The following is a 55569-nucleotide window of genomic DNA, read 5'->3' on the forward strand; positions in this document are numbered from 1 at the left end:
CGGCAGATGCTTGCCGATGGTCTTGAACAGCTGGCCGATGAAGCCTTGCGGCGTCCAGCTGGCGATGCCGATCTTGCCGCCCGATTTGCAGACCCGCGCAAGCTCGGAAGCCGCCTGGTCCTGATCCGGCGTGAACATCACGCCGAAGGTTGAGAGCACGACGTCGTAGCTGGCGTCGGCAAATGGCAGGGCTTCGGCATCCGCCTCGCGGAAATCGACAGCGAGATGTTCGGCCGCCGCGCGCTCGCGCCCGCGCTCGAGCAGCGCCGGCACGTAATCGGTGGATGTGACGTCGCACCAGCGCCGCGCCGCCGCCAGCGTCGCATTGCCGTTGCCGGCGGCGACGTCGAGCACCTTGCTGCCGGCGCGCAGGTCGATGGCCTCGCAGAGCTGTTCGCCGACGATCTGCAAGGTGGTGCCGACCACGGCATAATCGCCCGACGACCAGGCGCCATGCTGGCGCTGCTTGACGGCGGCAAGGTCGGCTTGGGCGGGGGCCGGCTTGAGGGCGGCGGATGTCGACATGGCAATCTCCTGCGGTTGAAAACGCCGGAACGATACGGTGCATGCGGCTCGCTGACCTTGAGAGCGGCATTATTTTACGCTGAGAGCGCCTTGATTTCCGCACGGGATGCCGGCCAATCCGGCCCCCGGCCGCAACCGCCACCTCGGAGCTTTTCGCCGGCGGATCCGGCATGGCTGCAGGACAGCCACTATCCCCTCGAATCAACAATGATGTTAGGGTCATACTTGCCAAGGGAGCATGAGGCGTCACGAATTTCGCGCGCGACCCGTGTTTTCCCGGGTGAGGCAGTCAGCTCTTGAGGCATAGCGCGCGGCATGATTCGCATTTCGACGATCTTCATCGCCATCTGCATGGTCCTGGTCGCGGCCTCGCTCGGGCTCGCGCTCTATTCCGTCGCCGGCATCAGCGGAACGGAATCGGCGATCGTGGCGCTGACCGCGCTGACCTTCCTGATCCTCTACAACGCGGTGTCGATGCGGCTGCGCGACCGCACCGACGTCGGTGGCCAGATCACCGACCTCTCACGCGGCACCGCCGACCTCGCCCGCCAGGTGGCCGAGTTCGGCCGCCGGCTGGCTGCGATCGAGGGACGCATCGCCTCGTCCAATTCGACCAACTCCGACCGCATCCACTCGGTCATCGGCGAGATCAACGAGCTGGGCGGATTGGTGAGGCAGCTCGCCACCACCGTGTCGGCCCATGAGGACCTGCTGGCCGGTAACACGCCGGCGCCGGGTCCCGCACTCGTGACGACGCCAGAGCCAGAGACGCCGATCGATCTGGCTGCTCCCTTCGAGGAGAAGCCGGTCGCCCCTCCTGTGCTTCCCGCGCCGACGCCAAGCCTTATGCCAAGGCCGACGCCAAGCCCGGCGCCGGCCGCTCAGGCCCAAACCGCCAGCCCGGTTCACGCCGCCAATGGGCGCAACCAGACCCAATTGCTGACGACGCTGCACAATGCAATCGACGAGAACCGCGTCGACATCTTCCTGCAGCCGGTCGTGACGCTGCCGCAGCGCAAGGTACGGTTCTACGAGGCGGTGACGCGCCTGCGCGACGAGCGCGACCAACTGCTTGCCGCCGAGGAGTTCATCAGCATCGCGGAAGCCTCCGGGCTGATCGGGCGCATCGACAACATGGTGATGCTGCGCTGCGTACAGGTGCTGCGGCGCCTGATGGTGCGCAACAAGGACGTCGGCGTGTTCTGCAACGTCGCGGCCTCCACGCTCGGCAATTCCACCACCTTTGCGCAATGCCTCGACTTCCTCGAAGCCAACCGCGCGCTGGCGCCTTCGCTTGTGCTGGAGTTCAAGCAGTCCACCTTGCGCAATCTCGGCCCGGCCGAAACCGAGAATCTCGCCGCATTGGCGCAGCGCGGCTTCCGCTTCTCGATCGACCATGTCACGGATCTGCGCATCGAGCCGCGCGAGCTCGCCGACCGCGGCGTGCGCTTCATCAAGGTGCCTGCCACCTTGCTGCTCGATCCCAAGCAGGCCCCTGCCTCGGACATCCACCCGTCCGACCTATCCGACCTGCTCGGCCGCTTCGGTATCGACCTCATCGCCGAACGGATCGAAGGCGAGCGCGCAGTGGTCGACCTGCTCGATTACGACGTGCGGTTCGGACAGGGGTTCCTGTTCGCGCCGCCCCGGCCATTGCGGCCCGAGGGAGCATCTGCTACCGCCGGGGCCGCGCCGAACCAGGCGAAAGACATTCAGGCTCCTCATGGCTCCGCGACACAAAGCTCAGGCGCGACGTCTTCTGCGCCTCCGCCACAACGCATCACCGGGAACGCGGCGCTCGCGCGCCGAATCTAGCCGGCCGCGCGCATCATGACCGCGCTGCATTTCGCCGAAGGCCTGCGCGAGCTCGTGGGCGGTGTGGACGTCGTGCTCAGCGACATCTGGGGCGTGGTCCATAACGGGCTGGAATCCTTCCCCGAAGCCTGCGAGGCGCTGCACACCTATCGCAGCCGTGGCGGTACGGTGATCCTGATCACCAACGCGCCGCGCCCGGCCGACTCCGTGCAGCGGCAATTGCGCAAGCTCGGCGTTCCCGACGAGACCTATGACGCCATCGTATCTTCGGGCGACCTGACCCGGCTCTATGTCGCCGAGCATCCCGGCCGCAAGATGTTCTGGCTCGGCCCCGAGCGCGACAACTCGATCTATCGGGGCCTCGATGCGGCGACCGCGCCGCTGGAGGAAGCCGATTACATCGTCTGCACCGGTCTCTATGACGACGAGACCGAGACGGCGGAAGACTATCGCGGCATGATGCTCAAGGCGCGCGAGCGCAAGCTGACGCTGGTCTGCGCCAACCCCGACATCGTGGTGGAGCGCGGCGACCGGCTGATCTATTGCGCCGGCGCGATTGCGGAGCTCTACCGCGAGCTCGGCGGCGAGGTGATCTTCTACGGCAAGCCGCACCAGCCGATCTACCAACGCGCCATGGCGCTCGCCGGGGAACGCCAAGGCTACCAGATCGACCGCAAGAAGGTGCTGGCGATCGGAGATTCCGTCCGCACCGACCTGACCGGCGCGCGTGAATTCGGCATCGACTGCCTGTTCGTCACCCGCGGCATCCATGCCGAGGAGTTCGAAGGCCTCGATCAGCTCGACCCGAATTCGGTCATGGAACTGTTCGGCCACCCGCCGAAGGCCTTGATGCGCGAATTGAAGTGGTGATTTTCAAGCTTCGTCAATCCGGGCCAGCGCGCAGCACTTGACCCGGAAATCTCGAGAGTCCGGGTTCGCCCTTCGGGCGCCGCGGAATGACGCAAAACGCCCGGGACGAGCCCGGGCCTTGCGAATTCAGCCGAAACCCTGGCGGGCTTTACGCGCTCGCCATGTCCGGGAAGACTGCCTCGATCTTGGTCTTCAGCGTCGCCGCGTTGAACGGCTTGACGATGTAGTTGTTCACGCCGGCCTTCTTGGCCGCGATCACGTTCTCGGTCTTGGATTCCGCCGTGATCATGATGAACGGCGTGGTGGCGAGGTTCGGATCCGCGCGGACTTCGCGCAGGAGGTCGTAGCCCGTCATCGGCTCCATGTTCCAGTCGGAAATCACGAGCCCGTACTTCTTGCCGCGCATCTTGTTCAGCGCTGCCGAACCATCGCTGGCATCATCGATATTCTCGAAGCCAAGCTGCTTCAGCAGATTCCGGATGATACGGATCATGGTGCTGTAGTCATCCACCACCAGAACCGGCATCGACAAATCAACCGCCATCTCGACTCCCCCAACGCAAACCAAGGACTATTAGGATCGGATCCGCCAAGCCCGGTGCCCGGCAGTTCCACGTCTCAAGCACTAGCATCAAGGCCTTAAACAGCGCGTTAACTGCGGACCCCTTCGAAGGACTGAAATCATGTTCAAGGCGTCCGCTCCGCCCGCTTGACTTCGCAAGCCCGGTCGCGCCACGGTCCGGGCCAGTCCTGCCCCGGTTCGAGAATTCCCCTGATGGCTCCGCCTTTTACCGTTATCCGCGACACCACGCCGGATTCCGCGATTCCGAGGGGCGCCGTGGTCGCCATGGGCAATTTCGATGGCGTTCATCTCGGCCATCGCGCCGTGATCGCGGCTGCCCTGGAGATGGGCCGGACCCATGGCCGCCCCGCGCTGGCATTGACCTTCGAGCCCCATCCGCGGCGGTTTTTCAGCCCCAACACCCCGCAATTCCGCCTGACGGACGAACGGGCCAAGCTGCGCCTTTTGGCCGGCACCGGGCTTGCCGGGGCGGTGGTGATGACCTTCGACAAGGCACGGGCCGGAACCAGCGCGCAAGATTTCATTCACCATGACCTGATCGGGCGGCTCGGCGTGAGCGGCATCGCCGTCGGCTACGACTTCCATTTCGGCAAGGGGCGGGTGGGCTCGCCGAGCCTTCTCGTCAACGAGGCGCCCCGGCTCGGGATCGAGGTCGACGTGCAACCGCATGTCGACATCGACGAACGGCCGGTGTCCTCCAGCGCGATCCGGATCGCCCTCGCCGAGGGCGAGCTGAACGAGGCCACCACGATGCTGGGCGCGCCCTGGTTCATCACCGGCGAGGTGATCCATGGCGAGAAGCGCGGCCGCGACCTTGGCTATCCCACCGCCAACATTCGCCTCGACGCCAATTGCGGACTGAAGCACGGCATCTACGCGGTGCGGGTCGGCCGGGGGACCGAGCGCCTGGACGGGGTGGCCAGCTTCGGCCGCCGCCCGACCTTCGACAATGGCGCCCCGTTGCTGGAAATCTTCCTGTTCGACTTCAAGGGCGACCTCTACGGGCAGGCGCTCGACTGCGCCTTCATCGGCTTCATCCGCGAGGAGCTGAAATTCGATGGTCTGGAGGCCCTGATCCGCCAGATGGACGACGATTCCGCCCGCGCCCGCGCCATCCTGGCCGCCCATCCGGACGCATTCCCGCGGCTGGGCGTGATTGATTGAGCCCGTCACCGGGCCAACCCGAACCTTTGCGCTTCCTCCGCCCCCCTGCTATGGAGAGCCCATGTTTGCGCGGCGCATCATAGGGATTAGCGGCCCGGCTTCCGCCTGAGCTTCAAGGCTCGGCGCAAGACCGGGATTTCGTCGTTTCACCCGCGATTCCGCATCGCCATCCGTCCCGCGCCCTTTCCGAGCCAGTCAGCCTCATGTCCGAAAAACCGCAAAAGTCCGAAGCCAAGGATTATTCGAAAACCCTGTTCCTGCCGCAGACGGAATTCCCGATGCGCGCCGGCCTGCCGCAGCGCGAGCCGGAGATCCTCAAGCGGTGGTACGAGATCGGCCTCTACGAGAAGCTGCGCCAAGTTGCGAAAGGCCGCGCCAAGTTCGTGCTGCATGACGGCCCGCCCTATGCGAACGGCAACATCCATATCGGCACGGCGCTGAACAAGATCCTCAAGGATCTCGTCACCAAGAGCCAGCAGATGCTCGGCTTCGATTCCAACTACGTGCCGGGCTGGGACTGTCACGGCCTGCCGATCGAGTGGAAGGTCGAGGAGGAGCACTATCGCAAGAAGGGCAAGCAGAAGCCCGACTTCCGCGACTCGGCCGCCATGATCGATTTCCGCAAGGAGTGCCGCGCCTACGCCACGCATTGGCTCGGCGTGCAGCGCGAGGAGTTCAAGCGCCTCGGCGTGATCGGCGATTGGGACCATCCCTACGCCACCATGAGCTATCCGGCCGAAGCCCAGATCGCACGCGAGCTGATGAAGTTTGCTGCCAACGGCACGCTGTACCGGGGCTCCAAGCCGGTGATGTGGAGCGTGGTCGAGAAGACCGCGCTCGCCGAAGCCGAGGTGGAGTACGAGGACCACACCTCCGATACGGTGTGGGTGAAATTCCCGGTGACCTCACCCGCGCACGGTGCGCTTGCTTCCGCAAGCGTCGTGATCTGGACCACGACACCCTGGACGCTGCCCGGCAACCGCGCCATCTCGTTCTCGCCAAAGATCGCGTACGGCCTCTACAAGGTGACGGACGCGCCGGCCGACAATTGGACCAAGACCGGCGATCTGCTGATCCTCGCCGATGCGCTCGCAGAGGAAGTGTTCAAGCAGGCGCGGGTGACGGCCTATGAGAAGGTCCGCGACGTTCCCGGCGATACCATGGACGCGATCGAATGCGCCCATCCGCTCAAGGGCGTTGGCGGCGGCTACGACTTCATCGTGCCGCTATTGCCCGGCGATCACGTCACCGACGACACCGGCACCGGCTTCGTGCACACGGCGCCCGGCCACGGCCGCGAGGACTTCGACGTCTGGACGGCGCAGGCCCGCGATCTCGATGCGCGCGGCATCAACACCGCGATCCCCTACACCGTCGACGAGAACGGCGCCTACACCGATCATGCGCCCGGCTTTGCCGGCAAGCGCGTCATCACCGACAAGGGCGAGAAGGGCGACGCCAACGAGGCCGTGATCAAGGCGCTCGTCGAGAAAGGCATGCTGCTCGCGCGCGGACGGCTGAAGCATCAATATCCGCACTCCTGGCGCTCCAAGAAGCCGGTGATCTTCCGCAACACGCCGCAATGGTTCATTGCGATGGACAAGGATATCGCGGTGGGCGGCAAGACGAAGAGCGGCGACACGCTGCGCGCCCGCGCGCTACATGCGATCTCGGTGACGCAATGGGTGCCGCCGTCGGGCGAGAACCGCATCAACGGCATGATCGAGGCGCGGCCTGACTGGGTGATCTCGCGCCAGCGCGCCTGGGGCGTGCCGATCGCCGTGTTCGTGCGCGAGAAGGGCGACGGCTCCGCCGAGATCCTCCAGGACGAGGCCGTCAATGCGCGCATCGGCGAAGCGTTCGAGAAGGAAGGCGCCGACGCCTGGTACGCGACGGGCGCGCGCGAGCGCTTCCTTGGGCCCCGCGCCAGCGAGGACTGGCACAAGGTCGACGACATCCTCGACGTCTGGTTCGATTCCGGCTCGACCCACGCTTTCGTGCTCGAAGACCCCGTGCATTTCCCGGGGCTGTCGGGCATCAAGCGCAAGGCCGACGGCGGCACCGACACCGTGATGTATCTGGAAGGCTCGGACCAGCATCGCGGCTGGTTCCATTCCTCGCTGCTGGAAAGCTGCGGCACGCGCGGCCGCGCGCCCTACGACATCGTGCTGACCCACGGCTTCACGCAGGCCGAGGACGGCCGCAAGATGTCGAAGTCGCTCGGCAACACCATCGAGCCGCAGTCCGTCATCAAGGAATCCGGCGCCGACATCCTGAGGCTCTGGGTTGCGTCCAGCGACTACACCGACGACCAGCGCATCGGCCCCGAGATCCTGAAGAACACCGTCGAGACCTATCGCAAGCTGCGCAACACCGTGCGCTGGATGCTCGGCACGCTGCATCATTACAAGCCGGCCGACGCAGTTGCGCCCGCCGAGATGCCCGAACTCGAGCGGCTGATGCTGCACGAGCTGTCGGTGCGCGCCGCCGCGATCGACAAGGCCTACCGCGAGTTCGACTACAAGAGCGTGGTCGCGATCCTGTCCGCCTTCCTGAACAGCGAGCTCTCAGCGTTCTACTTCGACATCCGCAAGGACACGCTGTATTGCGAACCGCCATCGTCGGTGACGCGCAAGGCGGCGCTGACCACCATTGACCTGCTCTGCGCCTCGATCCTGAAATGGCTCGCGCCGATCCTGAGCTTCACCGCGGAGGAAGCCTGGCGCATGTACCGGCCAGACGCCGAGCCGTCCGTGCATCTGACGCTGTTCCCGACCGACCTCGAAAACTATCGCAACGACAAGCTCGCCGCGAAGTGGGAGACCATTCGCAACGTCCGCCGCGTCGTCACCGGCGCGCTCGAGCTGGAACGCGCCGCCAAGAACATCGGCTCCTCGCTCGAGGCTTCGCCGGTGATCTATGTCGCCGACCGCGGCATGCTGATGACGCTGTTCGACACCGACCTCGCCGAGATCTGCATCACCTCGAACTACGAGGTGCGTGAGGGCGAGGCGCCGGCATCGGCGTTCCGCCTCGATGCCGTCCCCGGCGTCGCGGTCGTGGTGGAGAAGGCGGTCGGCACGAAATGCGCCCGCTCCTGGAAGATTTCGCCGAGCGTCGGCGAGGACCCAGAATACCCCGACGTCACCCCGCGCGACGCCAAGGCGCTGCGCGAATGGAAGGCGCTTGGGGTGAGCGTCTGATCGGTAGCCCATGACCCCGCTCCGCGCCGGAATTCTCGCGGCCCTGGTCACGCTGGTGGCCGACCAGGCCTCGAAGCTCTGGCTGCTCCACGTGTTCGACCTCGCCCATCGGGGCGCGGTGCGGGTGACGCCGTTCTTCGACCTGGTGCTGGCCTGGAATATCGGCATCAGCTTCGGTTGGCTTCAGAACGACAGCCAGGCGGCGCAGCTGGCGCTGATGGCGGTCAAGGTCCTCGCCGTGGTCGCCCTTGCGATCTGGATGGCCCGCTCGCACACGCGCTTGGTCACGGTTGCGCTCGGGCTGATCATCGGCGGGGCGATCGGCAACGGCATCGACCGCCTGCTCCACGGCGCGGTTGTCGATTTCGCCTTGTTCCATATCGAGATCGCCGGAAATACATATAATTGGTACGTGTTCAACCTTGCCGACGTGGCCATCGTTGCTGGGGTGGCGGCGCTATTGTATGATTCCTTCCTGGGGGTACCCGCCGCAAAAGCGCCCTGATCCCGGCCGATACGGACCGGCAGGTGGAACCCGTTTTTGCGAGCAATTCGCCGCGTTTGAGCGGCAATCTGCCACAATATGGAACAGGTATGGTGATGCGCAGCTCGAAGACCAGCGGTTCGATGGTTCGAGGCCCCCATCGGGAGGTCTGGCGGGCGTTGAGATTGTCAGCCGTCGCGCTCGGCATTGGTCTCGTCATGTCGACCGGCGCGGCGCGCGCCGCTGACGACGACGAGGAGGACGATATGACCTTCGAAGAGAGGCTCATCGACAATCTGATGTCGGGCATCGGCGCCAAGAGCATGGAGAAGAAGGGCATCGAATACCGCGAGCGCTCGCCGCTGGTCGTGCCGCCCAAGCTCGATCTGCCGCCGCCTGCGACCGAAGCCAAGGCGGCGCCGAACTGGCCCAAGGACCCCGAGGAAAAGCGCCGCAAGGAAGCCATCGCGGCGCGCAAGAAGGCGACCAAGGCGACGGAGAACTGGCAGGCCGCCCAGCCCCTGACGCCGACCGAGATGAAGGCCGGCCAGGTCGCCGCAGCCCCCCGTACCAGCAACGATCCGATTCAGCCGGGCACCAACAGCAACCCCTCGCTGAGCCCCGCCGAGCTCGGTTTCACCGGTGGTCTGTGGAACATGATGAAGGGCAGCAACAGCTCCGAGTCGAAGCCGTTCACATCGGAGCCGCCGCGCCAGTCCCTGGTCGAGCCGCCACCGGGATACCAGACGCCGTCGCCGAACTATGCCTATGGCGCCGGGCCCGACAAGTCGCGGCGGATGTACTACGACATCATGTCCGGCAAGGACAAGGAACAATAGCGTTCCTGCCCTGTCGCGACATTCTGACCGACGCGAAGCGAGGGCCGGCGGCTGATCTCCGCCCGCCCCGTTCAAAATTGCTTATCAGTAACTTGCCTAAGCGTTGAGTTCTCTGCTTCGTGACGCGAAGCCTCAGCTGCACGGTGTACCATGCCGTGCCTTTCCGGGCCGGAAATCCGGGCTCGGCATTTCACCAGGGATCATGATGTCCTCATACCGATCGGCTGCCTGCCTTCTTGCCGCGCTGCTTTCGACGAGTGTCCTCTCGGCCGGCCCCGCCCTCGCCCAGACCACGGTGACATCGGCTCCGCCCACCAGCTTCACGCTTCCCAACGGCATGCAGGTCGTGGTGATTCCCGATCGCCGCACCCCCGTCGTGACTGAGATGATCTGGTACAAGGTCGGCTCGGCCGACGAGACGCCGGGCAAGTCCGGCCTCGCCCATTTCCTCGAGCATCTGATGTTCAAGGGCACGGCGAAGCATCCGGCCGGCGAGTTCTCCCAGACCGTGCTCCGCGTCGGCGGCAACGAGAACGCCTCGACCTCGGTCGACTACACCAACTACTACCAGCGCGTGCCGAAAGAGCAGCTGCCGACCATGATGGAGTTCGAGGCCGACCGCATGACCGGCCTCGTCCTCAAGGACGAGAACGTGCTGCCCGAGCGCGACGTCGTGCTCGAAGAGTACAACATGCGCGTCGCCAACAACCCGGACGCACGGCTCAACGAACAGATCATGGCCGCGCTCTATCTCAACCATCCCTATGGGCGTCCGGTGATCGGCTGGCATCAGGAGATCGAAAAGCTCGATCGGGAGGATGCGCTCGCTTTCTATCGCCGCTTCTACGCGCCGAACAACGCGATCCTCGTGATCGCCGGAGACGTCGACGCCGCCGAAATCCGCCCGCTGGTCGAACGCAACTTCGGCTCCATCCCCGCCCAGCCCGCGATCCCGGCCCGGCGCGTCCGCCCGCAGGAGCCGGAGCCCGCAGCGCCGCGCACCGTCACGCTGGCTGACCCGCGGGTCGAGCAGCCGAGCATGCGGCGCTATTATCTCGTGCCGTCGGCGACCACCGCCGCGGCCGGCGAGAGCGCGGCCCTCGACGTGCTGGCGCAGCTGATCGGCAGCGGCAGCAATTCCTATCTCTACCGCGCCCTCGTCGTCGACAAGCCGCTGGCGGTTTCCGCCAGCGCCAGCTATTCGAGCATCTCGCTCGACCCGACCCAGTTCGCGATCTCCGCTGCACCGAAACCCGGCGTCAGCTTCGCGGAGGTCGAGCAGGCGGTCGACGGGGTCCTCGCCAACGTGGCGCAGGACCCGATCCGCGCCGAGGATCTGGAGCGGGTCAAGACCCAGCTCATTGCGGAAGCGATCTACGCCCAGGACAACCAGGCTGTGCTGGCGCGCTGGTACGGCGGCGCGCTGACCACGGGCCTGTCGATCGAGGACATCAGAAGCTGGCCCGATCGCATCCGCGCCGTCACCGCCGAGCAGGTCCGCGCGGTTGCCCAGAAATGGCTCGAGAAGAAGCGTTCGGTGACGGGCTATCTGATCAAGGACACCGCCACCGCCAAGCGCGAGGAGAAGCGTTCGTGACCTATCCCATGCTTCGACGGATCGCATTCACGGTCGCCGCCGGCGCGACGCTCGCGCTCTCCGCAGTCTCCCCGTCGCAGGCCGCCGCAAAAATCCAGCACCTGATCTCGCCGGGCGGCATCGAAGCCTGGTTCGTGCAGGACGCAACCGTGCCTCTGATTGCGATGGAATATTCCTTCGCCGGCGGCTCGTCGCAGGATCCCAAGGACAAGCCGGGCGTTGCCAATCTGGTCGGCTCTCTTCTCGACGAAGGCTCAGGCGATCTCGATTCCAAGACGTTCCATGAACGGCTCGACCGCCGCGCCATCGAACTCTCCTTCAACGCCACCCGCGACACCCTCCGGGGCAGTCTGCGCATGCTGCGCGACAACAAGGACGAGGCCTTCGACCTGCTCAGGAGCGCGCTCACCTCGCCGCACTTCAACCCGGCGGATGTCGAACGCATCCGCGCGCAGGTCATCTCGGGCCTGCGCCGCGAGACCACCAATCCGACCTCGCTGGCGAGCCGCAAGTTCCTGGAGGTCGCCTTCGGCGACCATCCCTACAGCCGGCAGACCAACGGCAATCTCGACAGCGTGCCGACCATCACCGTCGCCGACATGAAGGATTATGTCGGCCGGGTGATCGCAAAGGACGGGCTGAAGATCGCCGTCGTCGGCGATGTCGATCCGGCGACCCTCGGCAAGCTGCTCGACCACACCTTCGGCAGCCTGCCCGCCAAGGCCAATCTGACGCCAGTGCCCGACGTCGAGGCCGCCAAGCCGCCGCAACGCGCTTTCGTGACGCTCGACGTGCCGCAGACCGTGATCACCTTCGGCGGCCCCGGCGTGAAACGCAGCGACCCGAGCTTCATGGCAGCTTACGTGGTCAACCACATCCTCGGCGGCGGCGGGTTGTCCTCCCGGCTCTATCGCGAGGTCCGCGAGAAGCGCGGGCTGGCCTATTCGGTGTACGAATCGCTGCTCTGGATGGAGCATTCGGCGATCTTCATCGGCAATACCGGAACCCGCGCCGACCGCGCCGGTGACACCATCGATGCCATCGACAAGGAAGTGCGCCGCATGGCCGAGGAAGGCCCGACCCAGAAGGAGCTCGACGAGGCCAAGTCCTACCTCAAGGGCTCGCAGATGCTGGCGCTCGACACCTCATCCAAGCTGGCGCAGGCGCTGCTGCAATATCAGCAGGACAGGCTGCCGATCGACTATATCGACAAGCGCAACGGCATCATCGAGGCCGTAACGCTGGACGACGCCAAGGCGGTCGCCAAGCGGCTCTGGGGCCAGGGCCTACTGACCGTCGTCGTCGGCCGCGCCCCGCAGGCCGCCGCGCAGCCGTCGGCGGCGCCGGTGACGAAGTCGAACTGATCCAACTGTAACCCGGGGCGATGCACAGTATCGACCCCGGAATGACGAACTCCATCCAAAACCGCTATTGTGCGCACCCGAATCTGTTTCTGGTGGCCACATGCTGCGGATATCCCGCGATCTCGTCATCGACGAGGACGACATCGAGATCGGCTTTGTCCGCGCCTCAGGCCCGGGCGGGCAGAACGTCAACAAGGTCGCGACCTCGGCGCAATTGAGGTTCGACACGCGCAAGCTGACCATCCCGGAGGATGCGGCGCTGCGCCTCGCCCGCCTCGCCGGCCAGCGCATGACCAAGGACGGCGTGATCGTGATCCACGCCCAGCGCTTCCGTACCCAGGAGCGCAACCGCCAGGACGCGATCGATCGCCTGACCGGGATGCTGCGCGAAGCCATGGTGCGGCCAGTCCCGCGCCGCGCCACCAAGCCGACCTACGGCTCCAAGCAGCGCCGGCTCGAGGGCAAGAAGCGCCGCAGCGACGTCAAGGCCGGGCGCGGCGGCCGCTTCGAGGACTAGCAAGCTGTTCCAGGGGAGACAGCATGTGGGCAGCTCGGACATGCCCCATGCAATCGGACGTCGGCAGGACTAGATTGGCGGCCTGAACGTCTACCGAGTCCCCCATGCCCGTCCGCCAGCTTCCAGAACAGGTCGTCAACCGCATCGCCGCCGGCGAGGTGGTCGAGCGCCCCGCCAGCGTGGTCAAGGAGCTGGTCGAGAACGCCATCGATGCCGGCGCAAGCCGGATCGACGTCTTCACCGACGGCGGCGGGCGGCGGCGGATCGGCATCACCGATGACGGCGGCGGCATGACCGCGAAGGATCTCGCCCTCGCCGTCGAGCGCCACGCCACCTCCAAGCTCGACGACGAGGATTTGCTGCAGATCCGCACCCTCGGTTTCCGCGGCGAAGCGCTGCCGTCGATCGGGTCGGTGGCGCGGCTCTCCATCACCACGCGGCATGCCAGCGAGCCGCATGCCTGGGCACTGACCGTCGAAGGCGGCGAGAAGTCCGAGATCATGCCGGCGGCGCTGGCGCATGGCACCCGCGTCGAGGTCGGCGACCTCTTCTATGCGACGCCGGCGCGGCTGAAGTTCCTGAAGACCGACCGCACCGAGGCGGAAGCGATCCGCGAGGTGGTGCGGCGGCTTGCGATGGCGCGGCCCGACATTGCATTCACGCTCGCGGGCGAGGAGCGCGCGCCGGTGACCTGGGCCGCGGCGCTGCCGGGCACCGCGGGCCGCCTGACGCGGCTCGGGGACATTCTCGGTGCCGAATTCCGCAGTCACGCGATCGAAGTCCATGCCGAGCGCGAGGGCGTCGTCGTCGCCGGCTACGCCGCGGCGCCGGCGCTGACGAAGGCCAACGCGCTCGGGCAATATCTCTTCGTCAACGGCCGGCCGGTCCGCGACAAGCTGATCCTGGGCGCGGTGCGCGCGGCCTATTCCGACTATCTGCCGCGCGACCGCCATCCGGTGCTGGCGCTGTTCGTCACGCTCGACCCGCGCGAGGTCGACGCCAACGTGCATCCGGCCAAGACCGAGGTGCGCTTCCGCAATGCCGGCCTCGTGCGCGCGCTGATCGTGCACGGATTGAAAGAAGCTCTCGCACGCGAGGGCCGACGCACCGCGGCCAACAGTGGCGAGAGCGCATTGTCTGCGCTCCGCCCGGCCTTCACGCCGCAGCGTCCGGCAAGCTGGGACTGGCGGGCCTCGCCCGCCGCCCCGGTTGCGCCGTTGCCGTCATTCGAAGGCGCTGCGGCGCCCGCTTTCGCCGAGCGCGCGCAGGCCGCCTTCGACGTCGGCGCGCCCAGCGCGGACGTGCGGATCGAGAGCCAGCCCGCCGGCGATCTCGTCGACCGCCCACTCGGCGCGGCGCGTACCCAGATCCACGAGACCTATATCGTCTCGCAGACCCGCGACGGCCTCATCATCGTCGACCAGCACGCCGCACATGAGCGCATCGTCTACGAGCGGCTGAAGGCCTCGCTGGCCGCCAACGGCGTGCAGCGGCAGATCCTGCTGATCCCCGAGATCGTCGAGATGGACGAGGCGACGGTGGAGCGCCTGCTGGAGCGCAGCGAGGAGCTCGCATCGTTCGGCCTTGCCATCGAGTCCTTCGGCCCCGGCGCGGTCGCGGTGCGCGAGACGCCGTCGCTGCTCGGCAAGACCAATGCCGGCGGCCTGCTGCGCGATCTCTCCGAGCACATGGCCGAATGGGACGAAGCGCTGCCGCTGGAGCGCCGCCTGATGCACGTCGCGGCGACCATGGCCTGTCACGGCTCGGTGCGCGCCGGCCGCCGCTTGCGGCCGGAGGAGATGAACGCCCTGCTCCGCGAGATGGAGGACACGCCGAACTCCGGCCAGTGCAATCACGGCCGGCCGACCTATGTCGAGCTGAAGCTGAGCGACGTGGAGAAGCTGTTCGGACGGAGGTGACGATGCGGTAGTGTGAATTGGCCGAAGGCGTAATCCACCTCTTCTGCTTCCGCGGTGACAGACAGTGGCGGATTACGCTTCGCTAATCCGCCCTACGCAAAAACACGAACTCCGTGTCGTCATAAGCCCGCCGCTCCAGCTCCTCATATCCGTCCGGCGTCGCGAACTGCGCGGCCTTGGCCTCCTCGACCACCAGCAGCGCGCCCGGGGTGAGCCAGCCGCCGTCGCGCAAGGACGCGAGCGCCTTTTCGGCAAAGCCCTTGCCGTAGGGCGGGTCGAGGAACACCAGCGAGAACGGCTCGACGGGATGCGCCGGGCCGAGGTCGGTGGCATCGCGGCGGTACACCTTGGTGACGCCGCCGAGGCCGAGCGCCTCGACATTGTTGCGCAGCAGAGCCCGTGCCTCCGCACCGTTGTCGACGAACAGAACGAACTTCGCCCCGCGTGACGACGCCTCGATGCCGAGCGCGCCGGTGCCGGCGAAGAGATCGAGCACGCGCGCGTCGGGAATCGGATCGTCATAGGCATGCACGAGGATGTTGAACACGGACTCGCGCAGCCGGTCCGCCGTCGGGCGGATGTCGCGCGAGGACGGTGAGGCGAGATTGCGCCCCTTCAAACGACCGCCGACGACGCGCATTATGAGGCCCACATCTTTCTGGCACGGAAGGTGCGCTCCCTTCCCCCTTGTGGGGAAGGGTTGGGGAAGGGGGTGCCACGCGCACAGACCTCCCGTGGGGTACCCCCCTCCCTAACCCTCCCCCACAAGGGGGGAGGGAACGAGATCGTGCGGAGCGAATGACCATGCTCCACCTCAATCCTCCCGCGGCGTCAGGTCGCGCTTGCCGTGATAGCCGCGCTTGGGACGGCGCGGCGGGCCGTAGCCGCCTGCTTCCAGCTCGTTGCGCTCGCGCGCCTCCTCGCTGCCGGTGCGCTGCACCAGCACGCGGCGGCCCTTGCGGTCGTTGATGACGGCGCGCTTGGTGGCGGGCTTCTTTTCGGCCGGCGCATCATCGACGCGCGCTGATTTCGAGGGGACATCGAACTGCGCGCCCGACTTCTCGATCACCTTCTCGCCGAGCTGCTCGCGCAGCACGCGCGAGCGAACCTCCTCGACCTGTCCTTCGGGGACCTCGCCGAGCTGGAACGGGCCGTAGGAGACGCGGATCAGCCGGTTCACCTCGAGGCCGAGATGAGCGCAGACGTTGCGCACCTCGCGGTTCTTGCCTTCGCGGATCGCGAACACCAGCCAGACATTGGCGCCCTGGTCGCGCTCCAGCGTCGCCTCGATCGGCCCGTATTTGACGCCCTCGATCTCGATGCCGTTCTTGAGCTCGTCGAGCTGCGCCTGGGTGACGTCGCCATGGGCGCGGACGCGGTAGCGGCGCAGCCAGCCGGTGTCGGGCAGCTCGAGCGTGCGTGCGAGGCCGCCGTCATTGGTGAGCAGCAAGAGGCCTTCGGTGTTGAAGTCGAGCCGGCCGACGCTGATGAGGCGCGGCAGGCCTTCGGGCAGATTGTCGAACACGGTCGGACGCCCCTCGGGGTCGTCATGCGTCGTCATCAGACCGCGCGGCTTGTGGTAGAGGAACAGCCGCGTGCGCTCCCGCTCTGGCAACGGCTTGCCGTCGACCAGGACGACGTCGTTCTTGGTGATGTCGAGCGCCGGCGAGTTGATGACGCGGCCGTTGACGGTGATGCGGCCCTGCGTGACCATTTCCTCGGCGTCGCGGCGCGAGGCGAGCCCCGCACGGGCCAGCGCCTTGGCGATGCGCTCGCCGGCCTTCTTCGGCTTCGGTGCATCTTCGCGGCGCGGCCGGCCCTCGACATCACGATCGCGCTGGCGATAGGCACCGCGGCCGCCGAAGGCGGGGCGCTTCTCGAAAATTCTGCTCTCATCCTCGTTTTCGCGGCGCGGACGATCGCCGAAACGGCCTTCGCTGCGCGGATGCTCGTGCCAGTCGGAGCGGCCCTCCGAGCGTTCACGAGGACGGTTGAATTTCGGACGGTCGCCGCCACGCTCGCCATCGCCGTCGCGACGGGGCCGATCGAATTTCGGACGATCATCGCGCGGGCGATCGAATTTGGGCCGTTCGCGAAACGGACGTTCGCCCGACGGACGATCGTCGCGCGAACGGGAGAAGCGGGGACGATCCTCGCTGCCTTCGCGCTTCTGCCAGGGCTTGTCCCCGCTGCGGTCACGGTCGCCAAAATCCTTGCGCGGACCCTTGCTGAAGTCCTTGCGCGGCGGCCGGTCGCCGCGCGGTGCTGCATCGCGCTTCTGCCAGGGTTTGGACTCGCTGCGCTCGCCACTGCGCGGGCGGTCGCCGAAATCACGCGGACGATCGCTGCGATCGGGGGCGCCCCGCGAAAATTTCCGCTCGCCGTCGAACTTGCGCTCCGGGCGGTCGCCACGCGGCGCGTAGGGCTTCTTGTCGCCGAACTTCCGGTCGCTGGAGCGGCCGGCGGCGCGGGCATCGTCGCGGTCCCTGCGCGGCGGACGATCGTCGCGGCCATGGGACGGGCGATCACCGCGCGGCTTGAACGGCCGCTTCTCGCCATCGCGCGAAGAGCGATCGGAAAACGGACGGTCGCCGCGCGGCTTGAAGCTGCGCTCGGCGCGACCCTCGCCGCTGCGGTCGTCGCGCTTGAAGCGCGGACGGTCGGAAAAATCGCGACGCGGGGCATCGCCCTCCTCGCGGCGGCGGAACGGGCGGCTGTCGCGGTCGCCGCGGGGCGGACGGCTGTCGCGGTCGCCCCTACCCTCGCCCTTGCTACCGCCCTCGAAGCCGCGCTTGGCGAATTTCTTCTCGGGGCCGCGCGGCTTGCCGCTGCGGCCGCCTTTGGCCGGGCCTCGCCGGCCGCGGGAATCGTTGTCTTTGTCGCTGTCGCGAGGCATGAATGATCTCACTTGCGGGGGTCGTGCGATGAGCATTGTGCGCGCTCGCTGCGAGCGGCATGCTCAGGCAAAATCGGTATCCACTCTTGCTGAAGGCGGAGCTGATAGCAGGTTTCTGGCGATGATACGAGGCTTGAAAGCCCCCTCTTTCATGGATTTGGCGCTTCGGGCGGCCGAAACTGCCGGAAAGGCCGGCGAGGTTCCTGTTGGCTGCGTGGTGGTCCGCAACCAGGAGGTGATCGCCACCGGCGCCAACCGGACGCTGACCGACCATGATCCGACCGCCCATGCCGAGATCGTCGCGCTGCGCGCGGCCGCCGCAATGATCGGCAGCGAGCGGCTGGTCGACTGCGACCTCTACGTGACGCTGGAGCCCTGCACCATGTGTGCGGGCGCAATCTCGTTTGCAAGGGTGCGGCGGCTCTATTACGGCGCGGCCGATCCCAAGGGCGGCGCGGTGGACTCGGGCGTGCGGTTCTTCGCCGCGCCGACCTGCCACCACGCGCCGGAGGTCTATTCCGGCGTCGGCGAGAGCGAGGCGGCGCGGCTGCTGAGGGAGTTCTTTCGCGAGCGGCGTTAGCCTGCCGCGAAGAACTCGCGCAGCGCCCTCGCGGTCACCTCCGGATTCTCCTCGGTGAGGAAGTGGCCGGACTCGACCGGCATGCCGGCGACATTCGTGGCCCATCGCTTCCACGTGTCGAGCGGCGTCGCTGCGGCCTGGGCCACGCCGGCATTGCCCCACAGCGCCAGCATCGGGATCGTGATCTTCTTGCCGGCCTCGAAGTCGGCCTTGTCGAGATCGTAGTCGAAAGTGGCGCCGGCGCGGTAGTCCTCGCACATGGCGTGGATGCGGGCGGGATCGCGGAACGGGGCGAGGTAATGCTCGAGAGCGCGCGGGTCGATGGCGTCCAGCGTCTTCGATTTGGTCTGGCTCGCCATCTTGAAGCGCAGGAAGAACTCGCCCTGGCCGGAGATCAGCGTCTCCGGCAGCGGGTAGGGCTGCGCCAGGAAGGCCCAGTGCCAGATCTTCAGGGCGTAGGCGCGGTTCATCCGCTCCCAGTAATCATAGGTCGGCAGGATATCGAGCACGGCGAGCTTGGACAGCCGGCCGGGATGATCGAGCGCCAGCCGGTACGACACGCGGCCGCCGCGGTCGTGGCCGGCGAGCGCGAAGTGCACGTGGCCGAGCCGCTCCATGACCTCGACCATGGCTTTCGCCATGGCGCGCTTGCTGTAGGGGATGTGCAGCGCGTCGCTGGCGGGCATGTCGGACCAGCCATAGCCCGGCAGGTCGGCGATGATCAGCGTGAAGGCTTCCGCGAGCTCGGGCGCCACCTGGTGCCACATCACATGGGTCTCGGAGAAGCCGTGCAGCAGCAGCAGCGGCGGGCCCTTGCCGCCGACGCGGGCGAAGATGCGGCCGAAGGCGGTGTCGATCCATTCGGCCGCGAAGCCCGGATAGAGGTCGGCGAGGTCGGACATCTTGTTGCATCCTTATGGGTCGGTCGCGGGGCCGTTCGACGAACGAAAGTTCGAAAACAACCCCATGCACAGTACCGGTATTATCGTCGGGGCCACTAACCCCAACAACCGATTACAAATTCTGGAACACTGATATGGCGGCGCGGTGACGTGAACGCGAGATTCCGGATCGACGCGGTGGCGGGCCCGATCCGGCGCGACGCGCTAATTTTTGGCCTTCTCCGCCTCCACCGCCTGCCAGCCGATGTCGCGGCGGCAGAAACCCTCCGGCCAGCGGATGCGGTCGACGGCCTGGTAGGCGCGGGCTTGCGCCTCCGTCACGGTTGTCCCCAGCGCGCAGACGTTGAGCACGCGGCCGCCATTGGCGAGGATCGCGCCGTCCTTCGCCACCGTGCCGGCATGGAAGATCTCGACCGTCTCGACCTTGGCAGCTTCCTCGAGCCCCTCGATGCGAGTCCCTTTTTGATAGTCGCCGGGATAGCCCTTGGCCGCCATCACCACGGTGATCGCGGCTTCCTTGTGCCAGCGGAGATCAAAGTTCTTCAGCTGCCCGTCGCAGGCGGCGAGCAGCGCCGGCACGAGGTCGCTCATCATGCGTAGCATCAGCACCTGGCATTCAGGATCGCCGAAGCGGACGTTGAACTCGAACAGCTTTGGCCCCTGCGTCGTCAGCATGATGCCGGCATAGAGCACGCCGCGGAACGGCGTGCCGCGCTGCTTCATGCCCGCCACCGTCGGCAGGATGATCTTCGCCATGATCGCGTCGTGGATGGCGGGCGTGACCAGCGGCGTCGGCGAATAGGCGCCCATGCCGCCGGTGTTCGGGCCGACATCGTGGTCGAACACGCGCTTGTGGTCCTGCGCCGAGGCGAGCGGAATCGCGGTGTCACCGTCGCACAACGCAAAGAAGCTGATCTCGCGGCCGGGCAGAAACTCCTCGATCACCACCTCCGCGCCGGCTTCGCCAAAGGCGCCCTCGAACATCATGGCGATGGCATCCTCGGCCTCGCGCACGGTTTTCGCAACGACGACGCCCTTGCCGGCGGCGAGACCATCGGCCTTGACCACGATCGGCGCGCCCTGGCTCTGCACATAGGCGCGCGCGTCATCGGCATTGGTGAATCGCTTGTAGGCGCCGGTCGGAATGCCGAACTCGGTGCACAGCGCCTTGGTGAACCCCTTGGAGCTTTCGAGCTGGGCCGCCACCTTGCTCGGCCCGAACGCCTTGATGCCGCTAGCCGTGAGATCATCGACGATGCCGGCCGCCAGCGGCGTCTCCGGCCCGACCACCACGAGCTCGACCGCGTTCTGCTTGCAGAAGTCGATCACCGCGGCATGGTCGGCGACATCGAGCGCCACGCACTCCGCCTCCCTGGCGATGCCGGCATTGCCGGGCGCGCACCAGAATTTGGTCACCAGGGGGGAGGCAGCGATCTTCCACGCCAGAGCATGTTCGCGGCCGCCGGAACCGAGCAGGAGAATGTGCATCGAGGGCTCAGGATGAGGGGGTGGCTAGGGGCGGAGGTCGCATGAATCGGGGCGGGTGTGAAGGGGGGCTTGCGCCGCGCTCCCCATCATTCCGGACGGCAGCAACAACTAACACGATCAGATTCGCCACAGAACGCGAGCCGCGCTAACCTTATCTAAGGATGGGCATCACTGATATTTTTTATCGGATTTTCAGAACTTGTTACGTGATCGGCGAGTACAGGCTTGCCTTTTGGTTCAGCGCATTTGGGATCGTGAATACCGCTGGAGCCGCGCGAATCACCCGACGATCGCAATTCTTCATCGCTACGGAATGTAGATTCCAACCATCACGAATGTAGATATCAATCCGCAACTCGGCGGTGCCAATTCGCAATGTCATCGCAAAACATTCGGATACGCATATTCCTAGACAAGAATCGGGGTTTATTTGAGCTTTTCCTCAATTGGCCCCTTGCGCGTGAGTCACGGTTTCGGCCACATATTTCTGCCCACGGCAAATCAGCTCTGAACTTCCTTAATGGAGAGCTGTGCCATGTCCGATCTACCGAAATTCGAGTTCGACTTCTGGGGCTGCCGCGTGAGCGCTCAAGGTGTCATTGGAATCGTCGCTGCCGTCGGCGTGGTGGCGATGCTGCTCGCATTCTACCGCTTCTGAAAAATTTCCGGGTAACATCGCTCCATCCCTGGAAGCGGTGCGCCGTTGAATTTGCAGGCCTTTGTCAGTCACGAGACCGGAATCCGCTCTTCCTTGCCAAGGAATGTGGTGCGGGAATGAATCTGAAAAACCGTAACGGAATCAAGATCATTACCAGTATAGCGATCTCGGAATTCGAGTCCGTGTGTCAGCGCGATTTCCTAAGTACCTAGTCTACCTGGGGAAATTGGGCGCACTGTGTCAGTCATTTGACACGATTTGGCGAATAACGCCTTCTCAAACGGCCCCCGACGAATCGCTCTTCAAGTTTTTTTCAATGGAGAGCTTCGTCATGTCGGACAAACTTCTGGTCAATCTCTGGGGTGCGAGCATCAGCGCTGATGGCGCCTGGGCAATCGCGGCCGCGGTCGCGATCGTGATCGTCATTGCGCTGGCGAGGCGGACCCGTGCTTGAGGGTCACGTTTCTGTGAGGTGCGACAGTCTTCCACGCGGCGTTGCGCCCTTTAAAGGCACTTACAGCCCCTGCGTGCGGGCTCGAACCCGTCACTGCCCGGATACGCCGACTCTTGACGCCCGACCAAATCGGAAGGCAAATAAATCATCCCCCGAAGAGACAGCTCTGAATTTTCAAGGAGAGCTGCGCCATGGATAAACTCGAACTATACTTCTGGGGTATGAGCCTTAGTGCTCAAGGAACGACCGCAATTGTTGCAGCGTTTCTGATCGTACTTGCGTTGGTGGGGTTGCGTTTCAAAAAGTGAGCAGGCGTCCAACATCACGCGTGCTTGCCGCGAGAGCGGAGATGCCGGATTGATCAAGCCGCGGCTTGCTACTTGCTCCTCAGGTTACAGGCGACGGTACCCTAAACTCAAACCCAAAGCCTTTTGAAGGAGACTAGTCGGCAGAGTCGAGCAGATCGCGAATTGTTTCTGACGCTTGCTCGATCAACTCCGCGCAACGGCGCACGAATTTGTCGTCGACATCAACAAGAGTGCCGACATCGGTGACGTCACCTTCTCGGCAAAAATGGTCGTCGTTCGCGCGAACCTTAAATTCGAGCTTGTCGGCTCTCGCGAGAAGCTCTTTGTGGCTCCTGCCCTCGCCGTGTTTAAGAGCGTTGACGGCAAGCCTGTAGTCAGCGATTGCCGAGGCAAGTTCCTTCTTGTTGTGTGCGCGCAGGTAGTCGTCGAGCTGGACGACTGGATCCTTCCATTTCAGTTTGGATTGCAGCAGAGCCTCGAACATCGAGAACATGCCGACGGCAAGAACCGCGCGCTGAAGTCGAAACACACGCAAGGCATTGACCAGCCGCGTTGCGCCACTGGTCTCCAATTCCTTGAAGGTCTGCTGCTCCGACTCGTGGGTGTGGTGCAGCGTGAAGTTCATGCACGCGGTGAACAGCTCGATGTCCGTGAGCGCCATGTCTGTTATTCCGAATTACGGCGGCAGTGCACAAAAATCCAAAGCCTTGAGCACTAGTTGCCCCCGTTTAGCGCGCTGCCGCAATTCCGCTTTCAATCCGCACAGCGATTGCGTCAGCCTACGGCTTCAGACTTTAGAAGTGAAAGATAGCTCAGCCGCGTCTTAAGGTATTCAATCTGGATACGCCTGCGTGGGCTAAGGTGCCAAACCGGCGAGAAGAAGTCTGCGCTGTCTATGAAACACAGCTCCTTCTCAAGACCTTCTCTGCTCGCCATGAGCGCTTCACTCCAAGGCGACGCGCAATCAAAGCCGACGAGACTTGCACTCAACTCTTCTTCAACGGCAAAAATCTGTGCCTTGAGCTTTTCAAGCTCGTCCTCCGGGAGGAACTCTTGGTCCAGACGATTTGGGAACCCCGACGGAGCCATAGCTGTAAGTTTTGCTTCAATCAATTTCATTGCAGCTATCACGGCTTGCCCGAACTCTACCGCGCGTGTCGGGTCCCAAATGTCGCGAATTGATTGTTGGCCAACGACGCCTAAACCTATCTCATGGACGAGCTGGTTGCGCAGCTCAAACATGTGATCCAGTATTCCGTACAAGCTGCAATCAGCACCTTCGACATACAGATCGATGTTTGTTTTTGTCGACCTAAGCTCTCGTTCAATCATCTCGTTAATGCCCAGCTCGCTGAACACACGCTTGAAGATTTCAAGGTACTCTCTGATTTGGGAAACGCTTGCTGCAGCACCTAGCAGTTGCGGAACAGTGACGCCCTTCGCGATCATTTGGCTCAGGGCTAAATCTGCTATCTTCTTCACGTCACTCGTCTCAATGCATGACGGTCGAAATTGCATAAGATCAACAAGCCGAGAGCGCGCATGCCATTCGAGACAAGTGACGTAGCCGACCACGAAGTAGTCAATGATCTCAAAAGTCCTTCGGACAGTCCCGAATTCTATATCCTTTGTCTCTGCATCCGCGCTCAACCTTGCCAGGGCTTCGGCATCTCCGATCAGGCTCTCCGCGCGCCAAATCGCGGCTCGGGCATTTAGAGTATTGTTTATACGCCATCCTGAATAACGCGTCGCAAAATCAACAAGGTAATGCGCTCGCGGCTGCTTCTCGGAGGCCATAGCTGTCCCAAAATTAAGCGACACCGACCCAGACGAATCAGTTGCCGCGGTCCGTCACAATTTACATCATTCTTTGCCGCTCGGTCGGCTCACGCAACGACCTTAGTTCGCATCCACGCGCCGTCAATTGACATGGATTAGTGCACCGTCACAGATAATAGCTAAGGTCCGACGGATTGCTCCATCCGCCTTGAGCATGTTCAGTCTGTAGGAGGGGTTGAGTTCTCGTGAAGCCCATCACCCGTGTCTCTCGGCACTCGAAAGACGTAGCCGGGCTGTCACCATCCGCGCTTCGTCGTCATTTGCGGTCGGAATTACGGTGACAGTGCATTAAATTCCAAAGCCAAAGCACTAGTTGCCCTCGATAGTGCACTGGACTGCACCGCCACCGTAATCTGATGCCGCCGGGCAGCGCGTCGAGCGCGGCCATGATCTTCAGCCGCAGCGGCTGGCGGATGATATCGTCGAGCTCCGCTAGGCGCTCACCTGCGATCGGCTTTTCGCGACGCGAGCAATCGGCTACACGGGAATCGCATTTCCCCCGCGTGCTCGCGAAGCGCTGATCCAACAAGGCCCAGGGATGACTGAAAAGCCGCAGCCGGGCGCGCCCGCCCTCGAAAAAGGGCTGGACCTTCTGGAGGCGCTGGCGGGCGCTGCGCGCGGGATGAGCCAGAAGCAGCTTGCCGAACGCGTCGGGCGCTCCGTCAGCGAGATCTTCCGGATGCTGGTGGCGCTGGAGCGCCGTGGCTATGTCGCGCGCGACCCCGCGACCGGCGAATACACGCTGACGCTGAAGCTGTTCCGGATCGCCTCGCAATTCCCGCCGACCGAGCGGCTGCTGAAGGCGGCGCTGCCGGTGATGGAGCAGCTCGCCTCGCGCGTGCAATTGTCCTGTCATCTCACGGTGCTGCACGGCGAGCAGTTCATGGTGATCGCCCGGATCGAGCCGGAATGGCTGATGGGCTGGTCGGTCAAGGTCGGCGCGGTGTTTCCGCTCACCCAGCAATACGCCTCGGCCAAGGTGCTGGCGGCCTTCCAGCTCGAGGGCCGGCGCGAAGAGCTGGCGCAGGTCATCGCGACCAACGACCGGATCAGCCCGAGGAAGGCGCTTGCGGCGCTCGACCGCATCTCGGCGGAGGGCGGAAACTTCTCCAATGACGACGGCTATACGCGCATCCTGGCCTATAGCTGCCCGATCATCGAAGCCTCCGGCCGCGCGGTGGCCGCGATGACCGTTCCGCTGGTGAAGCAGGAACAAATCCCCGCAACGGAAGCCGGCACCATCGCCGCCGAGCTGCGCAGCGCGGCCAGGATCGTCTCCGAGAAGATCGGCGGCGTTGCCTAGGCGTGATGAGATCGGGTGACTCCCTCTCCCGCTTGGGAGCAGGGCAACCGCGTATGGCTTTTTTGAAAGACCTGAGCACGCGCCTCGCCCTTCGAGACGACCGCTTCGCGGTCCCTCAGGGTGAGGCTAAGCAGCATCGGTGCTCGTTGAAACTGGTGCGACGCACTCGGTCCTCATCCTGAGGGCCCGCCATCGGCGGGCGTCTCGAAGGATGGCCACAGCGAAATCGCTTCCATATGCGATTGCCCTGCGCTCACGGGAGAGGGTGTTTCTGCAATGGGATAGCCCCCTAGAGGAGATAGCCCTCACCCGCGCCTTCGGCGCGACCTCTCCCGCAGGCGGGAGAGGTTGCACCGAACCCGCCGCGATAGCTTCAGCCGAAGCCAACCCGCTCAAACGCGATGCGCGAGCAGATCTTGCCGTCGTGCTCAGCTGCCTTCAGCCCTCTTGTTTCTCTTCTGCGCTTTTTCCATCGGAGCTTTTCGAGCGCTCTTCGAAGCGATCAGCCCCCTTGGCTAGATCGTGCCCCATCTTGCTCTCGTTTTTCGCTTCGTCCCTGGACGCCGCTTCACGCAAGCCTTCGGCGGCCTGTTGCCCTGCCTTTGATGCTTTTCGTTCGTCATCCATTGGTGGCTCCTTCCTGACAAGACGCCTCCCAGGAATCTCGCTGGTCCCGGATTGGACGTACCAGCGTTCCAATGAGATCGCCGAGACATTGTTCCTCGTGCCTTCGACGCTCTTCGTCGAGCCGCGGCACACCAGCCGAACCGCCGCCATCGATGCGCCAGGCGCACTTCGACGGGCCGGTGCTCATCACCCCAGATCGTGAAGCTCCTTGCCGAGCGGCGGCGTCAGCCGGAAATCGGAAAAAGCGACTTCCAATCCCGAACGCTCCGGCGTGCAGGCCATGGGTCCGACAAGATAGGAGGAGCTTTCGGCGAACGGCGCAAGCCGCATCAGGGGCCATGTCTTGCCATCGCTCGATGCCTGCAAACGAAGGACGCCATGCGCAATCGTGACGCGCAGTCGGAAGTCGCTGGGGTCGTGCTCATAGGGGGCTGTCGCCCAGTCCGATTGCCCCGCCGTCAGCACGCTGGACAGCATGGCACGCCCGTCCGAAAACTCTATGCCAGCCTTGAGCCAGCGCCGTTCGTCGATGCGCACCATCAGGCCCGCCTGATCGTAGAGCGCCTTGAAATGACCTCGGACGCGAAGTTCGGCCGTGAACGCGTCTCCCGCCTGGAAAGCGAGGAAGTGTCCGCTGTCGCGGATGAAGCCGTAATGCGTTTCGCGCCAGAAATCGGTGGCCTGGTCCGTTTCCAGCCCGAGGTAGTTGTCCCTTTCGGACCACTTTCTCGGCTCGTTCAACCAAACGCCGCCAGACTGACCAAACATCCTCATGCTCCATCGAACGCCCGTGCACCACCTGAGCACAACTCGTCCGTCCGCGCCCAGGTCCGCCTGGGGGTCACAAGCGGTCACGCCTGGCCGATCGACAGATGTGCGCTTCAATGCTCCGGAGGCGGAGGTGCCTTGATGCGCCCGCGCCTTACGCCAGCGTCGTCCCGCCGTCCACGACCCAGGCCGCACCATTCACGTGCGCGGCCTCGCCGGACGCGAGGAAAGCAACGACGTTCGCGACATCCTGCGGCCGGCCATGCGCCGTCGCACGGCTTTGGCGCAATGCAATGCCGCCGTCGCGCGCCTGGCCTTCCAGTTCGCGGATCATGCGCGACTCGACCGGTCCGGGCAGAACCGCGTTGACCCTGATCCTGGTCCCCGCGACATCGAGCGCCGCCGTGCGTGTCAGCCCGAGCACGGCGTGCTTGGACGCGACATAGCCGGCGAGGCCTGCGCGCCCCCGGATCGCCGAGGTCGATGCGGTGTTGATGATCGCGCCGGTCCCGCGCTGCATCATCCTGGCGAGCACGTGCTTGAGGCCGAGAAACACGCCCTTGACGTTCACCTGCAGCACGCGATCGAACGTTTCGTCGGGATATTCGTGAAGCGGCGCGACGACGCCCTCGATCCCGGCATTGTTGGCGAAGATGCCGATCGGCCCCAAGCGCGTTTCGACCGCCTCGACGAACGCGATCGTATCCGACGCGAGCGAGACATCGGCGCGGATGGCGAGCGCCTTCGCCCCGCCCTCCTCGACCAGTTGCGCGGTGGCGCGTGCGGCCGCCTCGTCGCGGTCGACGATCGCGACCGCGGCGCTCATCCGCGCCAGCTTGAGCGCAATCGCGCGCCCGATATCGCCCCCGCCGCCGGTGACCAGCGCGACCGGCGGCCGGTCAGTGCCGCTCACGACTTGGGGAATTCGCAGCCGCCATCCGCGAGAGGCCGCCAGGCCTCGGCCGGCGCGATGGTCTTGACCAGCTTGTAATAGTCCCAGGGATATTTGGAAGCTTCGGGCGTCTTCACCTCGAACAGGTACATGTTGTGCAGCTTGCGACCGTCGGCGCGCACGCTGCCCTTGCCGAACAGGGGATCGTCGGTCGGCAGCTTCTTCATCTGCTCGACCACCGCCTTGCCGTCGCTGGAGGCGCCGAGCGCATCGACGGCCTTGAGGTAGTGCAGCGTCGTGGCATAGGCGCCCGCGTGCAGCGCGGTGGGATAGCGGCCGTTGTTGCGCGGCGCGAAGCGCTTGGTCCAGGCGCGCGTGTCGTCATTCAGATCCCAGTAGAAGGATTCGGTGAACTGCAGGCCCTGCGCGATCTTCAGGCCGAGCGAATGCACGTCGCTGAGATACAGCACCGTCGCGACGACGCGCTGGCCGCCTTGCGGAATGCCGAACTCGACCGCCTGCTTGATGGAGTTGATGGTGTCGCCGCCGGCATTGATCAACGCGATGATCTCCGCCTTCGACGACTGGGCCTGCAGCAGGAAGGAGGAGAAGTCCTGCGTGTTGATCGGCGTGCGGACCCCGCCGAGAACCTTGCCGCCGGATTTCTGCACGACGTTCTTGATGTCGCCTTCCATGGCATGGCCGAAGGCATAGTCGGCAGTGAGCAGGAACCAGCTCTTGCCGCCGCTCTCGACGACGGCGCGCGCGACGCCCGACGAGAGCGCGTAGGTATCGTAGGTCCAGTGCACGAGATTGGGCGAGCAGGACTTGCCGGTCAGGTCCGACGACGAGGCGCCGGACACCAGCAGCGTCTTGTTGTTCTGCTGCACGATGTTACGGACCGCGAGTGCGACAGCTGAATTCGGCGCGTCGACGATGACATCGACCCCCTGGCGATCGATCCATTCGCGCGCGATGTTGGCGCCGACATCGGCCTTGTTCATGTGATCGCCGCTGATGATCTCGATCGGCCGGGTCATCTTCGGACCGGACGCCTGGAAATCCTCGACCGCCATTTTCGCCGCCAGCAGCGAGCCCGGGCCGGTGACATCGGCATAGAGGCTGGACATGTCCGTCAGCACGCCGATGCGGAGCGGCTTCGTCTCCTGGGCCCGTGCGCCGAGGCCCGTCATGCCCAGCGCCAATCCGCCGGCGCCGGCCAGCAGCCGGCGGCGGCTCACCCGAAATCGTCCTTCCATGTCGAATCCCTCCTTTGCCTCGTGCGTGTTTCTTCCCGCTTCGCCGCCCGCACGTACATCGCGCGCAGGCTGATCTTGTCGTCAGGGAATGAGCCGCTCGATGAGCCGCCGGTCCTCGACCTCGAATCCGCCGCCATAGACCTCCGACACCATGAAATGCGCGCCGAGGATTTCCGGCTCGAGATCGGCAATCGGATCGTACTCGCTGGCGTGCAGCGTCATCGCGGCACGCCCCGGCACCGGCTTCGAGTATTTCAACGGGGTGCGGCGATAGGCGATGTCCGCATAGGCGATGCCGAGCCGCTCGGGATGCGGCAGGCGGCGCACATGGATTTCGCCGGCCGGCAGTTCGTCGCCATCGACGATGCGGACGACGGGTGCTGATGCATCCGGCGTGAAGGCGAAATCGGCCAGCGGAATGCCGCGGCGCCGGACCCATCCGGTGATCGATCCATCGGCGTGCTCGTCGAAGGCGTAGTGCGCGTCCTTCTTGGTGTAGCCGAACACCTCGCGCCCGGCGCAGATCCCCATGGGATCGCTGCAGTACATGAAGATATGCGTCTCGGTGAACAGCCCCTTGTACCGGACCGGCACGGAGATCATCAGATCGAACATCTCGCCCGCGTGGACCGCCAGGGAGTGGCCGGGGGAACGCATAAAGCGGAAGGCGACGCGATCGCTGGCGATCTCGAACGGCGTGTCGGCAAGCAGGGAAGCGACCTTGCCCGGCGCGACGCGGGTCATGATCTCGACAGTCCGCAGGGTGCAGCCCCACTCGACGGGATAGGCCGGTGAATAGGGCGGATTGACCCCGCTGTTCGGCTTGAGCCGGTACTGCGCAAACATGCGTCGAGCTGGATCGGCGGGATCGGCCACGGTCATCGGGTCCGCTTCCTCTCTTTGTTCATATATGATTTTTAACTTTCATATATGAAATACAAGGCGAGTCAAGCAGCCGTCCCCAGAGCGGTTCCGCACTCGTCGAATCGATTGGCGCCGGCTGGCGAAAATCCCTAACGTCGCCCTCAATCCCACAACCCCGAATCGTTTGCCGATGCCGCCTGCGGAACAACTGCTCAACGCGCCTGAATTCACCGTCTCCGAACTGTCGCTGTCCCTGAAGCGGACGGTCGAGGACGCCTTCGGCCATGTCCGGGTCCGCGGCGAGATCTCGGGCTTCCGCGGCGCCCATTCCTCCGGGCATTGCTATTTCGCGCTCAAGGACGAGAGCGCCAAGATCGAGGCGGTGATCTGGAAGGGCGTGCACGGGCGGATGCGCTTCAAGCCCCAGGAGGGGCTCGAGGTGATCGCCACCGGCAAGCTGACGACCTATCCGGGCTCCTCGAAATACCAGATCGTGATCGAGGCGCTGGAGCCGGCCGGCATCGGCGCGCTGATGGCGCTGATGGAGGAGCGCAAGAAGAAGCTGGCCGCGGAAGGGCTGTTCGACGAGGCGCGCAAGCAGCTGCTGCCCTGGCTGCCGGAGGTGATCGGCGTCGTGACCTCGCCGACCGGCGCCGTCATCCGCGACATCCTGCACCGGCTGGAGGACCGCTTTCCCCGCCGCGTGCTGGTGTGGCCGGTGAAGGTGCAGGGCGACGGCTCGGCCGAGCAGGTCGCGGCCGCGATCCGCGGCTTCAACGCGCTGCCCGAAGGCGGCAGGATTCCGCGGCCCGACGTGCTCATCGTCGCGCGCGGCGGCGGCTCGCTGGAGGATCTCTGGTCGTTCAACGAGGAGATCGTGGTACGGGCCGCGGCCGAGAGCATGATCCCGCTGATCTCGGCGGTGGGGCACGAGACCGACATCACGCTGATCGACTTCGTCGCCGACAAGCGCGCGCCGACGCCGACGGCCGCGGCCGAGATGGCGGTGCCGGTGCGCAGCGAATTGTTCGTCGAGGTCGCCGATCTCGGCCGCCGCACCCGCGCGTATTGGCAGCGCGCCCAGGAAAGCCGCCGCAGCGAGCTGCGTGCAGCGGCCCGCGCGCTGCCGGCGGCCGGCGATCTGCTCGCGATCCCGCGGCAGCGGCTGGATTCGGCCGGCGCGTCCCTGCCCCGCTGCCTCAAGGCCAACACGCATGCGCATTTCCGCCGGTTTACCGCGGCGAGTTCGAAGCTGACGCTGCGGGTGCTGCACGGGCAGATCTCGCAGGCCGATCATCGCCTCACGGTTTGCGGCGAGCGGCTTGGTCTCTCCGCGCGCGCGCTGCTGCGACGGCGGCGCGACCGCTTCGCGGGACTGGAGGTGCGCCTGCGCGCCTCCAAGCTTTCCAACGCGCAGGCCCAGCGCAACGCGATTGCCCGCCAGCGCGAGCGCACGCATCGCCTGGCCGAACGCGCGGGGCGCGCGCTGGCGACGCTGCTGCACCGGCTCGACACGCGGGTCGAGAACAGCGGCAAGCTGCTCTCGGCGCTGTCCTATCGCAGCGTGCTCGCGCGCGGCTTCGCGCTGGTGCGCGACGAGGCCGGGCATCCCGTGCATGCGGCTGACGCGATCGGCCCCGGCGCACGGGTCGAGATCGAGTTCGCGGATGGGCGTGTCGGCGCGACCGCGGATGCGGATCGGCCGGCACCGGTCGCCAGGCGCGCGCCGGCGCAGGCGAAGGCGGCGGTGCAGGATGTGAAGACTGCGCCGAAGCGCGTCGCCAAGCCGGTGGACCAGGGCAGCTTGTTCTGAGGCGCGCGCCTCTCTGCTCTCGCGGCATTTTGCGTGCCAGCCCGTCATCCTGAGGTGCGAACCATACGACGCAGCGCGTCGCATGGTGAGCCTCGAAGGATGTACGCCGAGATGCAGCCGAGCCGTCGCCCTTCGAGGCTCGCCGAAGAGGCGAGCACCTCAGGGTGACGGTGACGGACTGGTGCGCCTCAGCGGCAGGACAGTCCCGCGTCGATCGTGGTCCAGAAGCCGCAATGGTCCGCCGCACGCTGCTGGCCGGCGTGGGCCTCGAACAGCAGGATCGCGACGGTGAAGACGATCAGGGCGGAGGCGAAGAGGGTGATGCGGTTGCGCATGACGATTGCGTTGAATCGATATCGTGGTCGAATGATGGCAAGCCCGCTCATCCGCCTCACCGCGCCAGAGGCGTAGCCCGCATGAGCGACTTGTCCGCCGTAGCTCGGTAGAGCGAAGGCGAAAGCGATATGCGGGAACAGTCTTCCCGGGATGTCGCGGCGCTCATCCGGGCTACTGGATCGTCCTCACCGCGCCAGCCAGTCCGCGACGTCCTTCTGCGATTCCGCGCGGGCCTCGGCATCCGTAGGTTCGGCTGATGCATGCAGCTGCGTGCCGGCGCGGTCGAAGTCGTGATCGGCGCCGGGATAGACCACGATGCGCGCCAGCGCGCTGCGGCCGCGCGCGCCATCCACCATCTGGCGGCAGGCCGACGGCGAGGACACGTCGTCATCGGCGCCGATCAAGACCAGCGTCGGCACCCGCGCGCTCCACCCCAAACCCGCCGAAATCCGGCAATCCGGATAGAACGCGATCGCGGCGCGGAAGTCCGGCTCCAGATCGCGGCGCGCGGCTTGCGGACGCACGGCCCAGAGCAGCGCGCTCGCGCCATTGGCCCAGCCGACCAGGCTGACGCGGTCGCGCGCCACGAAAGGCTGCTGCATCAGCCAGGCGCGCGAGGCCGCGATGTCGGCGACACGTTCGCGCCGCATCTTGACGTGCATCTCCTTGACGCGGCATTGCGGACCGAGATCGCGCGAGCCGTAGCTGTCGGGCAGCAGCACGGCATGGCCGGCCTTAAGCAGGCGCTCGGCCCAGGCGCGATAGCGCGGCAGCACGGGATCGGAATGGCTAGCGAGCCCACCGCAGCCATGCAGCGCGATCACCGTCGGAAACGGCCCCTCGCCCGCGGGCTTGTAGAGCTGCGCATGCAGGACGCCCGACGCCAGCGGGATGTCGACCTGCTGCGGCACCGGCGCGGCATGCGCGGCCGGCATCAGCAGCGTCAGGATCAGGGCAGTCAGGCGAAGGCGCATCGGGGTCTGCCGCGAAAGGCGCCGGAACCAGCGCCCGTTCAGCTGAAGAATTATCATGCGGAAACGGCGGCAAAACATCACAAACCGGTGGGTTTAACGGGCGGACAAGCCACCCCATCTATGTTACATCCCGTCCGACACATCGTGCCCTCCAAGGTCCATGGAGCGGCCTTCCGCGGAGACTTTCGACCGTGCTGAACAAGTTCGGCCCCTCGGGCCATGGCGAAGCGCAGGTGCAGTATCTCGACGGCGATTTCCGCGTGATCTCGCCGGGAACCTATGTGCGCTGCGCGATCACCGATGCGCGCATCCCGCTCGACGAATTGAAGTACTGGAGCGTGGATCTGCAGGAGGCCTATGCCACGCCCGCGGCTGTGCTGCAGCGGCACTTTCCGGGCGCGCTCAAGCAGGCGTGATCCCGCAAGCGGTCGTTTCATCGCATTCTCCTGATCGACAGCAGATCGATAGAAGCTTTGCTGTGAATGTCGCCTGAATGGCGAACTGCGTAGGGTGGGTTAGCGGGGCGGATGCGCGAAGCGCATCTGATCGGCGTAACCCACCATGCGTCGGCAAATGCGGGACGAAGATGGTGGGTTACGCCCTGCAACTGCGCTTCGCGCAATTGCAGAGCTAACCCACCCTACGAGATCGACGAGATCATCGCCTCGCGAACAGTCGCTCGCGCGCCTTGTAGAGATGATCGCTGATCAATCGCTCGAGCTGCGCCGGGTCGTCGAACGCGAGCTGGACCGCGAACGGCACGATGTCAGGCAGGCTTGCGCGGCCGCGCAGGCGTGCGAGGTCCTTTTCCGTCGTCACCAGCGTGAGCTGCTCGCGCTCTGCGTCCGCTGTGAGCGCTGCGATCTCGTCGTCCGAGAACATGTGGTGGTCGGCGAAGGCGCGCGTGCGCGCGACGTCGATGCCGCTCGCACGCAAGCTGCGGAAGAAGCGCTCGGGATCGCCGATGCCGGCGAAGGCGAACACCCGCTTGCCGGAGAGCTGCGCGAGCGAGGCCGCATCCGGATTCAAGCGCGCGCGCAGCGCCGGCTTGTTGCGTTTTACGATTTCCGCGGCGACATCGTCGGCGGCATGGCCGTCGCCGATCAGCACCAGCGCGTCCGTGCGCGCGAGCTGCGCCGCGAGCGGCGCGCGCAGGGGGCCCGCGGGAAACACCTGGCCGTTGCCGAGGCCGCGCGCGCTGTCGATCACGATCAGCGAGGCGTCTTTCAGCAGAGCCGGATTCTGGAAACCGTCGTCCATCAGGATCACGGTCGCGCCCTGCGACTTTGCCAGCGCGACGCCGTCGAGGCGATCGCGCGCCACCGCAACCGGGACGTCGCGCGCCATCATCAGCGGCTCGTCGCCGATGTCGGCCGCATCGTGTCGCTCGCGGTCGACCATGACAGGGCCCGCGAGGCGCCCGCCATAGCCGCGGCTGAGCACGACCGGCGTCTCGCCGAGCTCGCGCAAAAGCCTGGTCAGTGCCAGCACGGTCGGCGTCTTGCCGGCGCCGCCGACATGGTAGTTGCCGACGCAGATCACGGGAATGCCGGCGTCGACGCCGTCGCGCTGCATGCGCCATGCGGTGATCGCGCCGTAGAGCGCTCCGAGCGGCCATAACGCGTGGGATTGGAGGGAACGTGGCCGGTACCAGAAGGCCGGCTCACGCATTGGCGGCCCCCATCTCGATCCGCAACTGCAACAGATACGGCTCGAGCGCGGTCATGGTGCGATCGAGCGCACCGCCGAGCTGCTCGACCACGCCCACGCCTGCGCGCTGCATCTTGTCGCGCACGCTCGGCTCGGCCAGCAGCAGGCCGAGCTGCTTGACCAAAGCGTCCTGCGTGTCGGCCTGCCGCGCCCCGCCGCCGGTATCGAGCGCCTCGTAGACGTCAGTGAAGTTGAACACGTGCGGACCATGGACGATCGCGGCGCCGAGCTTGATCGCCTCGATCGGATTCTGCCCGCCATGGGGGATCAGCGATCCACCCATGAACACGATGGGCGAGAGACGATAGAACAGGCCGAGCTCGCCCATGGTGTCGGCGACATAGACGTCGGTCGCAGCCGTCGGCAGCTCCTCGCGCGAGCGCAAGCCGGGCTTCAGACCGGAGGCGGTGACCAGGCCCGCGATCGAGGAGCCGCGATCCGGATGCCGCGGCACGATCACGGTGAGAAGCTGCGGGAAGATCCCGACGAGGCTGCGATGCGCCGCCAGCAGCAGCTCGTCCTCGCCCGGATGGGTCGAGGCGGCGACGACGATGGGGCGTCCGCGCGTCATCGCTATTAGCCGCTCGAGCTTGGCGGGGTCGGCCGGCGGCGCCGGCACGTCGAGCTTGAGATTGCCCGTGGTGACGACGTCGCGGCCGCCGAGCGCGGAAAAGCGCTCGGCGTCCAGCTTCGACTGCGCAAGGCAGATGTCGAAGCGCGACAGCAAGGCCGAGATGGTGCCGTGCATGCGCCGCCAGCGCGGGAAGGAGCGCGGCGACATCCGCCCGTTGATCAGCACCATCGGCAGGCGGCGCGACGCGCCGGCCAGGATCAGGTTCGGCCACAGATCGGATTCGATGAACAGCGCCAGCGACGGCTTCCAATGGTCGAGGAAGCGCGCGACATAGCGCGGCGAGTCGTACGGCACGTATTGATGGATCACGTCGGGCGGAAAGCGTTTTGCCACGACCGCGGCCGAGGTGACGGTCCCCGAGGTCAGCAGGATGCGAAGGTTGAGCTCGCGCAGCCGCTCGATCAGCGCGGCCGCGGCCAGCACCTCGCCGACGCTGGCGCCGTGGATCCAGACCAGCGGGCCATGCGGCCGCACGTCGCGCGACAGCCCCCGCCGCTCGCCGACGCGCGCGGGATCCTCCTTGCCCTGCTTCAGCCGCCGCTTGATCAGCGCGGGCGCGAGCGGCACGAGGCCGCTAGCCAGGCGCCGGTACATCCGCAGCGTGATCGGCAACGCAATGGGAAGCGATTTAGACATCTTCCGGCCCCGGGCGGCCGAGCTGCTGATAGGCGCGCCGGGTCGCCTCGTTCAACGTATCCTCCAGCTCCTGCCGCAACGCTTCCATCGCGGCGGCATCCGCATCCGAGGGCACGTGGATTTCCTTGATGCCGACCAATGCGCCCCGCCCGAACGGCAGGTTGATGGTGGTGCGGTCCCAGTTCCTGAGCCGGACGAAGCGGCTGGTCGCCATCGCGAAAGGCATGATCGGCCGTCCCGATTCCCGTGCCAGCATGATAATGCCGAGCCCCGCCACGCGCGAGCGCTTGGGAACGTCGGCGGTCAGCGCGACATTACAGCCGGCCTGCAGCGTCCGCACCATTTCCTTGAAGGCACCCACACCGCCCTTGCGATGGAACGCCCCGCCATGGTCGCCGGAGCCGCGGATGGTTCCGATGCCGAGCCGTTCGGCCGCGATCGCGTTGAACTCGCCGTCGCGATGGCGGGAGATCAGCACCTTGGCGCGATAGGAGGCCTTGTCCTGGTTCTTGATGAAGGGCGTGAGGAAATGCTGGCCGTGCCAGAACGCGAAGATCGCAGGGAGCTGCGGCTCGACGCGCTCGTAGACCTCGGGCGGATCGAACCTGAAGCGGTTGGTCCGCCAGACCAGACGCAGATATTCGGCCGCCAGGACCCCGACGGCACGCTGAAACCAGCTGCTTCGCAGCGTATTGCGAAGCAGTTTCTTCAACGCGCCGGTTCTTGGTTCGGATCGAGCAGCCGGTGGAGGTGGACGATGAAGTAGCGCATCTGCGCGTTGTCGACCGTGCTCTGCGCCTTGGCGCGCCAGGCGGCGTGGGCGGCGGCATAGTTCGGATAGAGGCCGACGACCTCGACGTCGTCGAGGTTCTTGAAGGTGTTGCCCTTGAGATCGACGAGCTCACCGCCGATGACGAGGTGGAGCAGTTGTTGCGGGGCGCTATCTGGCATGGGTTCTCTTCCTAACGGGCTGCCCGGCAAAGCAGTGTCCGACAAGCACGACGGAGCGCTTCAGGCCAGGGACCGGTTTCGAAAATGCGCGACAATGCCCGCATGCCGATCGTGTCCCGCCGCCACCAGCACCCCGTGCGTCACTTCCCGGCGGTTATAGAGGATGGGTTCTCCGGAGAGGTCGCTCATCCTACCATCCGCTTCCTGCACGATCAAATCGGCCGCCGCAAGATCCCAATCATGGCTGTTGCCGCCCGCAAAGGCCGCATCCAGCGCGCCATGGGCGACCCGGCACAGCCGCAGCGCCAGCGAACCGATTCGCCGGTGCAGCTTGATCACGCCGAGCGACGGCTTCAGCCGCTCGACCAGCGGCTTCGGGCCGGCGACGCGGGCGAAGTCGAGCTCGGATCCGCGCGTCGCGCGCACCGGCTTGTCGTTGAGCGTCGTGCCCTGGCCCCGCGCGGCGAAAAAGAACTCCTCGCTCGCCGGGGCGAACACCGCGGCCAGCACCGGCGAGGCATCCGCAACCAGCGCGACACTGACGCACCATTCGTCATGGCCGCCGAGATAGTTGCGGGTGCCGTCGATGGGATCGACGATCCAGGTTAGCCGCCGCGACAGCCGGCCCGCGTCGTCGGCGCTCTCCTCGGACAGCCAGCCGTAATCGGGGGTCGCAGCCCGCAGGCGCGCTTCGAGCAGGTCGTTGACGGCGATGTCGGCCTCCGACACCGGCGAGGACGCGCCCTTGGTCCACTTTCTCAGCTCGGTCCGGAACATCGATTGCGCCAGCGCGCCGGCGTCCCGCACCGTCTCCTTCAGCAGCGCCGCATCGCGCGCCAGGATGGTCGCGTCCAGGGGTTGCGCGTCAGCGTCCGCCAAGCGTCAAGCCCTCGATGCGCACCGTCGGCGCATTGATGCCGTAGCGGAATTCGAGATTGTTCGCGGGCTGCATCGACTTGAAGATCTCGAACAGATGGCCGGCGATCGTGACCTCGCTGACGGGATAGGTGATCTCGCCGTTCTCGATCCAGAAACCGGAGGCGCCGCGGCTGTAATCGCCGGTGACGCCGTTGACGCCGGAGCCGATCAGATCGGTGACGTAGAAGCCCTGTTTGATATCCGAGATCAATTCGGCCGGCGTCGGCGTGCCCGGCTCGAGATGCAGATTGTACGGCCCGGGCGAGGGCGAGGACGAGACGCCGCGATGGGCATGGCCGGTGGTGGCGAGGCCGAGCTCGCGCGCGGTGGCGCAGTCGAGCAGCCAGGTCGTCAGCACGCCCTCGTCGACCAGCGCGGTCCGCTTCACTGCGACGCCTTCGGCGTCGAAGGTCTGCGAGCGCAGGCCGCGCTTGCGCAAGGGATCGTCGACGATGCGGATGTTCTTGGCGAACAGAGGCTGGCCGAGCTTGTCTTTCAGGAAGCTGGTCTTGCGCGCGATCGAGGCGCCGTTGATGGCGCCGACGAGATGGCCGACCAGCGAGCCCGCGACGCGCGGATCGAACACGACCGGCACCTTGCAGGTCTCGACCTTGCGCGGATTGTAGCGCGCGACGGTGCGCTCGCCGGCGGAGCGGCCGACGGTTTCCGGCGACAGCAGATCGGCGCCATGCGGCGCCGAGGTAAAGTCGTAATCGCGCTCCATGCCGGTGCCTTCGCCCGAGATGGCGGTAGCGGAGATGCCCTGGCTGGAGCGCAGGTAAGAGCCGTGGAAGCCGGTCGAGGTGACGAGCACCATGCCGCCGATGCCGGCGGAGGCGGACGCGCCGCCGGATTTGGTCACGCCCTTGACGGCGAGCGCCGCAGCTTCGGCCGCGAGCGCGCGGCGCTCGAGCTCAGCGGTCGTGGGCAGGTCGGGATCGAGCAGGTCGAGATCGGGGAAGTCGCGCGCGAGCAGCGCGGGATCGGCGAGACCGACATATTTGTCGTCGGGCGCCACGCGCGCCATCGCGACCGCACGCTCGGCGAGCTTGGTGACGGCATCGCCGCTGACGTCGTTCGTCGAGACCACCGCCTGGCGCTGGCCGACCAGCACCCGCAGGCCGACGTCGTCGCCTTCGGAGCGCTCGGATTCCTCGACGCGGCCGTCGCGGACCTCGACGCCTTGCGAGACACCGCGCACCGCGACCGCGTCGGCCGCATCGGCGCCGGCGCGCTTGGCCGCCTCGACCAGCCGCTGCGCGAGATCGGAGAGCGCGGACTGATCCAACAGGTCGCGATGGGCTGTGTTCGAGCTTGCGAATGGGGAAGAGTTCACGAACGAAATCCTGTTGGGGCGGGGGTCGGGACCGGAACCCACAGATGTGCCCTGATGGCGCGGACTTCAAGCATTTTCGGCCCGCAGAAGCTCAGATTCGCGACGTCGGCGCAACGTCTCGTCAATCATGCGCGCCAAGGTCTTGTCAATCATGAGGAGCAGTGACGGTGGGTTAACCAGCCTTTTTAAGCGGTTTCGGAACGGGCCGCGCTAAGGTCCTCGCATCGACCGGGAACATAATCCCGGCGGGGAGAACCAAGCCGTGAGGCGTCAAACAGCAACATGCGGGGCCAATCCCGCCGGGTCGAGCCGCTCGCTGCGGCTCGACCCTCTTTCCCTACCGGTCCGCTTCGACGCGCATGATCCGCGCGCCGACGGATATACGCGGCAGATCGAGCTTCATCGCGAACGCGTCGTGCTGCGCCGTGCCGTGCGCGGCATGAGGATGGCGATCAACGTGCGTGTCGCCGACTTCACCGGCGTCGCCTTGCGCGGCGGCGACGAAGCGCAGACGCTCGTGCTCGTGCATCGCGATCCCTCGCTCTCCGTCCCGCTGCTGGTCGGAGCCGATGCCGACGAAATCGCGCAGGCCTGGGCGATCTGGAGCGAGATCTTCGCGCTGCCGCAGCTCGACGAAGGCGCGCGCAAGCCCGCGCCGCGCCGCCGCCGCGCCAATGCGATCCGCGCCCGCCGCCCGAAATTTTTGATGCGCCGGCGCGTAGCGATGGCGCGCGAGCTGCCGGTTCATATGGGCGAGCTCGAGATCATCGCGCGGAATTAAGCGGCCATCACAGGTGCCGTAGGGTGGGCAAAGCGAAGCGTGCCCACTTTATTTTATCAATCATTGAGAGATGGCGGGCACGGCGCAAGAGCGCCTTTGCCCACCCTACGCCATCTACCAATTACGCCGTCCGCATCACGGCATCCACCAGCAATCCCGCAAACAGCAGCAAACCTGCATCACGGTTCGACTTGAACAGGCGCAGGCACAGTTCGGGATTCTCGATCCGCAAGCGTGCGATCTGCCAGGCCAGATGCCCGGCGAAGGCGGCAAGGCCGAGCCAGGCCGGCCAGCGCGCATCGGCCGAGGCCAGCGCGACGCCGATCAGCATCACCGCGAGCCCGTAGAACAGGACCAGCGCCTGGTGCGTGTGAGCACCGAACAGGCGCGCGGTGGACCTGATGCCGATCAGGGCGTCGTCCTCGGCGTCCTGATGCGCGTAGATCGTGTCGTAGCCGATCACCCAGGAAATCGCACCGGCATAGAGCACGAGCGCGGTGATATCGATGCGTCCGAAGGTAACGGCAAATCCCATCAGGGCGCCCCAGGAGAAGGCCAGCCCGAGCACGATCTGCGGCCACCAGGTGATGCGCTTCATGAAGGGATAGGCCGCGACGATCACGAGCGAGGCGATGCCGGTCAGGACCGCGAATCGGTTAAACTGCAACAGCACCACGAGGCCGATCAGCGCCTGCGCGACCATGAAGACCAGCGCCTGCTTCGTGGTCACCTGCCCTGACGGCAGCGGCCGCGAGCGAGTACGCTCGACCTTGTCGTCGAGGTCGCGGTCGGTGATGTCGTTCCAGGTGCAGCCCGCCCCGCGCATCACGAAAGCGCCGACGAAGAACAGCACGATGGTGAGCGGTAGGGCGCGGACGTCATGCGCCATGCCGCTCGCGAGCGCAGCCGACCACCAACACGGCATCAACAGAAGCCAGGAGCCGATCGGACGGTCGAAGCGGGAGAGGCGCAAATAGGGCCGCGCCCATGGCGGGGCCAGCGTATCGACCCAGTTGCCGGTGGAATCGGCAACGCGGGCGGATGTGTCGCTCATCGGGTCAGGACGTTGCCGTTGAGCGTATCGAAGGTGCTGCCGCCCTTCTTGCCGACATTGGCCTCAGGCGCCGATCCCGATCCCAGCACCTCGCTGAGCGACGGGCCTGCGGGGCGCGCCTGCTGTTGCTGCATCTGCATTGCAACGTTACAGACCTTCGCCGCCATGGCCTCGGTGTTCTTGTGGCCGTCCTTCATCTGCGCGCCGACCTGCGGCGGGATTCCGCATTTGGCGGAGTTCGCCTCGATGTATTTGATCATCTTGGTCTCGGCCTGACTGAAATTGCGGATCAGCTTGCAGGCCTCGTCCGGCGGCGCGTGACGGTCGCTCGCAGCCTTGATCAGCTTGCCGCGCTTCTCGGCCTCCTCGCGCAGCGGAACGAAGGCCTTCATGCAGTCCTCGCCGGGACCGGCTTGCGTCGGCGGCGCGGCGCTGAAAGCGCCCGCACCGCCGACGGGGGCCGCGCCATTGACCGGAAAGGACGATTGCGGCGCCGCGCCGACCGAAGCGGCCGGGGCCGAACCGTTGACCGGAGGGAACGGGGAATTGGTGGCAGCCTGGTTGGGCAGCGGCGCCGGGAATGCGCTTTGCGCACAGGCGCCGGCTGCGCCCATCGTGACCATTGCGGCAGTGACAGGAACCATCAAATGACGGATCATCAAATTGGTCTCTCCGGCAGAAGCTTACGGGGCTCAGGGCTTCCAAATTGAAGCGCAACCAGCGTGTTCGCGTTTTTACGATTCCCGCCGGCGCTTAACAACCCGTGGAATAGGGCGAGAGCGCGGCGCTGGGACGCACCAGCCTGGCAATATTTACCCCCGAAATGGCGCCTTTCGGTTAAGAACGGCCGGCAATCGGACCCCCAAGCGATGCCTTCCCACGATTTTCGTGCCCCCCGCCTGTTCGTTGACGCCCCCCTGGCCCAGGACGCAAGGGTGCCGCTCGACCGCGACCAGGGCAATTATCTCGGCAATGTGCTGCGGCTGGCCGCAGGGGCCGAGGTCCTCGCCTTCAATGGCCGCGATGGAGAGTGGCAGGCCGCCATCGAGGGCCGCAAACGGCCGGACGGCCTCGTCATCCTCCAGCAGACCCGCCCGCAGGACCGGCTTGCCGACCTCACCTACGTTTTCGCCCCGCTCAAGCATGCCCGGCTGGACTACATGGTGCAGAAAGCCATCGAGATGGGGGCCGCCGCGCTTCAGCCGGTCGTCACCCGGTTCACCCAGGCCTCCCGCGTCAACACCGAGCGGATGCGCGCCAATGTCGTCGAGGCCGCCGAGCAGTGCGGCATCCTCAGCATCGCGACCGTGGCCGAGCCGGTACCGCTGGCGCGGTATCTCAGCCAGCGCCCTCAGGACCGCCTGCTGATCTTTTGCGACGAGGCGGCGGAGATCCAGGATCCCGTCGAGAGCCTGCGCGGCGCGAGCGAGGCCGTCAAAGGTATCGACGTGTTGATCGGCCCCGAAGGCGGCTTTGCCGAGGAAGAACGGGCCCTATTGCTGCGGCAGCCCAATATCCTGAGGCTGGCGCTGGGCCCACGAATCATGCGGGCCGACACCGCCGCAGTGGCCGCCCTGGCGCTGGTGCAGGCGGTGCTGGGCGATTGGCGCGGCGGCGGCGGTTAGCTCGCTTCCCGCACCGCGCGGTGCAGCGTTTCGGATGGCAGCTCCCCGAAGGCCGCCCTGTAACTCGCGGCGAACTCGCTCAGATGCCAGAAGCCGTTTGCGATCGCGCAGGCCTTCACGCTGCGCTGCCCCGGTCCGCTGCGTAGCTGCTTGCGCACCGACCAGAGTCGCAGAATTCGGCTGTAGCGGTGCGGGCTCATGCCGCAGATGGCCTGTGTCGCGCTCTGTAGCGTGCGAACGGACACGCCCACCTGCTTGGCCATCTCGGTCGTCTTGTGCCAGACGCTCAGATCTTGCCGGATCAGCCTTTCCATGTCCGCGACGATCCGCCGGTAGCCATCCGTCACGGACGACACCGGGCCGCCACTCTCTCCGGTGCGCAGCGCAGCTTCCATCGCGCCGAGCAGGGACTGCTCGACGGCGGTCAGCGACATCGGCTGGTTCAGGAAGTCCGGATCATGAGCCGCGATTTCCAGCGTCACCGAGACGAGATGGCGCAGCGAGGCGAGTGCGTCCGCAGCCGGGTTCACCAGATGATAGCCATCCGTCAGTTGCACCCACGGCTCGCGTTGCGGCGGAGCGAAATACACGACAGCCATCAGGCGCCCCTCAGGCTCATACACCACGCAATCAGAGGTGCCCTTCAGTACGACGATAGAACTGCCCATCGATTGGCCGTTGATGCGGGCCGAGGTCACGTGATCCATCGGCACCACGACGGCGGCGGCATCCGTCAATTGATAGCCGCGAACGATCCTCGGGAAGCTCTTCACCAGCGAGAGAGTGAGGGTCGGCAGGCTCAGTCGAGCCCGCATGATTGCCGTCGCCCCGCCCGACAACGGCATGCTGGACGCGCCGGCATATCTCTCGGTCTCGCCGAAATGGTCGATGTCATATGCCTCGAGCTCGAGGGCCGACGACGGCTTGAGCTTCTGGAAGGACATGAAGCGGTCCGTCGCCAGCTCGCGCGCTCCGTCGCGCGCAGTATCGAGATGGCCTTGATCCATGTGGTGTCGCTTACTTTGCCTTCCTTGCGGACGCCGCGCCCCTGGCGGTGCGCAGATCATCCGGCCCGCTAATGCCGGCACGCCTGAGATCGCGAAGCAACTTCGTGAGCAACAGCATGTTGGTCTTCTGAAGTTCGTGGTTGTTTCCAAACCTGAATGCGTTCTGCTCGGTCACGATGAGTCCTGCCTTGGTCTCGGCAAGGATCTTCCGCCTCTTCAGTCCCGTCACGCGGCGGCGAACCGTCTCCAGCGGCAGGCTGAGGAAGCGGGAGAGTGCGGCGCGCGAGACCCCCTGCTTGATCACATCCGGCTCGACGGCATGAATGCTCGAAAATCTCTCGTCCAACGCCGGATCGTTCATCACGTGGATGACATTGGCATTCAGGACCGCATGAATGATCAGAAGGTCCAGCGGATCGAATTCGTCGTAGTGCCGGAACAACTCGCTCATCGAGAACAGCATGTAAGCCAGCGTGTGCCGCGAGACGGTCCGGATAATATCTGAAGCATTGCGCATGAATCGAAACCAGTATTGATCTTGTAAACGATGGCCACGGCGAGCGGATCATCGGCCATACCCAAAATGAGTATGGGGCGACTTGCCTGTGGTTCTCAATTTTTCATTGTGACGCTCGGCGGCCATGAGCCCTCATGCGCCGACGGCTTCCGCGACGTCAGCGCTTCGATGATGCGGGCGACATCGACGTGGCGATCGCGATGGAAGACACGATTATGAATGACGATGTTCTGCCGGGCGCGAGGCAATGCGAGGAGCTGCGGCTCATCAAAGCATTTCTCCGCCTCACCGATTCCGGCGGACGGAAGAGGGTGCTCGAACTGGCCGAGCAACTGGCAGAGGACGCGGAGTGCACCGCGCCAGGGTCGGTGCTTGCCGTGACCGTCACACCATCGGTCGACCCGGCCAGGACTTCCCTCCCCTGGCCGAATGAAATGTCTGGCGAACAAAGCCAGCCCAATTAGGGGTATTATGGTACTTTGGTCTCAAGTCAGAGCGTGACCTGTTTCCCTGCCCTGTCGCAGGCGGCCCACGCTCCCGGTTCGTTAAGCGATTGATCCTTTGGAGGTCGAAACCCCTTTCGGGCCATGCTAAGGGCTGCGCCAATTCGCCTCCTGCCCCTGCCCGGTTCCGCCGGGACGATGGACCCCTCTATGACCGCCACTGCCACCTCAAATGCTGCCGGCTCCGCCGCCTGGGCGGATACGCTGCTCTTGTCGTTCGCGCAGGCCGGCTATGTCAGGGCCGAGCCCGCCATCCTGCAACCGGCTGAGCCGTTCCTGGACCTCTCCGGCGAAGACATCCGCAAGAGCCTGTACCTCACCACCGACCTCTCCGGCGAGGAGCTCTGTCTGCGTCCGGACCTGACCATCCCCGTGGCGCGCGATTACCTGGCCTCCAGCCGCGCCGGCCAGCCGGCCGGGTTCAGCTATCTCGGCCCGGTGTTTCGCTACCGCAGCGGCCGGGCCAGCGAATTCCTGCAAGCCGGGATCGAATCATTCGGCCGCCAGGACCGCGCCGCGGCCGATGCCGAGATGCTGGCGCTGGCGCTGGAGGCGACGAGCGCCTTCGGCGTCCGCGATGTCGAGATCCGCACCGGCGATGTCGGGCTGTTCAACTCCCTGCTCGACGCCCTCAACCTCTATCCGGTGTGGCGCCGCCGCCTGGTCAAGGATTTCAACCGCAAGATCAGCCTGGAGCAGGACCTGGAGCGGCTGGCGGCTGCGACGACCGCGACCCGCAGCGAGTATGAGGGCGTGCTCGCCGCGCTCGCCGGCTCCGACCGCAAGGCGGCGCTGGCCTTCGTCACCGACCTGATGTCGATCGCCGGCACCACCAATGTCGGCGGCCGCACCACCGCCGAGATCGCCGATCGCTTCCTCGAGCAATCGACCCTGAAGGGCGGCGCGCTGCCGCGCGAAGCCATCGTTGTGCTCAGGCGCTTCCTGTCGATATCAGGCAATCCCGACGATGCCATTGCCGAGCTGCGCAGGCTCACCACTGACGCCAAACTCGACCTTGCTGCGGCGATCGACCAGTTCGAAAGCCGGGTCGGCTTCATGGCCGCGCGCGGCATCGACGTGAAGCAGACGCGCTTCTCGACCGCCTTCGGTCGCGGGCTCGATTATTACACCGGCTTCGAATTCGAGCTGCATCACAGGGGCAACGGCACCGAGCCGCTGGTCGCCGGCGGCCGCTATGACCGACTGATGACCCAACTCGGATCGGTGGAGCCAATTCCCGCGGTCGGCTTCTCGGTCTGGGTGGACGCGCTGAACCGGATCGGCCGCAAGGTGGGAGCTCAAGCATGAGCGCGCCGTTCGTTCTGGCCGTTCCCTCCAAGGGCCGCCTGCAGGAGAATACCGAGGCCTTCTTCGCCCGTGCCGGTCTCAAGCTGTCGAAGGCGGGGGGCGCCCGCGATTATCGCGGCATCATTGCGGGCCTCGACAATGTCGAGGTCGCCTACCTCTCGGCGAGCGAGATTGCCGCGCAGCTGTCGCGCGGCTTCGCGCATCTCGGCGTCACCGGCGAGGATCTGGTGCGCGAGAACATCGCCGATCCAGACAAGCGGGTGTCGCTGATCGAGGGGCTCGGCTTCGGCTATGCCGACGTCGTGGTCGCAGTGCCGCAGGCCTGGATCGACGTCCGCACCATGGCCGATCTCGACGACGTCACCACCGGCTTCCGCGAGCAGCATCACATGCGGATGCGGGTCGCGACCAAGTTCGTCAACCTCACCCGCGGATTCTTCCAGGCCCACGGCATCACCGATTACCGCATCGTCGAAAGCGCCGGCGCGACCGAGGGCGCGCCTGCCGCCGGCAGCGCCGAGCTGATCGTCGATATCACCACCACGGGCGCGACGCTGGCCGCCAACGGCCTGCGGGTGCTCGACGACGGCGTGATCCTGCGCAGCCAGGCCAATTTGGTGGCCTCCAAGGAAGCCGACTGGTCGCCGCAGGCGCGCGAGACCGCGCGCGTCATCCTCGATCACATCGCGGCACGGGCGCGCGCCAACAAGTACCGCGAGGTCCGCACCCGCTTCCGGCAATGCGATGCCGCCCTGCTCGGCGAGGCGCACAGCCGGTTCGGCGTCGAAGCTCCGTTCGGCGGGCCGACCTCGTCAGGCATGCTGACGTTGCACTGCCCGCCGGGGCAGCTCTATGCGCTGGCGAGCTTCCTGCGCGAACATGGCGCCGAGACCGTGTCGGTGGTCTCGCTCGACTACGTGTTCGACCGGGAAAACCCGCTGTTCGCCAAGCTCGAGGCGTTCCTGCGGCGGTGATCCCCGGTTTTGTTCAGCGTAGCGACAGCAAACGGCAGCTACCATATGCGGTTGAGAAGACCCAAACACCTCTGGAACCTTGATCGATGACGCTGGGCTCTGACGTATCCGGCATGACGACCACCGCAGCCAGCGCAGCCGCGAAGGGGCTGTCGATCGTCGTCCCCGTCTACAACGAGGCGGCCGGCCTCGCCGGCCTGCATCAGCGCATCTGCGATCTCGCAAGGACCCTGCGACAGCGCTATCGCCTGCCTTGCGAGGTCGTCTATGTCGACGACGGCAGCAAGGATGCGACGCTGGCGATCGCGCGTTCGCTGCCGGCCGAGGCGATCGACGTCCAGGTGGTGTCGCTGTCGCGCAATTTCGGCAAGGAGGCCGCGCTGATGGCGGGCCTCGACCACGCCCGGCTCGGCGCCGTCATGTTCATGGACGGCGACGGCCAGCATCCGCCGGCGCTCGTCGAGCAGCTGGTGCGGCACTGGATCGAGGACGGCTATGACGTCGTCTATACCGCCAAGGCGCATCGCGACAACGAGCCCTTCCTGCGAAGGGTCGCGGTGCACGGCTTCTACGCGCTGATCAATTGGGGCGCCCGCCAGAAGATTCCCGAGGATGCCGGCGACTTCCGCCTGCTCTCGCCGCGCGCGGTCGCCGCACTCCGGCAGCTGCCGGAACGCAACCGCTTCTTCAAGGGCCTCGCCAGCTGGATCGGCTTCCGCCAGATCCGTGTGGACTACGAGCCGGCGGAGCGCGCGCATGGCGTCACCACCTTCAATGCCGCGAGCCTGCTCGGCCTCTCGATCGAGGGCCTGACCTCGTTCTCGGTGGCGCCGCTCCGCTTCGCCAGCCTGTTCGGCGTCATTCTCGCAGGCGGTGCCTTCCTGTTCGGCCTTTCGATCCTCTGGGAGGTGTTCACGACCGGCAAGCAGGTGCCCGGCTATCCCTCGCTCGTGATCGGCCTGATGACGATCGGCGGCGTGCAGCTCATCATGATCGGAATCGTCGGCGAATATATCGGCAAGATCCTGTCCGAGCTGAAGGCGCGGCCGATCTATTTCGTCGCCGAGCACAGCGAAAAGCTATCTGAAGCCAGCAAGGGCGACGACGCGGCGAGCAGGACGGCGGCCGAATGAGTGCGGCCGCGCCGCCGCGACAAATCTGGCTCTGCGCCGACGATTACGGCATCAGCCCGGGCGTCAACCGCGCCATCCGCGACCTGATCGAACGCGGCCGCCTCAACGCCACCTCGGTAATGATGGTGGGTCCTGCGATCGCGCGTAGCGAGATCGAGGCGCTGCAGGCTTCGACAAGGCAAAGCCCGCGCTGCGCGATCGGCTTGCATGTGACGCTGTCGGCGCCGTTCCGCCCCCTGACCATGCACTACCGTCCTCTGGACGGCGACATGTTCATGCCGTTTCCAAAACTGCTGCGTGCTGGACTGATGCGCCGGCTCGACCGTGAGTTCATCCGCAACGAGGTCAAGGCGCAGCTCGCCGCGTTCATGAACGCGTTCGGGCGCGCCCCCGACTTCGCCGACGGTCATCAGCATGTGCAGCTTTTCCCGCAGGTGCGCGACGGCTTCGTCGATGCGGTGGTCGAGCTTGCGCCAAACGCCTGGGTGCGCCAAGGCGGGCGCAATCTTCCGCTGAGGCGGCGGCTGGCCTCCCCCAAAGCCCTGGTGCTCGATGGTCTCAGCGCGCAATTCCGCCGCCGCGCCGGCGGCGCCGGCCTCGGCTTCAACCCCGGATTCGCCGGCGCCTATGATTTTACGCGCGCCGCCGATTTCGGCGCGCTGATGCGGCAATTCCTGGAAGGGCTCCCCGACGGCGGCCTCGTGATGTGCCATCCCGGCTTCGTCGACGACGTTCTCACCGGCCTCGATCCCATGACCGACGTGCGCGAGCGCGAACATGCCTATCTCGCCGGGGATGCTTTCCCGCGCCTGCTGGCGGACAGCAACGTGACACTGGGATGAAGCCGGCGAAAGCGGACCGGGAGGCAGCTTGTCGCATACTGAAATTTAATCCGGCCAGGACTGTTGGGGCCACAATGGAACCCTACATCTCCCCTCGCGCTTGTTTCGCGCGAAGGAGAAAGATCATGACGCCGCAGGAACGCCAGCTCGTCGACGACCTTTTTGACCGGCTTTCCAAGCTGGAGAACGCACCGCGCGATCCCGATGCGGTCGCTGCGATCTCCGACGGACTGCGAAAGGCGCCCGGCGCCGTCTATGCGCTGGTGCAGACCACGCTGTTGCAGGACGAAGCCCTGAAGCGAGCCCACAATCGCATCCAGGAGCTCGAATCCGCCCAGTCGCCCGAGCCCGCCCAGGCCGGCGGCTTCCTCGACACCATGCGGGAGTCCCTGTTCGGCGGGGGCCCGGCGCGTGGCTCGGTGCCGAACGTGCCGCCGCGGGAGTCGCGGCCGGCGTGGAACACCGGTCAGGCGATGCAGACTCAGCCGGGCTTCGGCGCGCCGCCTTACGGACAGGGTCCGGGGCAAGGCTACGGCGCCCCGCCTGCGGGCGGCGGTGGCGGCTCGTTCCTGGGCACCGCCGCGGCGGCCGCGGCCGGCGTCGTCGGCGGCTCGCTGCTGCTCTCCAGCATTCGCGGCATGATGGGCGGCGGATCGCACCAGCAAGGCTTCGGCGACGGCAATTCGCTCGGCGATCGCAGCGCCGGTGGAAGCCCCTGGGGCGGCAGCGGCGACCAGTCCGGCGGATCGCTCTCGCGCGATGCGGGCCTCAACGACATCGGATCGAACCGGGATTCCCGCCAGGGCTTTCTCGACCAGGCCTCGAACGACGACCGCACCAACAATGACCAGAACTACGACGATCATGACGACCACGTCGACATGGCCGACGACAGCGACTTCGGCGATGACGACGGCGGCAGCGATTACGCGTAAATCTGCCCAGCGCATGATGGAAAAACGGCCGCCCACGAGGCGGCCGTCTTCATTTCGTAGCTCAGGCGGTCACATCACCACGACCTTGGTGCCGACATTCACCCGGCCGTAGAGGTCGATGACGTCCTCGTTCCGCATGCGGATGCAGCCGGAGGAGACGTTGGTGCCGATGGTCCAGGGCTCGTTGGAGCCGTGAATGCGGTAGAGCGTCGATCCCAGATACATCGCGCGGGCGCCGAGCGGGTTTTCCGGTCCGCCCTCCATGTGCCGGGGGAGATCGGGGCGGCGCGCGAGCATTTCGGCCGGCGGCGTCCAGGCCGGCCATTCGCGCTTGGCTGTGATCGATTTCACGCCGGACCAGGTGAAGCCGGGACGCCCCACACCGATGCCGTAGCGCAACGCCCGGCCGTTGCCCTCGACGAGATAGAGGAACTTGTTCGGCGTATCGACCACGATCGTGCCGGGAATTTCCTTGCCGTTATAGTCAACGAGTTGTTTCTCGAATTTCGGGTCGAACGGACGCTGCCGCGCACCGACCGGCTCCTGCTCGAGCGCACCTTGCTGATAGCCGCCTTGCTGATACCCCCCCTGCATCTGCGGCTCGCCCATCGGCGGCAGGCGGCGCTGATCGTAATAGCCCGGCTGCTGCTGATACACCGGCCGCTCGGGCGCATAGGCCGGACCGCGGCCGGGACCGTCGCCGAACAGAAACTCGATGAAGCCGCCGCCCATGTTGGAGTTGGAAGCGACGCGCACCGGCGCCGGCGGCACGCGCGGCTGGTAGAGCACCGCAGGCGGATCGTTCGGCACCGTATTGTCGAAAGCCGCGGCGCGATCAGCGCCGGCCATGAAGGTGCAAGCGCTGCCGAGCAGCGCGACAGACATTTTCTTGAACATCGACGTACTCTGTACTGTTTCGTCTAGATCACATGCATCGTGGAGCCGGTCGTGATCCGCGCCCGCGACGTGGTCAATAAAGAGCAAAAGCCGTTTTGTTTGGTAAACGCAGACCCCGTTCCGATTCACCACGTCGCGAGCGCGCCTGCAATTTGGCGATCAGCGTTTATTTTCGATGAATGCCACGCGGTGATGGTTAATCGCTTCCTTGCGCCGCGTCGCGTGCAGCCGATCGGCAGTTCCCGCTGTGAACTTCGTGTTAAATCCGTTCTGCCTACAAATACGCGTGAGTGAGGTGGGGGGAGTATCCTGATGGCTGTTCACCGCAAGCGTTTTCGCGTCGAAGACATCGTCAGTGGCGAGATGCCTGTTCTGGACGTGAATGAAGAGGCAGGTCCGATGCACAGCGAAATCATGGCCGAGCTTCGCGCGATCCGCGCGCAGATGGCGAAGAGTGTCGTCGCCGCGCCGCTGTCCGGCAGCGCAGCCATGGCGGCGATCGACGCCTCGACGGCCCACGAGCTTTCCGAAGCGCGTGCCATGCTCGACACCTACCGGGCGCAGATCGAGCAGTGCGAGAAGCTGAAGGTCGAGCTCGACCTCATCCACGACGCCATCGACCGCACCAAGCGCGAGATCGCGACGCTGCACGGCAAGAGCTTCGACGGCGGCGAAATGGCCAAGGTCAACGGCGAGCTCGGCGCGGTGGTCGGCGGCACCGAGCAGGCCACCCAGCAGATCCTCGAAGCCGCGGAATCGATCGACCAGGCTGCGACCGCCATGTCCAAGGTCGACTCGGTCGATCAGCAGAAGCGGCTCGCCGACGACATCCAGGAACGCGTCATCTCGATCTTCGAAGCCTGCAATTTCCAGGACCTGACCGGCCAACGCATCAGCAAGGTCATGGCCACGATGAAGTTCATCGAGCAGCACATCAATGCGATGATGGACATCTGGGGCGGCGTCGACGCGATCAAGGCGCACGTGCCGGCACACGCGCATGTCGACAATCGCAGCGAGGACGAGAAGCTGCTCAACGGCCCCAAGCTCGCCGGCGACGTCGGCCACGCCTCGCAGGACGACATCGACGCGCTGTTCGACTGAGCGGACGCGGATTACGGGAAAAGAAGAACGCCGGTCCTGGGACCGGCGTTTTTGTTTGTCGTCAGTGCGAGGAGCGAAGGGTTAGGCCGGAGGCCACTTCACGCCCGCGGCGCGCAGCGGACGTAGACCATGTTGCCGTAGCGGGTGGCGGCGTCCTTGTCGATGAAGCGGGTGATCATGACGCGGCCGTCGAAGGAGACGATCTCGCGGTCCTGGTCGCCAGGGGTCGGGCCGGCCGGCCCGATATAGTTCTTGCCGCTCGGCGAGCCCTTCAGCCGCAGCTCCTGCGGCGTTGCCTGGTCGGCCAGATGCATGATCACGCCGCCGGAGGAACCGGCGGTGATCACGTAGGGATTCTTGCACTGCTCGCGCGCCATCTTCTCGGTGCGGGCGCGGTCGGCCGGGTTCTGGAACGAAGCAAGGCCCCACCGGCCGACGATCTCGTCGGCGCGGATTGTGGCGGGCATTTCCGGAGCGACGCCGGGCTCGGCCTCGGGCGGCGGTGGGGAAGACGTCAGGGACGGCAGGTTGAAGCCGCCGCCGCAGGCGCCCAGCAACAGCGCCAGACAAGACGCGGCGGCCAGATTGGCAACCGTGCGCGCGTGAGCCGAACAGATCATGGCATTCCCCCCAACAAGACCCTGGCCGCACCCCTCCCGCAGCCAAGCGCAAAACCGCTGCCGGAGCAATGACGTCCTGCTGGACGCGGGCGCCCCGACCGAGTTTCCAATGCCACCATCCTATATCCGCCTCAACAATCGCTTAACCACCTTTGCTTGACAGGATCGCGGCCAAGCCATATTTCCGAGCCCACTATTAGCACTCGGAAAGCCCGATTGCTAAGCGCGCCGTTCGACCCTCGGGATAGGGGTTGGACGGAAGCGCCGCCCCACCGACTTCCACTCCTTCCGAAGCGAGCCTCCAAAGGGAAACGTCATGGCTAAATCCAAATTTCGTCCGCTGCATGACCGTGTCGTGGTCAAACGTATCGACGCCGAGGAAAAGACCAAGGGCGGCATCATCATTCCCGACACCGCCAAGGAAAAGCCCTCGCAGGGCGAAATCGTCGCCGTCGGCCCCGGCGGCCGCGACGAGACCGGCAAGCTGATCCCGATCGACCTCAAGGTCGGCGACCGCGTGCTGTTCGGCAAGTGGTCGGGCACCGAGGTCAAGATCGACAACGAAGAGCTCCTGATCATGAAGGAGTCGGACATCATGGGCGTGCTGGCCTAAGGCCATCCGCCTGAACGGCCGCTGAATGTCGTGCCCGGATCCAGGCGATCCGGGCATCCATCATTGTTCGCTAGATGATGGATTGCCGGGTCAAGCCCGGCAATGACAGAGAGAGCGCCGCACAGCACATAAAACAAGACACATCACGCAACACGAGGGATTGCACACCATGGCTGCCAAAGACGTCAAGTTTTCCGGAGACGCGCGCGATCGCATGCTGCGCGGCGTCGACATTCTCGCCAACGCCGTCAAGGTGACGCTCGGCCCCAAGGGGCGCAACGTCGTCATCGAGAAGTCGTTCGGCGCGCCGCGCATCACCAAGGACGGCGTCACCGTCGCCAAGGAGATCGAGCTCGAGGACAAGTTCGAGAACATGGGCGCCCAGATGGTACGTGAGGTCGCCTCCAAGACCAACGACCTCGCCGGCGACGGCACCACCACCGCGACCGTGCTGGCCCAGTCCATCGTGCGCGAAGGCGCCAAGGCGGTTGCCGCCGGCATGAACCCGATGGACCTCAAGCGCGGTATCGACACCGCCGTCGCCGCCGTCATCAAGGACATCGAGAAGCGCGCCAAGCCGGTCGCCTCCTCCTCCGAGGTCGCCCAGGTCGGCACCATCTCGGCCAACGGCGATACCGCCATCGGCAAGATGATCGCCCAGGCGATGCAGAAGGTCGGCAACGAGGGCGTCATCACCGTCGAGGAAAACAAGTCGCTCGAGACCGAGGTGGACATCGTCGAGGGCATGAAGTTCGACCGCGGCTACCTCTCGCCCTATTTCGTCACCAACGCCGAGAAGATGACCGCCGAGCTCGAGGACGCCTACATCCTCCTGCACGAGAAGAAACTCTCGGGCCTGCAGGCCATGCTGCCGGTGCTGGAAGCCGTGGTGCAGTCCGGCAAGCCGCTCGTCATCATCGCCGAGGACGTCGAGGGCGAGGCGCTGGCCACCCTGGTCGTCAACCGGCTCCGCGGCGGCCTCAAGGTCGCGGCCGTCAAGGCGCCGGGCTTCGGTGACCGCCGCAAGGCCATGCTGGAGGACATCGCGATCCTCACCGGCGGCCAGCTGATCTCCGAGGAACTCGGCATCAAGCTCGAGAACGTCACGGTGAAGATGCTCGGCCGGGCCAAGAAGGTGGTGATCGACAAGGAGAACACCACGATCGTCAATGGCGCCGGCAAGAAGCCCGACATCGAGGCCCGCGTCGGCCAGATCAAGGCCCAGATCGAGGAAACCACCTCGGACTACGACCGCGAGAAGCTGCAGGAGCGCCTTGCCAAGCTCGCCGGCGGCGTCGCGGTGATCCGCGTCGGCGGCGCGACCGAGATCGAGGTCAAGGAGAAGAAGGACCGCGTCGAGGACGCGCTCAATGCCACCCGCGCCGCGGTGCAGGAAGGCATCGTCCCCGGCGGCGGCGTCGCGCTGCTCCGCGCGAAGAAGGCCGTGGGCCGCCTCTCCAACGCCAATGCCGACGTCCAGGCCGGCATCAACATCGTGCTGAAGGCGCTGGAAGCCCCGATCCGCCAGATCTCCGAGAACGCCGGCGTCGAAGGCTCGATCGTGGTTGGCAGGATTCTGGAGAACAAGTCCGAGACCTTCGGCTTCGACGCCCAGACCGAGGACTATGTCGACATGGTCGAGAAGGGCATCATCGATCCCGCCAAGGTGGTGCGCACCGCTCTGCAGGACGCCTCCTCCGTCGCCGGCCTCCTGGTCACCACCGAAGCCATGGTCGCCGAAACGCCGAAGAAGGAAGCTCCGCCCGCCATGCCGGCCGGCGGCGGCATGGGCGGCTTCTAAGCCTCCCTCCCGTGACAATGTTGCGAAGGCCGCCTCCGGGCGGCCTTCTTTTTTGCCGACCCTGCCTCTCCGCTTTCCAATTCAACCGGCAGCCAAAAACCACTACGGTGGCGCCGATTCTAACTGTCTGGGCATGATCCTCTCGAAAACCGCTTCACACTTTTTCCGGATCATGCCCGTTGCCCGAGGTCTTCGTCGATGCGCGCTCTTCTGGTTTGTTCGACTGCCCTCCTGGCGGCTCTGCTCGCCGTCTCGCCCGAGCCCGCCTCCGCCCAGATGAAGCTGTCGCCGAAGGCGGTGTCGCCGGGCGGAACCGAGACGCGCTATTTCACCTCCCTCGACGGGCTGATGGACGGCAATGCCGACGTGATCCTGAAGGAGACCCGCCAGGGCAAGATGGTCACCGCGGCGGTGCTCGACGTCTGCTACCCCATCGCGAAGAATTCCGACCGCAAGGATCGCTTCGTCGTCAATCTCCAGGTCGCCGGCCAGACGTTGACGGGAACGGCGCAGAGCATCAGCGAGAAGTCGCCGGTCACCGTCAAGCTGACGCGCAAGCCGTCCGGCGACACGTTCGAGTTCCGCGGCCAGATCGCGATCGGCCAGGCGGTGACGGAGGTCACCTCGCCCGACAATTCCGATCTGAGCGAAAAGGAATTCTTGGACAGTCAGAGCTCCGACGACGGCATCACGCCGCAGCCGAAGGATTTCACCGACGTCTCGCCGGAGGCGATTGCGGTCAAGGTCAAGCTCGATGCGGCGACCGAGTTCCTGAAGAGCCTGAAGGGCCAGGAGGTCGAGGTGACGCTGGCGAGCCTCAATGTCGGCT

The 55569-nt window shown here is 65.6% G+C and carries 56 protein-coding genes (2 of these 56 only partly in view); 29 read left to right on the forward strand and 27 right to left on the reverse strand.

The annotated features are described in order from the left end of the window. On the reverse strand, positions 1-525 hold the 5' portion of the coding sequence (locus AC3WLX_RS30915; protein ID WP_291627423.1) for a class I SAM-dependent methyltransferase. The gene continues 315 nt to the left of window position 1, outside the view; only the first 525 of its 840 coding nucleotides appear in the window; it begins with the start codon at positions 523-525; its stop codon lies off the left edge, out of view. 315 nt (positions 526-840) lie between these two features. Here AC3WLX_RS30915 and AC3WLX_RS30920 point away from each other — a divergent pair, with 315 nt between their 5' ends. After that, complete coding sequence (locus tag AC3WLX_RS30920) at positions 841-2340, forward strand: EAL domain-containing protein (RefSeq protein WP_492338770.1); 1500 nt, start codon at positions 841-843, stop codon at positions 2338-2340. A gap of 15 nt (positions 2341-2355) precedes the next feature. Next, entirely contained in the window at positions 2356-3210 is an 855-nt protein-coding gene (locus tag AC3WLX_RS30925; protein WP_492338771.1) for a TIGR01459 family HAD-type hydrolase, read from the forward strand. A gap of 148 nt (positions 3211-3358) precedes the next feature. Here the strand turns inward: AC3WLX_RS30925 and AC3WLX_RS30930 are convergent, their stop codons facing one another. Further along, a complete protein-coding gene (locus AC3WLX_RS30930) occupies positions 3359-3754 on the reverse strand; it encodes a response regulator (protein WP_008567674.1) in 396 nt (131 codons plus the stop codon). A gap of 231 nt (positions 3755-3985) precedes the next feature. Here AC3WLX_RS30930 and AC3WLX_RS30935 point away from each other — a divergent pair, with 231 nt between their 5' ends. The 8 genes from AC3WLX_RS30935 (at position 3986) to mutL (ending at position 14880) form a co-directional block, all read left to right on the forward strand. Beyond that, on the forward strand, positions 3986-4957 hold the full coding sequence (locus AC3WLX_RS30935) for a bifunctional riboflavin kinase/FAD synthetase (protein WP_291627435.1): 972 nt from the start codon (positions 3986-3988) through the stop codon (positions 4955-4957). Between the two features lie 203 nt (positions 4958-5160). Next, positions 5161-8160 carry an isoleucine--tRNA ligase gene (gene ileS, locus AC3WLX_RS30940; protein ID WP_492338772.1) on the forward strand — a complete coding sequence of 1000 codons (3000 nt, stop codon included), beginning with the start codon at positions 5161-5163 and terminating at the stop codon, positions 8158-8160. 10 nt (positions 8161-8170) lie between these two features. Further along, positions 8171-8665 (forward strand): signal peptidase II, encoded by a 495-nt coding sequence (lspA, locus tag AC3WLX_RS30945; protein ID WP_492338773.1) that lies wholly within the window; start codon positions 8171-8173, stop codon positions 8663-8665. A 95-nt stretch (positions 8666-8760) separates the two neighbouring features. Beyond that, positions 8761-9483: a hypothetical protein gene (locus AC3WLX_RS30950; protein WP_492338890.1), complete on the forward strand. Its 723-nt coding sequence runs from the start codon at positions 8761-8763 to the stop codon at positions 9481-9483. A gap of 202 nt (positions 9484-9685) precedes the next feature. Next, a complete protein-coding gene (locus tag AC3WLX_RS30955; RefSeq protein WP_492338774.1) occupies positions 9686-11080 on the forward strand; it encodes a M16 family metallopeptidase in 1395 nt (464 codons plus the stop codon). Beyond that, positions 11077-12444 carry a M16 family metallopeptidase gene (locus tag AC3WLX_RS30960; protein ID WP_492338775.1) on the forward strand — a complete coding sequence of 456 codons (1368 nt, stop codon included), beginning with the start codon at positions 11077-11079 and terminating at the stop codon, positions 12442-12444. Before AC3WLX_RS30955 ends, AC3WLX_RS30960 begins: the two co-directional genes overlap by 4 nt. Positions 12445-12544: 100 nt before the next feature. Next, positions 12545-12961, forward strand: coding sequence for an alternative ribosome rescue aminoacyl-tRNA hydrolase ArfB (gene arfB / locus AC3WLX_RS30965; protein WP_492338776.1), 417 nt, complete (start codon positions 12545-12547; stop codon positions 12959-12961). Between the two features lie 104 nt (positions 12962-13065). Beyond that, positions 13066-14880 (forward strand): DNA mismatch repair endonuclease MutL, encoded by a 1815-nt coding sequence (gene mutL / locus AC3WLX_RS30970; protein WP_492338777.1) that lies wholly within the window; start codon positions 13066-13068, stop codon positions 14878-14880. Between the two features lie 82 nt (positions 14881-14962). Here mutL and rsmD read toward each other — a convergent pair whose 3' ends face one another. Continuing rightward, positions 14963-15520, reverse strand: coding sequence for a 16S rRNA (guanine(966)-N(2))-methyltransferase RsmD (gene rsmD, locus AC3WLX_RS30975; RefSeq protein WP_291629228.1), 558 nt, complete (start codon positions 15518-15520; stop codon positions 14963-14965). A 174-nt stretch (positions 15521-15694) separates the two neighbouring features. Then, positions 15695-17776, reverse strand: a complete 2082-nt coding sequence (locus AC3WLX_RS30980) for a pseudouridine synthase (protein ID WP_492338778.1) — start codon at positions 17774-17776, stop codon at positions 15695-15697. 151 nt (positions 17777-17927) lie between these two features. On the opposite strand from AC3WLX_RS30980, the gene tadA reads away from it, so the two are divergent. After that, a complete protein-coding gene (gene tadA, locus AC3WLX_RS30985; protein WP_291631067.1) occupies positions 17928-18356 on the forward strand; it encodes a tRNA adenosine(34) deaminase TadA in 429 nt (142 codons plus the stop codon). Here tadA and AC3WLX_RS30990 read toward each other — a convergent pair. Together AC3WLX_RS30990 and purD are read right to left on the reverse strand one after the other, a co-directional pair. Continuing rightward, a complete protein-coding gene (locus tag AC3WLX_RS30990) occupies positions 18353-19258 on the reverse strand; it encodes an alpha/beta fold hydrolase (RefSeq protein WP_492338779.1) in 906 nt (301 codons plus the stop codon). The genes tadA and AC3WLX_RS30990 overlap by 4 nt on opposite strands. 204 nt (positions 19259-19462) lie before the next feature. Further along, positions 19463-20746: a phosphoribosylamine--glycine ligase gene (gene purD / locus AC3WLX_RS30995; protein WP_492338780.1), complete on the reverse strand. Its 1284-nt coding sequence runs from the start codon at positions 20744-20746 to the stop codon at positions 19463-19465. 535 nt (positions 20747-21281) lie between these two features. On the opposite strand from purD, the gene AC3WLX_RS31000 reads away from it, so the two are divergent. Further along, complete coding sequence (locus tag AC3WLX_RS31000) at positions 21282-21404, forward strand: hypothetical protein (RefSeq protein WP_492338781.1); 123 nt, start codon at positions 21282-21284, stop codon at positions 21402-21404. Positions 21405-21735: 331 nt separating this feature from the next. Then, positions 21736-21858, forward strand: coding sequence for a hypothetical protein (locus AC3WLX_RS31005; protein WP_492338782.1), 123 nt, complete (start codon positions 21736-21738; stop codon positions 21856-21858). Between the two features lie 441 nt (positions 21859-22299). Here the strand turns inward: AC3WLX_RS31005 and AC3WLX_RS31010 are convergent, their stop codons facing one another. Further along, a complete protein-coding gene (locus tag AC3WLX_RS31010; protein ID WP_492338783.1) occupies positions 22300-22827 on the reverse strand; it encodes a hypothetical protein in 528 nt (175 codons plus the stop codon). A 113-nt stretch (positions 22828-22940) separates the two neighbouring features. Then, positions 22941-23963 (reverse strand): hypothetical protein, encoded by a 1023-nt coding sequence (locus AC3WLX_RS31015; RefSeq protein ID WP_492338784.1) that lies wholly within the window; start codon positions 23961-23963, stop codon positions 22941-22943. A 580-nt stretch (positions 23964-24543) separates the two neighbouring features. Here AC3WLX_RS31015 and AC3WLX_RS31020 point away from each other — a divergent pair. Continuing rightward, a complete protein-coding gene (locus AC3WLX_RS31020) occupies positions 24544-25308 on the forward strand; it encodes an IclR family transcriptional regulator (RefSeq protein ID WP_492338785.1) in 765 nt (254 codons plus the stop codon). Positions 25309-25746: 438 nt separating this feature from the next. Here the strand turns inward: AC3WLX_RS31020 and AC3WLX_RS31025 are convergent, their stop codons facing one another. The 5 genes from AC3WLX_RS31025 to AC3WLX_RS31045 all read right to left on the reverse strand — a co-directional run bounded on the left by AC3WLX_RS31025 (position 25747) and on the right by AC3WLX_RS31045 (position 29736). Then, a complete protein-coding gene (locus AC3WLX_RS31025) occupies positions 25747-25935 on the reverse strand; it encodes a hypothetical protein (protein ID WP_492338786.1) in 189 nt (62 codons plus the stop codon). Positions 25936-26121: 186 nt separating this feature from the next. Next, positions 26122-26703 (reverse strand): DUF1349 domain-containing protein, encoded by a 582-nt coding sequence (locus AC3WLX_RS31030; protein WP_492338891.1) that lies wholly within the window; start codon positions 26701-26703, stop codon positions 26122-26124. Between the two features lie 154 nt (positions 26704-26857). Then, a complete protein-coding gene (locus AC3WLX_RS31035) occupies positions 26858-27616 on the reverse strand; it encodes an SDR family NAD(P)-dependent oxidoreductase (RefSeq protein WP_492338787.1) in 759 nt (252 codons plus the stop codon). Next, positions 27613-28788, reverse strand: a complete 1176-nt coding sequence (locus AC3WLX_RS31040; protein ID WP_492338892.1) for an ABC transporter substrate-binding protein — start codon at positions 28786-28788, stop codon at positions 27613-27615. The genes AC3WLX_RS31035 and AC3WLX_RS31040 overlap by 4 nt, the downstream gene beginning before the upstream one ends. A gap of 147 nt (positions 28789-28935) precedes the next feature. Continuing rightward, positions 28936-29736, reverse strand: coding sequence for an acetoacetate decarboxylase family protein (locus AC3WLX_RS31045; protein ID WP_492338788.1), 801 nt, complete (start codon positions 29734-29736; stop codon positions 28936-28938). Between the two features lie 172 nt (positions 29737-29908). Here AC3WLX_RS31045 and xseA point away from each other — a divergent pair, with 172 nt between their 5' ends. Continuing rightward, on the forward strand, positions 29909-31531 hold the full coding sequence (xseA, locus tag AC3WLX_RS31050) for an exodeoxyribonuclease VII large subunit (RefSeq protein ID WP_492338789.1): 1623 nt from the start codon (positions 29909-29911) through the stop codon (positions 31529-31531). 188 nt (positions 31532-31719) lie between these two features. Here xseA and AC3WLX_RS31055 read toward each other — a convergent pair whose 3' ends face one another. Together AC3WLX_RS31055 and AC3WLX_RS31060 are read right to left on the reverse strand one after the other, a co-directional pair. Further along, positions 31720-31917 (reverse strand): hypothetical protein, encoded by a 198-nt coding sequence (locus AC3WLX_RS31055; RefSeq protein WP_492338790.1) that lies wholly within the window; start codon positions 31915-31917, stop codon positions 31720-31722. Between the two features lie 135 nt (positions 31918-32052). Then, positions 32053-32841: a dienelactone hydrolase family protein gene (locus tag AC3WLX_RS31060; RefSeq protein WP_492338791.1), complete on the reverse strand. Its 789-nt coding sequence runs from the start codon at positions 32839-32841 to the stop codon at positions 32053-32055. Positions 32842-33032: 191 nt separating this feature from the next. Here AC3WLX_RS31060 and AC3WLX_RS31065 point away from each other — a divergent pair, with 191 nt between their 5' ends. Next, positions 33033-33257: a DUF2093 domain-containing protein gene (locus AC3WLX_RS31065; RefSeq protein WP_291630104.1), complete on the forward strand. Its 225-nt coding sequence runs from the start codon at positions 33033-33035 to the stop codon at positions 33255-33257. Between the two features lie 241 nt (positions 33258-33498). On the opposite strand, the gene lpxK is transcribed toward AC3WLX_RS31065, so the two are convergent. From lpxK to AC3WLX_RS31095, 6 genes are read right to left on the reverse strand one after another with little or no spacing between them, the layout of a single operon-like run. Further along, on the reverse strand, positions 33499-34512 hold the full coding sequence (gene lpxK, locus AC3WLX_RS31070) for a tetraacyldisaccharide 4'-kinase (protein WP_492338792.1): 1014 nt from the start codon (positions 34510-34512) through the stop codon (positions 33499-33501). Next, positions 34505-35821, reverse strand: a complete 1317-nt coding sequence (locus tag AC3WLX_RS31075; protein ID WP_492338793.1) for a 3-deoxy-D-manno-octulosonic acid transferase — start codon at positions 35819-35821, stop codon at positions 34505-34507. Before AC3WLX_RS31075 ends, lpxK begins: the two co-directional genes overlap by 8 nt. Further along, a complete protein-coding gene (locus tag AC3WLX_RS31080; protein ID WP_492338794.1) occupies positions 35814-36533 on the reverse strand; it encodes a lysophospholipid acyltransferase family protein in 720 nt (239 codons plus the stop codon). The genes AC3WLX_RS31075 and AC3WLX_RS31080 overlap by 8 nt, the downstream gene beginning before the upstream one ends. Continuing rightward, the gene (locus AC3WLX_RS31085; protein ID WP_492338795.1) at positions 36530-36772 is read right to left on the reverse strand and encodes a DUF4170 domain-containing protein; all 243 of its coding nucleotides are present in this window, start codon (positions 36770-36772) and stop codon (positions 36530-36532) included. Before AC3WLX_RS31085 ends, AC3WLX_RS31080 begins: the two co-directional genes overlap by 4 nt. A 60-nt stretch (positions 36773-36832) precedes the next feature. Then, positions 36833-37651 carry a 3'(2'),5'-bisphosphate nucleotidase CysQ gene (locus AC3WLX_RS31090; protein WP_492338796.1) on the reverse strand — a complete coding sequence of 273 codons (819 nt, stop codon included), beginning with the start codon at positions 37649-37651 and terminating at the stop codon, positions 36833-36835. Beyond that, positions 37638-39026: a TldD/PmbA family protein gene (locus AC3WLX_RS31095; RefSeq protein ID WP_492338797.1), complete on the reverse strand. Its 1389-nt coding sequence runs from the start codon at positions 39024-39026 to the stop codon at positions 37638-37640. Before AC3WLX_RS31095 ends, AC3WLX_RS31090 begins: the two co-directional genes overlap by 14 nt. Before the next feature lie 262 nt (positions 39027-39288). Between AC3WLX_RS31095 and AC3WLX_RS31100 the strand changes: the two genes are divergently transcribed. Next, positions 39289-39807 (forward strand): DUF6101 family protein, encoded by a 519-nt coding sequence (locus AC3WLX_RS31100; RefSeq protein WP_492338798.1) that lies wholly within the window; start codon positions 39289-39291, stop codon positions 39805-39807. 121 nt (positions 39808-39928) lie between these two features. On the opposite strand, the gene ubiA is transcribed toward AC3WLX_RS31100, so the two are convergent. Both ubiA and AC3WLX_RS31110 read right to left on the reverse strand, forming a co-directional pair. Continuing rightward, positions 39929-40861, reverse strand: a complete 933-nt coding sequence (gene ubiA / locus AC3WLX_RS31105; protein ID WP_492338799.1) for a 4-hydroxybenzoate octaprenyltransferase — start codon at positions 40859-40861, stop codon at positions 39929-39931. Next, the gene (locus AC3WLX_RS31110) at positions 40858-41520 is read right to left on the reverse strand and encodes a hypothetical protein (RefSeq protein WP_492338800.1); all 663 of its coding nucleotides are present in this window, start codon (positions 41518-41520) and stop codon (positions 40858-40860) included. The genes ubiA and AC3WLX_RS31110 overlap by 4 nt, the downstream gene beginning before the upstream one ends. Positions 41521-41730: 210 nt before the next feature. Here AC3WLX_RS31110 and AC3WLX_RS31115 point away from each other — a divergent pair, with 210 nt between their 5' ends. Next, positions 41731-42486, forward strand: coding sequence for a 16S rRNA (uracil(1498)-N(3))-methyltransferase (locus AC3WLX_RS31115; protein WP_492338801.1), 756 nt, complete (start codon positions 41731-41733; stop codon positions 42484-42486). Here AC3WLX_RS31115 and AC3WLX_RS31120 read toward each other — a convergent pair. Both AC3WLX_RS31120 and AC3WLX_RS31125 read right to left on the reverse strand, forming a co-directional pair. Beyond that, a complete protein-coding gene (locus tag AC3WLX_RS31120) occupies positions 42483-43493 on the reverse strand; it encodes a helix-turn-helix domain-containing protein (protein WP_492338802.1) in 1011 nt (336 codons plus the stop codon). The two genes, AC3WLX_RS31115 and AC3WLX_RS31120, sit on opposite strands and share 4 nt — an antisense overlap. Before the next feature lie 10 nt (positions 43494-43503). Next, positions 43504-44010, reverse strand: coding sequence for a hypothetical protein (locus AC3WLX_RS31125; RefSeq protein ID WP_492338803.1), 507 nt, complete (start codon positions 44008-44010; stop codon positions 43504-43506). Positions 44011-44144: 134 nt separating this feature from the next. Here AC3WLX_RS31125 and AC3WLX_RS31130 point away from each other — a divergent pair, with 134 nt between their 5' ends. The 6 genes from AC3WLX_RS31130 to AC3WLX_RS31155 all read left to right on the forward strand — a co-directional run bounded on the left by AC3WLX_RS31130 (position 44145) and on the right by AC3WLX_RS31155 (position 49705). Further along, the gene (locus tag AC3WLX_RS31130) at positions 44145-44474 is read left to right on the forward strand and encodes a hypothetical protein (protein ID WP_492338804.1); all 330 of its coding nucleotides are present in this window, start codon (positions 44145-44147) and stop codon (positions 44472-44474) included. Positions 44475-44663: 189 nt separating this feature from the next. After that, positions 44664-45821, forward strand: a complete 1158-nt coding sequence (locus AC3WLX_RS31135; RefSeq protein WP_492338805.1) for an ATP phosphoribosyltransferase regulatory subunit — start codon at positions 44664-44666, stop codon at positions 45819-45821. Next, complete coding sequence (hisG, locus tag AC3WLX_RS31140; RefSeq protein ID WP_492338806.1) at positions 45818-46795, forward strand: ATP phosphoribosyltransferase; 978 nt, start codon at positions 45818-45820, stop codon at positions 46793-46795. Before AC3WLX_RS31135 ends, hisG begins: the two co-directional genes overlap by 4 nt. Positions 46796-46881: 86 nt before the next feature. Beyond that, positions 46882-47928: a glycosyltransferase family 2 protein gene (locus AC3WLX_RS31145; protein ID WP_492338807.1), complete on the forward strand. Its 1047-nt coding sequence runs from the start codon at positions 46882-46884 to the stop codon at positions 47926-47928. After that, positions 47925-48770 (forward strand): ChbG/HpnK family deacetylase, encoded by an 846-nt coding sequence (locus AC3WLX_RS31150; protein WP_492338808.1) that lies wholly within the window; start codon positions 47925-47927, stop codon positions 48768-48770. The genes AC3WLX_RS31145 and AC3WLX_RS31150 overlap by 4 nt, the downstream gene beginning before the upstream one ends. 125 nt (positions 48771-48895) lie before the next feature. Continuing rightward, positions 48896-49705, forward strand: coding sequence for a DUF2076 domain-containing protein (locus tag AC3WLX_RS31155; RefSeq protein WP_492338809.1), 810 nt, complete (start codon positions 48896-48898; stop codon positions 49703-49705). Between the two features lie 69 nt (positions 49706-49774). Here AC3WLX_RS31155 and AC3WLX_RS31160 read toward each other — a convergent pair whose 3' ends face one another. Beyond that, positions 49775-50602 carry a L,D-transpeptidase gene (locus AC3WLX_RS31160; RefSeq protein WP_492338810.1) on the reverse strand — a complete coding sequence of 276 codons (828 nt, stop codon included), beginning with the start codon at positions 50600-50602 and terminating at the stop codon, positions 49775-49777. A gap of 51 nt (positions 50603-50653) precedes the next feature. On the opposite strand from AC3WLX_RS31160, the gene AC3WLX_RS31165 reads away from it, so the two are divergent. Then, the gene (locus AC3WLX_RS31165; protein ID WP_492338811.1) at positions 50654-50896 is read left to right on the forward strand and encodes a hypothetical protein; all 243 of its coding nucleotides are present in this window, start codon (positions 50654-50656) and stop codon (positions 50894-50896) included. Positions 50897-50914: 18 nt separating this feature from the next. After that, positions 50915-51706 (forward strand): protein phosphatase CheZ, encoded by a 792-nt coding sequence (locus AC3WLX_RS31170; RefSeq protein ID WP_492338812.1) that lies wholly within the window; start codon positions 50915-50917, stop codon positions 51704-51706. A 98-nt stretch (positions 51707-51804) separates the two neighbouring features. Here the strand turns inward: AC3WLX_RS31170 and AC3WLX_RS31175 are convergent, their stop codons facing one another. Beyond that, positions 51805-52326, reverse strand: coding sequence for a hypothetical protein (locus AC3WLX_RS31175; RefSeq protein ID WP_492338813.1), 522 nt, complete (start codon positions 52324-52326; stop codon positions 51805-51807). Between the two features lie 316 nt (positions 52327-52642). Between AC3WLX_RS31175 and AC3WLX_RS31180 the strand changes: the two genes are divergently transcribed. The 3 genes from AC3WLX_RS31180 to AC3WLX_RS31190 form a co-directional block, all read left to right on the forward strand. Further along, entirely contained in the window at positions 52643-52939 is a 297-nt protein-coding gene (locus AC3WLX_RS31180; protein WP_008544107.1) for a co-chaperone GroES, read from the forward strand. A gap of 169 nt (positions 52940-53108) precedes the next feature. Continuing rightward, entirely contained in the window at positions 53109-54740 is a 1632-nt protein-coding gene (gene groL, locus AC3WLX_RS31185) for a chaperonin GroEL (RefSeq protein WP_492338814.1), read from the forward strand. A gap of 198 nt (positions 54741-54938) precedes the next feature. Next, positions 54939-55569 carry the 5' portion of a hypothetical protein gene (locus tag AC3WLX_RS31190; protein ID WP_492338815.1) on the forward strand. Its footprint extends 581 nt past the window's final position, so 631 of the gene's 1212 nt are visible here — the first part of the coding sequence; its start codon is at positions 54939-54941; its stop codon lies off the right edge, out of view.

The sequence above is a fragment of the Bradyrhizobium sp. FW305-F6 genome (assembly GCF_058782905.1).

Excerpts from the sequence above, each read along its gene's own strand:
- arfB (WP_492338776.1), top strand. The coding sequence starts at position 12,545 with ATGCTGCGGATATCCCGCGATCTCGTCATCGACGAGGACGACATCGAG.
- purD (WP_492338780.1), bottom strand. The coding sequence starts at position 20,746 with ATGCACATTCTCCTGCTCGGTTCCGGCGGCCGCGAACATGCTCTGGCG.
- AC3WLX_RS31145 (WP_492338807.1), top strand. The coding sequence starts at position 46,882 with ATGACGCTGGGCTCTGACGTATCCGGCATGACGACCACCGCAGCCAGC.
- AC3WLX_RS31135 (WP_492338805.1), top strand. The coding sequence starts at position 44,664 with ATGACCGCCACTGCCACCTCAAATGCTGCCGGCTCCGCCGCCTGGGCG.
- AC3WLX_RS30930 (WP_008567674.1), bottom strand. The coding sequence starts at position 3,754 with ATGGCGGTTGATTTGTCGATGCCGGTTCTGGTGGTGGATGACTACAGC.
- AC3WLX_RS31130 (WP_492338804.1), top strand. The coding sequence starts at position 44,145 with ATGCGCCGACGGCTTCCGCGACGTCAGCGCTTCGATGATGCGGGCGAC.
- AC3WLX_RS30925 (WP_492338771.1), top strand. The coding sequence starts at position 2,356 with ATGACCGCGCTGCATTTCGCCGAAGGCCTGCGCGAGCTCGTGGGCGGT.
- AC3WLX_RS31030 (WP_492338891.1), bottom strand. The coding sequence starts at position 26,703 with ATGTTTGGTCAGTCTGGCGGCGTTTGGTTGAACGAGCCGAGAAAGTGG.
- AC3WLX_RS31025 (WP_492338786.1), bottom strand. The coding sequence starts at position 25,935 with ATGGATGACGAACGAAAAGCATCAAAGGCAGGGCAACAGGCCGCCGAA.
- mutL (WP_492338777.1), top strand. The coding sequence starts at position 13,066 with ATGCCCGTCCGCCAGCTTCCAGAACAGGTCGTCAACCGCATCGCCGCC.
- AC3WLX_RS31040 (WP_492338892.1), bottom strand. The coding sequence starts at position 28,788 with ATGACGGGCCTCGGCGCACGGGCCCAGGAGACGAAGCCGCTCCGCATC.
- AC3WLX_RS31125 (WP_492338803.1), bottom strand. The coding sequence starts at position 44,010 with ATGCGCAATGCTTCAGATATTATCCGGACCGTCTCGCGGCACACGCTG.
- AC3WLX_RS31020 (WP_492338785.1), top strand. The coding sequence starts at position 24,544 with ATGACTGAAAAGCCGCAGCCGGGCGCGCCCGCCCTCGAAAAAGGGCTG.
- AC3WLX_RS31005 (WP_492338782.1), top strand. The coding sequence starts at position 21,736 with ATGTCGGACAAACTTCTGGTCAATCTCTGGGGTGCGAGCATCAGCGCT.
- xseA (WP_492338789.1), top strand. The coding sequence starts at position 29,909 with ATGCCGCCTGCGGAACAACTGCTCAACGCGCCTGAATTCACCGTCTCC.
- AC3WLX_RS31115 (WP_492338801.1), top strand. The coding sequence starts at position 41,731 with ATGCCTTCCCACGATTTTCGTGCCCCCCGCCTGTTCGTTGACGCCCCC.
- AC3WLX_RS31015 (WP_492338784.1), bottom strand. The coding sequence starts at position 23,963 with ATGGCCTCCGAGAAGCAGCCGCGAGCGCATTACCTTGTTGATTTTGCG.
- AC3WLX_RS30920 (WP_492338770.1), top strand. The coding sequence starts at position 841 with ATGATTCGCATTTCGACGATCTTCATCGCCATCTGCATGGTCCTGGTC.
- lpxK (WP_492338792.1), bottom strand. The coding sequence starts at position 34,512 with ATGCGTGAGCCGGCCTTCTGGTACCGGCCACGTTCCCTCCAATCCCAC.
- lspA (WP_492338773.1), top strand. The coding sequence starts at position 8,171 with ATGACCCCGCTCCGCGCCGGAATTCTCGCGGCCCTGGTCACGCTGGTG.
- AC3WLX_RS31075 (WP_492338793.1), bottom strand. The coding sequence starts at position 35,821 with ATGTCTAAATCGCTTCCCATTGCGTTGCCGATCACGCTGCGGATGTAC.
- AC3WLX_RS31085 (WP_492338795.1), bottom strand. The coding sequence starts at position 36,772 with ATGCCAGATAGCGCCCCGCAACAACTGCTCCACCTCGTCATCGGCGGT.
- AC3WLX_RS30950 (WP_492338890.1), top strand. The coding sequence starts at position 8,761 with ATGCGCAGCTCGAAGACCAGCGGTTCGATGGTTCGAGGCCCCCATCGG.
- AC3WLX_RS30935 (WP_291627435.1), top strand. The coding sequence starts at position 3,986 with ATGGCTCCGCCTTTTACCGTTATCCGCGACACCACGCCGGATTCCGCG.
- AC3WLX_RS31055 (WP_492338790.1), bottom strand. The coding sequence starts at position 31,917 with ATGAGCGGGCTTGCCATCATTCGACCACGATATCGATTCAACGCAATC.
- groL (WP_492338814.1), top strand. The coding sequence starts at position 53,109 with ATGGCTGCCAAAGACGTCAAGTTTTCCGGAGACGCGCGCGATCGCATG.
- AC3WLX_RS31170 (WP_492338812.1), top strand. The coding sequence starts at position 50,915 with ATGGCTGTTCACCGCAAGCGTTTTCGCGTCGAAGACATCGTCAGTGGC.
- rsmD (WP_291629228.1), bottom strand. The coding sequence starts at position 15,520 with ATGCGCGTCGTCGGCGGTCGTTTGAAGGGGCGCAATCTCGCCTCACCG.
- AC3WLX_RS31110 (WP_492338800.1), bottom strand. The coding sequence starts at position 41,520 with ATGATCCGTCATTTGATGGTTCCTGTCACTGCCGCAATGGTCACGATG.
- ileS (WP_492338772.1), top strand. The coding sequence starts at position 5,161 with ATGTCCGAAAAACCGCAAAAGTCCGAAGCCAAGGATTATTCGAAAACC.
- AC3WLX_RS31155 (WP_492338809.1), top strand. The coding sequence starts at position 48,896 with ATGACGCCGCAGGAACGCCAGCTCGTCGACGACCTTTTTGACCGGCTT.
- AC3WLX_RS31160 (WP_492338810.1), bottom strand. The coding sequence starts at position 50,602 with ATGTTCAAGAAAATGTCTGTCGCGCTGCTCGGCAGCGCTTGCACCTTC.
- ubiA (WP_492338799.1), bottom strand. The coding sequence starts at position 40,861 with ATGAGCGACACATCCGCCCGCGTTGCCGATTCCACCGGCAACTGGGTC.
- AC3WLX_RS30980 (WP_492338778.1), bottom strand. The coding sequence starts at position 17,776 with ATGCCTCGCGACAGCGACAAAGACAACGATTCCCGCGGCCGGCGAGGC.
- AC3WLX_RS31150 (WP_492338808.1), top strand. The coding sequence starts at position 47,925 with ATGAGTGCGGCCGCGCCGCCGCGACAAATCTGGCTCTGCGCCGACGAT.
- AC3WLX_RS31000 (WP_492338781.1), top strand. The coding sequence starts at position 21,282 with ATGTCCGATCTACCGAAATTCGAGTTCGACTTCTGGGGCTGCCGCGTG.
- AC3WLX_RS31180 (WP_008544107.1), top strand. The coding sequence starts at position 52,643 with ATGGCTAAATCCAAATTTCGTCCGCTGCATGACCGTGTCGTGGTCAAA.
- hisG (WP_492338806.1), top strand. The coding sequence starts at position 45,818 with ATGAGCGCGCCGTTCGTTCTGGCCGTTCCCTCCAAGGGCCGCCTGCAG.
- AC3WLX_RS31010 (WP_492338783.1), bottom strand. The coding sequence starts at position 22,827 with ATGGCGCTCACGGACATCGAGCTGTTCACCGCGTGCATGAACTTCACG.
- AC3WLX_RS30955 (WP_492338774.1), top strand. The coding sequence starts at position 9,686 with ATGATGTCCTCATACCGATCGGCTGCCTGCCTTCTTGCCGCGCTGCTT.
- tadA (WP_291631067.1), top strand. The coding sequence starts at position 17,928 with ATGGATTTGGCGCTTCGGGCGGCCGAAACTGCCGGAAAGGCCGGCGAG.
- AC3WLX_RS31175 (WP_492338813.1), bottom strand. The coding sequence starts at position 52,326 with ATGATCTGTTCGGCTCACGCGCGCACGGTTGCCAATCTGGCCGCCGCG.
- AC3WLX_RS31045 (WP_492338788.1), bottom strand. The coding sequence starts at position 29,736 with ATGACCGTGGCCGATCCCGCCGATCCAGCTCGACGCATGTTTGCGCAG.
- AC3WLX_RS31120 (WP_492338802.1), bottom strand. The coding sequence starts at position 43,493 with ATGGATCAAGGCCATCTCGATACTGCGCGCGACGGAGCGCGCGAGCTG.
- AC3WLX_RS31060 (WP_492338791.1), bottom strand. The coding sequence starts at position 32,841 with ATGCGCCTTCGCCTGACTGCCCTGATCCTGACGCTGCTGATGCCGGCC.
- AC3WLX_RS30990 (WP_492338779.1), bottom strand. The coding sequence starts at position 19,258 with ATGTCCGACCTCGCCGACCTCTATCCGGGCTTCGCGGCCGAATGGATC.